The 55,864-nt window shown below is 71.0% G+C and carries 56 protein-coding genes, 1 pseudogene and 1 CRISPR repeat array (1 of these 58 cut by a window edge); of the genes and pseudogenes, 18 read left to right on the top strand and 39 right to left on the bottom strand.

What is annotated here, in order from left to right; genetic code table 11:
• The 16 genes from AB0E96_RS00285 to AB0E96_RS00210 all read right to left on the bottom strand — a co-directional run.
• On the bottom strand, nucleotides 1-195 hold the 5' end (the start) of the coding sequence (locus tag AB0E96_RS00285) for a 2'-5' RNA ligase family protein (RefSeq protein ID WP_359816766.1). 456 nt of this gene lie to the left of the window's left edge; only the first 195 of its 651 coding nucleotides appear in the window; it begins with the start codon at nucleotides 193-195; its stop codon lies off the left edge, out of view.
• Nucleotides 192-2,204, bottom strand: a complete 2,013-nt coding sequence (locus tag AB0E96_RS00280) for an ABC transporter ATP-binding protein (protein ID WP_359816764.1) — start codon at nucleotides 2,202-2,204, stop codon at nucleotides 192-194. Before AB0E96_RS00280 ends, AB0E96_RS00285 begins: the two co-directional genes overlap by 4 nt.
• Nucleotides 2,201-3,514, bottom strand: a complete 1,314-nt coding sequence (locus tag AB0E96_RS00275; RefSeq protein WP_359816762.1) for a hypothetical protein — start codon at nucleotides 3,512-3,514, stop codon at nucleotides 2,201-2,203. Before AB0E96_RS00275 ends, AB0E96_RS00280 begins: the two co-directional genes overlap by 4 nt.
• 130 nt (nucleotides 3,515-3,644) lie before the next feature.
• Nucleotides 3,645-4,796, bottom strand: a complete 1,152-nt coding sequence (locus tag AB0E96_RS00270; protein ID WP_359816760.1) for a hypothetical protein — start codon at nucleotides 4,794-4,796, stop codon at nucleotides 3,645-3,647.
• Between the two features lie 20 nt (nucleotides 4,797-4,816).
• Nucleotides 4,817-6,157, bottom strand: a complete 1,341-nt coding sequence (murA, locus tag AB0E96_RS00265; protein ID WP_359816758.1) for a UDP-N-acetylglucosamine 1-carboxyvinyltransferase — start codon at nucleotides 6,155-6,157, stop codon at nucleotides 4,817-4,819.
• Nucleotides 6,158-6,261: 104 nt separating this feature from the next.
• Entirely contained in the window at nucleotides 6,262-6,990 is a 729-nt protein-coding gene (locus AB0E96_RS00260) for a class II aldolase/adducin family protein (protein ID WP_359816757.1), read from the bottom strand.
• A gap of 16 nt (nucleotides 6,991-7,006) precedes the next feature.
• The gene (locus AB0E96_RS00255; protein ID WP_359816756.1) at nucleotides 7,007-7,711 is read right to left on the bottom strand and encodes a transferase; all 705 of its coding nucleotides are present in this window, start codon (nucleotides 7,709-7,711) and stop codon (nucleotides 7,007-7,009) included.
• Nucleotides 7,708-8,919, bottom strand: coding sequence for a glycosyltransferase family 4 protein (locus AB0E96_RS00250; protein ID WP_359816754.1), 1,212 nt, complete (start codon nucleotides 8,917-8,919; stop codon nucleotides 7,708-7,710). The genes AB0E96_RS00255 and AB0E96_RS00250 overlap by 4 nt, the downstream gene beginning before the upstream one ends.
• 238 nt (nucleotides 8,920-9,157) lie before the next feature.
• A complete protein-coding gene (locus tag AB0E96_RS00245; protein WP_359816752.1) occupies nucleotides 9,158-10,054 on the bottom strand; it encodes a hypothetical protein in 897 nt (298 codons plus the stop codon).
• A gap of 22 nt (nucleotides 10,055-10,076) precedes the next feature.
• Nucleotides 10,077-10,526: a hypothetical protein gene (locus tag AB0E96_RS00240; RefSeq protein ID WP_359816751.1), complete on the bottom strand. Its 450-nt coding sequence runs from the start codon at nucleotides 10,524-10,526 to the stop codon at nucleotides 10,077-10,079.
• A complete protein-coding gene (locus tag AB0E96_RS00235) occupies nucleotides 10,523-11,443 on the bottom strand; it encodes a phosphotransferase (protein ID WP_359816749.1) in 921 nt (306 codons plus the stop codon). The genes AB0E96_RS00240 and AB0E96_RS00235 overlap by 4 nt, the downstream gene beginning before the upstream one ends.
• Before the next feature lie 160 nt (nucleotides 11,444-11,603).
• Nucleotides 11,604-12,077 (bottom strand): helix-turn-helix transcriptional regulator, encoded by a 474-nt coding sequence (locus tag AB0E96_RS00230; RefSeq protein ID WP_359816747.1) that lies wholly within the window; start codon nucleotides 12,075-12,077, stop codon nucleotides 11,604-11,606.
• 77 nt (nucleotides 12,078-12,154) lie between these two features.
• Nucleotides 12,155-14,215 (bottom strand): NB-ARC domain-containing protein, encoded by a 2,061-nt coding sequence (locus AB0E96_RS00225; RefSeq protein ID WP_359816745.1) that lies wholly within the window; start codon nucleotides 14,213-14,215, stop codon nucleotides 12,155-12,157.
• Nucleotides 14,212-15,654 carry a Scr1 family TA system antitoxin-like transcriptional regulator gene (locus tag AB0E96_RS00220; RefSeq protein WP_359816743.1) on the bottom strand — a complete coding sequence of 481 codons (1,443 nt, stop codon included), beginning with the start codon at nucleotides 15,652-15,654 and terminating at the stop codon, nucleotides 14,212-14,214. The genes AB0E96_RS00225 and AB0E96_RS00220 overlap by 4 nt, the downstream gene beginning before the upstream one ends.
• A 134-nt stretch (nucleotides 15,655-15,788) precedes the next feature.
• Entirely contained in the window at nucleotides 15,789-16,286 is a 498-nt protein-coding gene (locus tag AB0E96_RS00215; RefSeq protein ID WP_359816741.1) for a hypothetical protein, read from the bottom strand.
• 885 nt (nucleotides 16,287-17,171) lie between these two features.
• A complete protein-coding gene (locus AB0E96_RS00210) occupies nucleotides 17,172-17,777 on the bottom strand; it encodes an ATP-binding protein (protein WP_359816739.1) in 606 nt (201 codons plus the stop codon).
• Nucleotides 17,778-18,140: 363 nt separating this feature from the next.
• Between AB0E96_RS00210 and AB0E96_RS00205 the strand changes: the two genes are divergently transcribed.
• Nucleotides 18,141-18,998, top strand: a complete 858-nt coding sequence (locus AB0E96_RS00205) for a helix-turn-helix transcriptional regulator (RefSeq protein ID WP_359816737.1) — start codon at nucleotides 18,141-18,143, stop codon at nucleotides 18,996-18,998.
• Nucleotides 18,995-19,216 carry a DUF397 domain-containing protein gene (locus AB0E96_RS00200; protein WP_359816735.1) on the top strand — a complete coding sequence of 74 codons (222 nt, stop codon included), beginning with the start codon at nucleotides 18,995-18,997 and terminating at the stop codon, nucleotides 19,214-19,216. Before AB0E96_RS00205 ends, AB0E96_RS00200 begins: the two co-directional genes overlap by 4 nt.
• A gap of 191 nt (nucleotides 19,217-19,407) precedes the next feature.
• Here AB0E96_RS00200 and AB0E96_RS00195 read toward each other — a convergent pair whose 3' ends face one another.
• A complete protein-coding gene (locus AB0E96_RS00195; RefSeq protein WP_359816733.1) occupies nucleotides 19,408-20,793 on the bottom strand; it encodes a transcriptional regulator in 1,386 nt (461 codons plus the stop codon).
• 242 nt (nucleotides 20,794-21,035) lie between these two features.
• Between AB0E96_RS00195 and AB0E96_RS00190 the strand changes: the two genes are divergently transcribed.
• The 5 genes from AB0E96_RS00190 (at nucleotide 21,036) to AB0E96_RS00170 (ending at nucleotide 25,685) form a co-directional block, all read left to right on the top strand.
• Nucleotides 21,036-21,158 (top strand): hypothetical protein, encoded by a 123-nt coding sequence (locus tag AB0E96_RS00190; RefSeq protein ID WP_359816731.1) that lies wholly within the window; start codon nucleotides 21,036-21,038, stop codon nucleotides 21,156-21,158.
• Nucleotides 21,159-21,274: 116 nt separating this feature from the next.
• Nucleotides 21,275-22,987: an asparagine synthase-related protein gene (locus tag AB0E96_RS00185; protein WP_359816729.1), complete on the top strand. Its 1,713-nt coding sequence runs from the start codon at nucleotides 21,275-21,277 to the stop codon at nucleotides 22,985-22,987.
• Nucleotides 22,981-23,289, top strand: a complete 309-nt coding sequence (locus tag AB0E96_RS00180) for a PqqD family protein (protein ID WP_359816727.1) — start codon at nucleotides 22,981-22,983, stop codon at nucleotides 23,287-23,289. The genes AB0E96_RS00185 and AB0E96_RS00180 overlap by 7 nt, the downstream gene beginning before the upstream one ends.
• Nucleotides 23,290-23,294: 5 nt before the next feature.
• A complete protein-coding gene (locus tag AB0E96_RS00175) occupies nucleotides 23,295-23,720 on the top strand; it encodes a lasso peptide biosynthesis B2 protein (protein ID WP_359816725.1) in 426 nt (141 codons plus the stop codon).
• A 96-nt stretch (nucleotides 23,721-23,816) separates the two neighbouring features.
• Nucleotides 23,817-25,685 (top strand): ATP-binding cassette domain-containing protein, encoded by a 1,869-nt coding sequence (locus AB0E96_RS00170; protein ID WP_359816723.1) that lies wholly within the window; start codon nucleotides 23,817-23,819, stop codon nucleotides 25,683-25,685.
• A gap of 126 nt (nucleotides 25,686-25,811) precedes the next feature.
• Here the strand turns inward: AB0E96_RS00170 and AB0E96_RS00165 are convergent, their stop codons facing one another.
• The 11 genes from AB0E96_RS00165 to AB0E96_RS00115 all read right to left on the bottom strand — a co-directional run bounded on the left by AB0E96_RS00165 (nucleotide 25,812) and on the right by AB0E96_RS00115 (nucleotide 34,614).
• Complete coding sequence (locus AB0E96_RS00165) at nucleotides 25,812-27,335, bottom strand: serine/threonine-protein kinase (protein ID WP_359816882.1); 1,524 nt, start codon at nucleotides 27,333-27,335, stop codon at nucleotides 25,812-25,814.
• Between the two features lie 249 nt (nucleotides 27,336-27,584).
• On the bottom strand, nucleotides 27,585-28,385 hold the full coding sequence (locus AB0E96_RS00160) for a hypothetical protein (RefSeq protein ID WP_359816722.1): 801 nt from the start codon (nucleotides 28,383-28,385) through the stop codon (nucleotides 27,585-27,587).
• Complete coding sequence (locus AB0E96_RS00155; RefSeq protein ID WP_359816720.1) at nucleotides 28,382-28,708, bottom strand: hypothetical protein; 327 nt, start codon at nucleotides 28,706-28,708, stop codon at nucleotides 28,382-28,384. The genes AB0E96_RS00160 and AB0E96_RS00155 overlap by 4 nt, the downstream gene beginning before the upstream one ends.
• Nucleotides 28,709-28,789: 81 nt before the next feature.
• Nucleotides 28,790-29,017 carry a hypothetical protein gene (locus tag AB0E96_RS00150; protein WP_359816718.1) on the bottom strand — a complete coding sequence of 76 codons (228 nt, stop codon included), beginning with the start codon at nucleotides 29,015-29,017 and terminating at the stop codon, nucleotides 28,790-28,792.
• Nucleotides 29,017-30,066, bottom strand: a complete 1,050-nt coding sequence (locus AB0E96_RS00145; RefSeq protein WP_359816716.1) for a major capsid protein — start codon at nucleotides 30,064-30,066, stop codon at nucleotides 29,017-29,019. Before AB0E96_RS00145 ends, AB0E96_RS00150 begins: the two co-directional genes overlap by 1 nt.
• A 13-nt stretch (nucleotides 30,067-30,079) precedes the next feature.
• A complete protein-coding gene (locus tag AB0E96_RS00140) occupies nucleotides 30,080-30,502 on the bottom strand; it encodes a head decoration protein (protein WP_359816715.1) in 423 nt (140 codons plus the stop codon).
• Between the two features lie 133 nt (nucleotides 30,503-30,635).
• Complete coding sequence (locus AB0E96_RS00135; RefSeq protein WP_359816713.1) at nucleotides 30,636-31,259, bottom strand: hypothetical protein; 624 nt, start codon at nucleotides 31,257-31,259, stop codon at nucleotides 30,636-30,638.
• Between the two features lie 91 nt (nucleotides 31,260-31,350).
• A complete protein-coding gene (locus AB0E96_RS00130; protein WP_359816711.1) occupies nucleotides 31,351-31,662 on the bottom strand; it encodes a helix-turn-helix domain-containing protein in 312 nt (103 codons plus the stop codon).
• 279 nt (nucleotides 31,663-31,941) lie between these two features.
• Entirely contained in the window at nucleotides 31,942-33,783 is a 1,842-nt protein-coding gene (locus tag AB0E96_RS00125; RefSeq protein WP_359816709.1) for a hypothetical protein, read from the bottom strand.
• 89 nt (nucleotides 33,784-33,872) lie between these two features.
• Nucleotides 33,873-34,232 carry a hypothetical protein gene (locus AB0E96_RS00120; RefSeq protein ID WP_359816707.1) on the bottom strand — a complete coding sequence of 120 codons (360 nt, stop codon included), beginning with the start codon at nucleotides 34,230-34,232 and terminating at the stop codon, nucleotides 33,873-33,875.
• Nucleotides 34,233-34,296: 64 nt separating this feature from the next.
• Nucleotides 34,297-34,614, bottom strand: a complete 318-nt coding sequence (locus AB0E96_RS00115) for a helix-turn-helix transcriptional regulator (RefSeq protein WP_359816705.1) — start codon at nucleotides 34,612-34,614, stop codon at nucleotides 34,297-34,299.
• 239 nt (nucleotides 34,615-34,853) lie between these two features.
• On the opposite strand from AB0E96_RS00115, the gene AB0E96_RS00110 reads away from it, so the two are divergent.
• The 3 genes from AB0E96_RS00110 (at nucleotide 34,854) to AB0E96_RS00100 (ending at nucleotide 37,868) form a co-directional block, all read left to right on the top strand.
• Nucleotides 34,854-35,471 (top strand): hypothetical protein, encoded by a 618-nt coding sequence (locus AB0E96_RS00110; RefSeq protein ID WP_359816703.1) that lies wholly within the window; start codon nucleotides 34,854-34,856, stop codon nucleotides 35,469-35,471.
• 202 nt (nucleotides 35,472-35,673) lie between these two features.
• Nucleotides 35,674-36,936: an IS110 family transposase gene (locus AB0E96_RS00105; RefSeq protein ID WP_359816701.1), complete on the top strand. Its 1,263-nt coding sequence runs from the start codon at nucleotides 35,674-35,676 to the stop codon at nucleotides 36,934-36,936.
• 284 nt (nucleotides 36,937-37,220) lie between these two features.
• On the top strand, nucleotides 37,221-37,868 hold the full coding sequence (locus AB0E96_RS00100; RefSeq protein ID WP_359816699.1) for a hypothetical protein: 648 nt from the start codon (nucleotides 37,221-37,223) through the stop codon (nucleotides 37,866-37,868).
• 8 nt (nucleotides 37,869-37,876) lie between these two features.
• On the opposite strand, the gene AB0E96_RS00095 is transcribed toward AB0E96_RS00100, so the two are convergent.
• Nucleotides 37,877-38,407 (bottom strand): hypothetical protein, encoded by a 531-nt coding sequence (locus AB0E96_RS00095; RefSeq protein WP_359816697.1) that lies wholly within the window; start codon nucleotides 38,405-38,407, stop codon nucleotides 37,877-37,879.
• Nucleotides 38,408-38,513: 106 nt separating this feature from the next.
• Here AB0E96_RS00095 and AB0E96_RS00090 point away from each other — a divergent pair, with 106 nt between their 5' ends.
• On the top strand, nucleotides 38,514-39,203 hold the full coding sequence (locus tag AB0E96_RS00090; RefSeq protein ID WP_359816695.1) for a hypothetical protein: 690 nt from the start codon (nucleotides 38,514-38,516) through the stop codon (nucleotides 39,201-39,203).
• A gap of 64 nt (nucleotides 39,204-39,267) precedes the next feature.
• Here AB0E96_RS00090 and AB0E96_RS00085 read toward each other — a convergent pair whose 3' ends face one another.
• From AB0E96_RS00085 to AB0E96_RS00070, 4 genes are all read right to left on the bottom strand, one after another.
• On the bottom strand, nucleotides 39,268-40,803 hold the full coding sequence (locus AB0E96_RS00085) for a terminase family protein (RefSeq protein ID WP_359816694.1): 1,536 nt from the start codon (nucleotides 40,801-40,803) through the stop codon (nucleotides 39,268-39,270).
• Nucleotides 40,800-41,351, bottom strand: coding sequence for a hypothetical protein (locus AB0E96_RS00080; RefSeq protein ID WP_359816692.1), 552 nt, complete (start codon nucleotides 41,349-41,351; stop codon nucleotides 40,800-40,802). The genes AB0E96_RS00085 and AB0E96_RS00080 overlap by 4 nt, the downstream gene beginning before the upstream one ends.
• 185 nt (nucleotides 41,352-41,536) lie before the next feature.
• Nucleotides 41,537-41,911, bottom strand: a complete 375-nt coding sequence (locus tag AB0E96_RS00075; RefSeq protein WP_359816690.1) for a hypothetical protein — start codon at nucleotides 41,909-41,911, stop codon at nucleotides 41,537-41,539.
• Between the two features lie 44 nt (nucleotides 41,912-41,955).
• Entirely contained in the window at nucleotides 41,956-43,569 is a 1,614-nt protein-coding gene (locus tag AB0E96_RS00070) for a restriction endonuclease fold toxin-2 domain-containing protein (protein WP_359816688.1), read from the bottom strand.
• Nucleotides 43,570-44,535: 966 nt separating this feature from the next.
• On the opposite strand from AB0E96_RS00070, the gene AB0E96_RS00065 reads away from it, so the two are divergent.
• Together AB0E96_RS00065 and AB0E96_RS00060 are read left to right on the top strand one after the other, a co-directional pair.
• On the top strand, nucleotides 44,536-44,778 hold the full coding sequence (locus AB0E96_RS00065; RefSeq protein WP_359816687.1) for a DUF397 domain-containing protein: 243 nt from the start codon (nucleotides 44,536-44,538) through the stop codon (nucleotides 44,776-44,778).
• Between the two features lie 94 nt (nucleotides 44,779-44,872).
• Nucleotides 44,873-45,829, top strand: a complete 957-nt coding sequence (locus tag AB0E96_RS00060; RefSeq protein ID WP_359816685.1) for a helix-turn-helix transcriptional regulator — start codon at nucleotides 44,873-44,875, stop codon at nucleotides 45,827-45,829.
• Nucleotides 45,830-45,846: 17 nt separating this feature from the next.
• On the opposite strand, the gene AB0E96_RS00055 is transcribed toward AB0E96_RS00060, so the two are convergent.
• The 4 genes from AB0E96_RS00055 to AB0E96_RS00040 form a co-directional block, all read right to left on the bottom strand.
• Nucleotides 45,847-46,659, bottom strand: a complete 813-nt coding sequence (locus AB0E96_RS00055) for an SAM-dependent methyltransferase (protein ID WP_359816683.1) — start codon at nucleotides 46,657-46,659, stop codon at nucleotides 45,847-45,849.
• Nucleotides 46,660-46,876: 217 nt separating this feature from the next.
• Entirely contained in the window at nucleotides 46,877-47,293 is a 417-nt protein-coding gene (locus AB0E96_RS00050) for a sigma factor-like helix-turn-helix DNA-binding protein (protein WP_359816681.1), read from the bottom strand.
• 1,112 nt (nucleotides 47,294-48,405) lie between these two features.
• Nucleotides 48,406-48,804, bottom strand: a complete 399-nt coding sequence (locus AB0E96_RS00045) for a hypothetical protein (RefSeq protein ID WP_359816679.1) — start codon at nucleotides 48,802-48,804, stop codon at nucleotides 48,406-48,408.
• 434 nt (nucleotides 48,805-49,238) lie between these two features.
• Nucleotides 49,239-49,664 carry a Ser-Thr-rich GPI-anchored membrane family protein gene (locus AB0E96_RS00040; RefSeq protein ID WP_359816677.1) on the bottom strand — a complete coding sequence of 142 codons (426 nt, stop codon included), beginning with the start codon at nucleotides 49,662-49,664 and terminating at the stop codon, nucleotides 49,239-49,241.
• A gap of 218 nt (nucleotides 49,665-49,882) precedes the next feature.
• Between AB0E96_RS00040 and AB0E96_RS00035 the strand changes: the two genes are divergently transcribed.
• Both AB0E96_RS00035 and AB0E96_RS00030 read left to right on the top strand, forming a co-directional pair.
• Nucleotides 49,883-50,257: a hypothetical protein gene (locus AB0E96_RS00035; protein WP_359816676.1), complete on the top strand. Its 375-nt coding sequence runs from the start codon at nucleotides 49,883-49,885 to the stop codon at nucleotides 50,255-50,257.
• Nucleotides 50,250-50,486 (top strand): hypothetical protein, encoded by a 237-nt coding sequence (locus AB0E96_RS00030; RefSeq protein WP_359816674.1) that lies wholly within the window; start codon nucleotides 50,250-50,252, stop codon nucleotides 50,484-50,486. Before AB0E96_RS00035 ends, AB0E96_RS00030 begins: the two co-directional genes overlap by 8 nt.
• Here AB0E96_RS00030 and AB0E96_RS00025 read toward each other — a convergent pair.
• The gene (locus AB0E96_RS00025) at nucleotides 50,483-50,788 is read right to left on the bottom strand and encodes a hypothetical protein (protein WP_359816672.1); all 306 of its coding nucleotides are present in this window, start codon (nucleotides 50,786-50,788) and stop codon (nucleotides 50,483-50,485) included. The genes AB0E96_RS00030 and AB0E96_RS00025 overlap by 4 nt on opposite strands.
• A gap of 79 nt (nucleotides 50,789-50,867) precedes the next feature.
• Nucleotides 50,868-51,737, bottom strand: a complete 870-nt coding sequence (locus AB0E96_RS00020) for an IS5 family transposase (RefSeq protein ID WP_359816880.1) — start codon at nucleotides 51,735-51,737, stop codon at nucleotides 50,868-50,870.
• A gap of 323 nt (nucleotides 51,738-52,060) precedes the next feature.
• On the opposite strand from AB0E96_RS00020, the gene AB0E96_RS00015 reads away from it, so the two are divergent.
• From AB0E96_RS00015 to AB0E96_RS00005, 3 genes and pseudogenes are all read left to right on the top strand, one after another.
• On the top strand, nucleotides 52,061-53,065 hold the full coding sequence (locus AB0E96_RS00015; RefSeq protein ID WP_359816670.1) for a hypothetical protein: 1,005 nt from the start codon (nucleotides 52,061-52,063) through the stop codon (nucleotides 53,063-53,065).
• Between the two features lie 132 nt (nucleotides 53,066-53,197).
• Nucleotides 53,198-54,694 carry an IS607 family element RNA-guided endonuclease TnpB gene (gene tnpB, locus AB0E96_RS00010; protein WP_359816668.1) on the top strand — a complete coding sequence of 499 codons (1,497 nt, stop codon included), beginning with the start codon at nucleotides 53,198-53,200 and terminating at the stop codon, nucleotides 54,692-54,694.
• A gap of 99 nt (nucleotides 54,695-54,793) precedes the next feature.
• Nucleotides 54,794-55,488: a CRISPR direct-repeat array (repeat unit 29 nt; unit sequence GTCCGGCCCGGGCGCGCGAGGGCTGACCG).
• A 209-nt stretch (nucleotides 55,489-55,697) separates the two neighbouring features.
• Nucleotides 55,698-55,864, top strand: a pseudogene (locus AB0E96_RS00005) (cytochrome P450); the annotation flags it as partial.

Below are 55,864 nucleotides of genomic sequence, written 5' to 3'. Positions count from 1 at the left end.
GACCATGTCGAGGGTGATGTGGAAGCTGTCGGCGCGGACGGGTAGGACGGGGAAGGGGGCCATGGCGGTGCGCAGGTCGGTGAGCAGGGTGTCGAGCGGGGACCTGTGCGGCAGGTCGGGCAGGGCGTAGATCTGGAGTGCGAGCAGGCCGTCCGGCCAGGGCTGCCGTCCGAAGGTGGGGCGGAACGCTTTCACTTCGTCTCCTGAGGGTCGGGTTCGGTGGTGGTCTGCCCGGGCAGGTGCGCGCTGATGTCGTATTGGGCGGCCTGAAGCTGGTAGGCGTCGCGGTACTTGGTGGGTTCGGCCATCAGCTCGTGGTGGGCGCCTTCTTCGATGAGGCGGCCGTGGTCGAGGACGTAGATGCGGTCGGCGCGGGCGGTGGCGGCGAGGCGGTGGGTGATGAGGACGACGCTGACGCCGAGTTCGGTCAGGGCCCGGATCTTCTCGAACGCGGCGATCTCGGTCTTGGCGTCCATGGCGCTGGTCGGCTCGTCGACGACGATCAGGTGCGGCAGCCGCCCGTCCGGGCCGGGGGTGGTGATGCGGTGGTAGAGGCGGGCGAGGGCGGTGCGTTGCCACTGGCCTCCGGAGAGGCCGACGCCGTTGACCATCCCTTTGGCGAGGAGGGTGTCCCAGCCGCGGTCGAGGTCGGCGAGGACGGTGTGGAGGTCGGCGTACTGGGCGGCGGTCTCCAGCTGCTCCTGCGTGGCGGGGGCTTCGGGGCGGCCGAGGAGGAGGTTGGCGCGCAGGGTGAAGGACCAGCGTTGGAAGTTCTGGGCGAGCAGGGCGATGCCGGCGAATAGCTGGGCGCGGTCGGCGGTGGCGGTGTCGGCGTCGTCCCACAGGATGCGGCCCTGGTGGGGCTGGTAGACGCCGCACAGCAGGTGGGCGAGGGTGGACTTGCCGGAACCGTTCTCGCCGACCAGGGCGATCACCTCGCCGCGGCGGATGGTGACGCTGACCTTGTCGAGGGCCGGGGTGTCGCGGCCCGGGTAGGTGAAGGAGACGTCTTCGACGCGGATCTCGTCGGGGCGGGCGGGAAGCGGCGTGCCGCCTTCGGGGATCGCGCGGCGGTGCCCTTCGCGGCGCAGCCGGTCGAGGTCGGCGACGAACAGGGACTCCTCGTACAGGGAGTTGATCTGGGAGACAAGGCCTCCGATCGACGCGGACCCGGCGCGGATCGCGAACACCGCGGTGCCTGCGACGGCCAGCGGCATGGAGCCCGTGCTGACGAGCCAGCCCAGCATGGTGAACGCCGCGGTGGTCGCGAGGCCGGCGAGGGCGGCGGTCAGCAGGTCGGTTCGGGCCTTCGCCCCGGCGAGGCGGGCCTGTTCGCGTTCGGCGGCGCGGGCCATCTGCTCGTAGTGCCGCAGGAGAAACGGCCCGCACGCATGGACGCGGATCTCGGCGGCCGACCACGGCCGGATCAGCATGTCGGAGAGGAGGCTGCTGGCCCGGCTGTGCTGGAGCATGGCCTGCGTGGACAGGTAGCGGCGCCGGGCGGTGCGCACCGCGCCCCAGCCGCGCGGGGCAGTGATGAGCAGCAGCATCGGCAGGAGCGCGGGGTGGAGGACGGAGAGCACCCCCGCGGCGGAGAGCAGGGCGAGGGCGGCGGTGAGGACGGCGGTGGCCTGGCCGATGACGTGCTGGATCGACCCGGCACCCCAGCGCGCGGAGTCCACGTCCGCCACGAACTTCGGGTCTTCGATCGCCTCCAGCTCGGAGCGGGAGACGATGTCCAGGAAGTCGACGGTGGCAGCCCTGAACACGGCCGGTTCAAGTCGGCCAGCGGCGCGCCCGGACACGGCGGCGAGCACGGCCGACAGGGCGGCGACCACGCCGACGGCGCAGACGGCCGGGACTGCGGCACGCAGGACGGTCGCCGTCTCTCCGGTGGCGAGGAGGTGTCCGAGGGCCCGGTTGGTGGCGACCAGCATCACCGCGGCGGCGACGCCGCGAAGCAGCTCGGCCACCACCAGGGTGATCAGCGCCGTTCGGTCGGCGGACCATGCCATCCTCCCTGCAAGTCCCAGGAAGCGGGGCATCTGGCGGGCGACCGTCGCGAACGTCACCTTGGCACCGGCGAACTCGTGCTTCGCCCAGCCGTAGTCGTAGCGCATCGGACCGCCGAACAGCAGCAACTCGCTCTCGGACACCGCCGCTTTGGGCGCCTCCTCGGCAGCGGGGTCAGAAGGTGTGCTCACAACGCTCCTTTGCGCTGGCCTGGTTCAGCTGCCGGGTGGTCATGGTCCTGGACCTGTTCGTCGTGATGCCCGGGCTCCCCGTCGACCGTGGTTGTCCGCGGGGCGGGTGCGTGATCGGGGTTGGATGCCTTGAGGGCGCACCCTGCGCAGCGGCGTCTGCCTGTCGTGAAGTAGTGGATGGCGGCCTTGTCGATGTGGCCGCAGGCATGGTGGCGGACACGCACCGGGACGTGACTGCGTTGGTACGGATCCAGGATTTCGTAGCCGGCATCGCGGAGGCGCTCTGCGACTACAGCCTGGTCGAGACGGGGCGGGCCGGAACGGGATGGGACAGGGGCGGGGGCAGCGGGTGACGGCACCTTGAGGGCCCGGCACCCCGGGCATCTGGTTCCGCTCTGCTTGATGCCGCGGACCCTGCGGTCCCGGTTGTTCAGGTGGAGGCTCCGGACGGTGTCGAAGCTGCGGGCCGAGACGTAGCCGCAGGCGACGTGACGGACGCGCCACTTGCGGGTGACAGTACCTGGGTAAGGGTCGTCAGCCGGTTCGTAGCCGAAGAGGAGAAGGAGTTCCTCAGCGGCTTCCGGGCTCAGGGAGAGCTTCTGGCTGGTCGGCCAGGGCCTGGTCGACCGGTTCTGAACCGCTTGCGGCCTGACGTGGCGGGCACAGAGCGGGCACTGTGCGCCGGCGATGAGCTGATTGAGCGTCGTGGTGATGATGTGGCCGCAGGAGGTGTGGCGCACGTGCCAGGGCTCGGAGGCGGCGCCGGGGTAGGGCTGCTCCCGGGTGTATCCGAGGTTGTGCAGCAGCTTGGCGACTCTGCGGCTTGTCGTCGAGGACGGGGCAGCGGTGATGATCTCGGCGCAGGTGCTGCAGTGGCCGTCGAACCCGACCAGGGAGATGTCCGATGCGGTACGGCAGGCACGGTGTCGGAGAGGCCACGTCTTGGAAACGGACCCGGAGTAGGCCGCTTCGGGATCCCAGCCGAACGCGGCCACGTACTCGATGGCTTCCTCCGGGGAAAGGCCTCCGGCGCGTGTGGGGCGGGCAGGTCCGCCGGGCTGGCAGGTTCGGCAGCTGAGCCCGATGCGGGTGAGGGTGTACACGAGGGAACGGGCGCGGTGGCCGCACGCGATCCGGCGGACCTCGACAGGGGTGTGAGAGTGCTGGTAGGGCTCCAGGAGTTCGTAGCCGACTTCTCGGAGACGCTGGCGGATCTCTTCCTGGCTGAGCCCTGACCGGCCCTTGCGCGTTCCTTCGGCCGGCGTTCGGCCCGGGGTCTGGTCGGACCGCTGCGTCGGGGCGGCTGTCATGGAAGCTGGTGTCCTTACGCGGGTGACCGGGGGCAGGGGCGGCAGGCCCCCGGGACCTGATGACATCGTGGCGGATCGGGCAAGAGGCGGGCAGTCAGTTCGGGACGGACGTCGACACGAAGGCCCGCGGTCAGGGCGTGCTGCCGGTGACCAGGGGCAGGGAGCCGCCGATCCGGCCGGACCAGTACAGGTCGTCTTCCTGGCGCGGCGCGATGACGCGCGCACCGAGGGCGTAGGTGAGGCTGGTGGTGTCCGCTCTCCGTACCGGGGTGGCCAGGTGCAGCTGCCGTTCCTGCTGGTTCCACGTGTACGGGGTTCCGAGGAGGCCGAGGCGGGCGAGTTCGGCTTCGATCTGCGGGGTGCCGATCGGTGCCGGGTTGCGCCAGGTCCCCCGGCACAGGCGCCGCTGACCGGCCGGGCAGAGGTCTGCGGAGGCACACACGTCGCTGCCCCACACACCCGCTTCGTCCGCACGACCGGTGACGTGCGCGAGTGCGCACGAGTTGGACTCGTACACCAGCTGCCCGTACTCGGCGGGCAGCGTCTCCAGCAGTTGCTTGGCCTCCTTCGGCCACACCGCGTCCGCGTCGGCCGCGTCGGCCGGGAGACCGTCCCACAGGGCGAGCATCTGGTCGAACGCGCCGGGTGGGGTCTTGAGGCCCACCGCGACCGAGCACGCCGAACGTCCGACGACGGTGTCCAGGACGGTGCGCATCGTCTCCTGCGTCGAGTTCTGCGGGAGGAACGGCCGCCAGTAGTGCACGACCGGCACGCCGGCGCCGTGCCACAGGGCGAAGCTGCGGCGCAGCGCGTGGTGGTCGATGCCGAGTTCGACGTCCGGGCCGAGGCCGGAGTATGAGAGGTACAGGATGACCGGCAGGCCGGCTGCGCGGGCGGTGGTGACCGCGTCGACAACGTCCGGGGTCGGGGCGCACTTGCTGATCAGCACCAGCGGGTTGGTGACGTTCGCCTGGGTGAGCTCTCCCAGCAGGCCGACGAGGTGCTTGCGGTTGGGCGGTGTGGCCAGGGCGTCGGTGCAGGTGTAGGCGGCCAGCACCCCGCCGGGCCGGTAGTAGGGGGAGGACAGCAGCAGTTCGACCGTCCGGGCCGGGCTCGCGAGTTCGACCGGTTTCACGCCGGTCTGGTTCCGCTTCTTCAGGAAGCAGTACGCACACCGCTTGGGGCAGCCCTGTACGGGGTTCATCACGGTGTAGCTGTCGTGCTGGTCGATGATCTCTTCGTAGGTTCGCAGGATCATCGCTGCGGCCGCCGTGGCGGTCATGTTGTCCTCCCCCTTGGGGGTCAGTGTGTCGGGATGGTCTCGATCTGGGCGCCGACGGCGCGCAGCTTGCCTACCGGGTCCTCGTAGCCGCGCTCCAGGTAGCGGGTGCCGGCGACGGTGGACGTTCCCTCGGCGACGAGCGCGGCCATGATGTAGGCGAATCCGGCACGCAGGTCGGGGATGGTCAGGTGCGCGCCGTGGAGTTTGGTGGGGCCGGTGATGAGCGCGGAGTGCTGGTGGCCGCGCCGGTTGTAGCGGCAGCCGCCGGTGCCGAGGCAGTTGTCGGTGAGGGCGACGTTCGCGCCCATCGCGGCGAGCTGCTGGGTGTAGCCGAAGCGGTCCTCGTAGATCGTCTCGTGCATGGTGCTGGTGCCTTCGGCCTGTGTGAGTGCGAGGACGAAGGGCTGCTGCCAGTCGGTCATGAAGCCGGGGTGGACGCCGGTCTCCAGGTGGACGGCGGTCAGCGGGCGTTCGCGCCAGAACGCCAGGCCGTCGTCGGTCGGGGCGAAGTCGCCGCCTACCCGCCTGATGGCGTTGAGGAACGTCACCAGGTGCTGCTGCTGTGCCCCCTGGACCTCGATGCGGCCGTCGGTGGCGACGGCGAGCGCCGCGAAGGAGGCGGTCTCGATCCGGTCCGGGATCACCGAGTGCACGGCGCCGCGCAGCTTCTCGACGCCTTCGACGGTGATGGTGCGGTCGGTCTCGACGTTGACCAGGGCGCCCATCTGCTGGAGGAAGAGTACGAGGTCGATGATCTCGGGCTCGACGGCGGCGCCGTGGATGACGGTGGTGCCCTTGGCGAGGGTGGCGGCGAGCAGCAGGTTCTCGGTCGCCCCGACCGAGGGGAACGGCAGGGTGATGTGGGTGCCGTGGAGCCGGTCGGCGTGGACCTTGACCGAGCGCAGCTCCTGGGTGACGAAGGCGCCCATCTCGCCGAGGCCGTCGAGGTGGAAATCGATGGGGCGCTTGCCGATCGTGCAGCCGCCGGGCAGCGGGAGCAGGGTCTCGCCGGCGCGGTGGAGCAGCGGGCCGATCATCAGGACCGGGATGCGGTTGACGCCGCTGTAGGCGTCGGGCAGCGTCGTCGCGGTGATCTTGGGGGTGTGCACGGTGACCTCGTCGGGGCCGCTCCACTCCACCGTGGTGCCCAGCTCGGTGAGCATGTCGAGGACCAGGTGTACTTCCAGGATGTCGGGTACCCGGCGCAGGGTGCACGGCTTGTCGGTGAGCAGCGAGGCCACGAGCAGCTTCGTGACGGAGTTCTTCGCGCCGGCGGCCGCCACCGAGCCGGTCAGCGGGACGCCGCCGCTGATCCGGTACCAGTGCCGGTCGTGTGCCATGTGCTCGTAGGCCTTCGCCATGGTGTTGTTCCTCGGGTTCTGGATCGGGTGTCCGGTGCCGGGTGGCACTGGAGCACCACCCGACACGGATCTTCTATCTCACATATGACGTTACGTGCAGGGTTTCAGGCTCCCGAGCGGAAGAGTCGGTTCGAGTGAATTACGCCACCCGTGAGGGCGGTCTGCTTGAGAGCGCACTCTGCGGACTCCTCGACGCGGAACAGGGCGTCGACGGCTTGGCCGACGTCGCGTCCGACGACGACCACGCCGTGCCGGTACAGGGTGAAGGCCAGGGCGTGCCGTTCCAGCTCGGCGGCCCGCGGGGCGATCAACTGGTCGAGGAGCGGCTCGTAGTAGCGGATGGTGACCACGGCGACGTCCGGGCGCTGGACCATCCCAGCCGGCATCGTGAACTGGTAGGGGTTGTCGCGGTACTCACGCTTGACGGTCTCGTCGTCGGCGGCCAGGCACGGGATCGGCCCGAGTGCGTCGCACCGGTTCGTGACCGAGGGGACGTCGTGGCCAAGGGAGGAGAACACCAGGGAGTGGGGCGCGTGGGCGTGGAGGATCGCCCCGGCCTTGGGCAGCATCCGGTACAGCGCGAGGTGCAGCGGCGTGCCGGACACACCCAGGCCCGTGGTCTGCTCGACGACGTCGCCGTTCATGTCCAGCACGATGTGGTCGGCCGCGGTGATGTCCCAGTACTGGCGGCTGGCGCTGCCCGTGGTGGAGATCACCATCCGGTCGTCGGGGGTGCGCACGGAGATGGCTCCGCCGCCCTGGTTGAGCAGGCCCCCGTCCTTGACGGCCTGGATCGCCGCGACCATCCGGTGCCGCTCGAGTTCGTACAGCATGTTCGTCTCCTTCGGATCAGGCGATGACGAGGTCGCGGCGCGGTTCGACCGTGACCGCGGGGGTGGAGGGGCGTACGACCATGCCGGCGGGGATCTCCTCGCTGCCGAGTTGGACACCGGGGTAGAGCACGGTGTCGGGGCCGATGAGGGCGCCGGGCCCGGCGGTGGCGTTCGCCGCGGCGCGTACCCGGTCGCCGAAAACGACGCCGGCCTTCGGGCGGCCGGTCTCGGCGGTGGTGCCGTCCGCCAGACGGATCCGCACCGGCACGGTGGGGTTGAGCGGGTCGGGGTTCCACAGCCGCATGTTGTAGGCCATCACCCCTGCGGCGAGGTGGGCGTGGCGGCCGACCATGCCGATGGCGAGGCAGACCCGGTGGGCGAGGACCGCGCGTTCCAGCAGGACGGAGCGGGAGACCTCGCAGCCGAAGCCGACGTGAACTCCGCGGGACAGCACGGCGCGTTCGCGGACAGTGCTGAACTCGTGCACGACGGCGCCGGGGCCGATGATGACCCGGCCGACGATGTTGGCGTGCGGGGAGATGCAGGCGGTGGGGTGGATGTACTGGTCGGTGCCGAGTCGTTCGGCCAGTTCCTCGAACAGCTTCTCGCAGGCCTGGGGGAACAGGTGGGCCGGGGTCTTGTCCATCCAGTCGCAGCCCAGTTCGTGCAGCCACGGGTCGGCGGCGAAGGACGTGAACTGGCCGAGCAGGGGCTCGCTCATCGGGCACCTCGAAGGCCGGTTGCGGCGTGGGCGAGGTCGAGGAACTGCGCGGCGCAGCGCGCCGGGTTGAACCAGCCCTTGGCGCGGGCGAGCGCGGCGTCGCCCATCGCGTCGAGGACGCCCGGGTCGGCGTCGGCGGCCCAGGCGAGCGCCTTGGCGAGGGAGCCACGCTGCGCGTACGGGTAGACGATGCCGGTCTGCCCGTCCAGTACGACTTCGGGCCCGGCGCCTTCGTCGGGGACGATCGCGGGGATGCGGGCGCCGGCGGCGTCGATGACGCACCGGCCGAATCCCTCCTCGGGGGAAGGGGAGACCAGGATGTCGCTGTCGGTGAGGTGCGCCGCGAGGTCGGTGGTGTAGCCGTGGAAGGTGACCGGCGCCCGGGTCGCGGTGACCAGCTTGTCCAGGCTGTCCTGTGCGCTGCCCGGCTGCCCGTACACCGTGACCTTCACCCGGTCGGCGATGGTGGGGTCCGAGGCGGCGTACACGAGGTCGTCGAGCCGCTTCCACGGCACCGTGCGTGCGACCACCGCGACCCGCAGTCGGCCGGGGACCTTGGCGGTCCGCTCGGGCGGAGTGTCGGGCAGTGCCACACCGTTGTAGATCGTCGTCGCCTCGGTGACCCCGGGCAGGCACTTGGCGGAGAACGCCGAGGCGTCCGAGATTCCCACCCAGGCGGCCTGCGCAAGCAGGTGGGCCTGCATCTGGCCCGGATGGATCGGCTCGATCCGCCCGGTGCCCGGGTCCAGGACCCGAAGGATGCGCTCCCGGTGGGCAATGCCACGCAGCACAGCCACCACGGGGGTCGCGCCGGCCAGAATCACATCGGCGGCGCAGGTGCGGTGCGAGGAGATCACGACCGTGCCTCGACGATTCGCCGCGATGGTGTTGACGACGGAGCGGTAGCCGTCCCAGCTGCTCACCTCCTGCACCTCGACGCCGGCCGGGGCCGGGGCCTCGGCGGCGTCCGGGGTGGCGCGCCACCACACCAGCCGGACTCGAACGCCCTGGAGGGCAAGGGCTTCGGCGAGTTCGGGAACGGACTTCTCGGCGCCGCCGAGGGCGGTGGAGAGCCAGGTGAGTACGACGGTGTTGATCGCCGGGACCGGCACCGTCTCGGTCTGCGGGAGCGCAAGGGTGGCACGCCTGGGCGGCCGACGTGTGCCGGGTCCGGCATCGTCGGTGCTCGGGTGTTGGACATTGGTCATCGAACATCCCTTTCGAGCTCGGCGACCACTGTGAGGTGGTCGATTCGAAATTGGCGGTGCTGCAGAGCTGCGGTTGTCAGGGGCGGCGCCCCTGGTGCGTCCAGGCCTTCAGGTCGCGGCCTAGATCAGGGAGCCGATCAGGTCGCGCGCGGTGTCGCCGAAGACCGCGGCGTCGGGGAGGCGCCGACGGCGCCGGGCGGGGCCGACGGGGCGGACGCCGGGCTCGGAGTGCGGGCTTCTACCTGTCGCCCGCGGTACCGCTGTCGTCGGTGGTGGTGTTGGTGGTCTGCGTGACGGCCGCCTGGTGGCGGGTGAGCCACGTCGTCGGGTCGTTGAGGTCGGCGTCGGTCGGGTACAGGGCCTCGCGTCCCAGGGCCAGGTGCAGCAGCGGTTGCCCGCCGGCGTCGAGGAGGACTGAGGCGAACTGCTCTCCCTGGTCGACCTGGCGGGCGTTCGCCGGGCTGTCCGGGTCGGCCCGCAGCTGGGTGTAGAGGTCGCTGGGCTGGGGTTCGTCGGGCAGGGGCCCGGTCACGGCGGGGCCGCCCAGGGCCTTGGCGACGAGGCGCTCGACGTACTGGCCGTATCCGGGGACCAGGGCGGCGGGCCGCCGTCGCCGGTGGGGCGCGAGCGTGCTGTCCAGCGCGTTGCACCTGCGCTGGGCCCAGGCCAGCTCGGGGTAGTGCGCGTACAGCGCCAGCGCGGTCAGCTGGTGGGCGAAGACGGTGATGAGCTGGCGGCCGGTGGGGTGCAGGTGCCGGTCGTAGACCTCGGGGATGATGGTCAGTTCGGGGTCTGCCGACTCGTGGATGATGACCGCCGCCCGGCAGAGCGGGTAGAAACGCCGGGCGGCAGCTCGGGCGGCCGTGCGGGCTTCCTCGACCAGCGCGGGGGCGCGCTTCGCGGCGTCGCTGTCGGCGTCCAGGCCGGCCAGGGCGAGACGGGTCAGGTGGGCGTTGTGCTCGGCCTGCCTGTCGATGTACTGGTCCGGGATGACGGCGCGCACGACGACGCGGGCGGGCAGGGGGAAGGCGGACAGCTCCGTCACGTACGGGGCCGCGGCTTCGACAAGGGCGGCGTAACGGACGAGGTCGGCCGGTTCGACGAGGGCGGTGTTGTGGTAGCAGAAGTCGGTCACGGGCAGTCCACTTCACGGTCGGTCAGGAGCGAGGGGTGGCGGGGCGGCCGGAGCGGCCGGTGGGCAGGGAGTCGGCGCCGATCAGGCGCAGGGCCGGCAGACGGGGGCCTGCGTCTTCGGTGAGGTGCAGGAGGGTCCACCCGTGCCAGAGGGCGGCGCGTGCGAGCAGGCCGTCGTGGCGGCGTTCCACGGCCTTCGCCATCTGGCCGGGGGTGGCGAGGTAGGCGGTGGTGGTCTTCGGCGCGCCGGGCAGGGCGGCGGTCACGAGCTGCGCGGGGTCCGGGCCGCCGGGGGCGTGGACCTCGGCGCGCAGGCCGCCCTGGTACAGCGTGGTGGTGGACAGGTAGCGGCGGGGGTGGCCGCCGGTGGCGGCGGTCAGGGTCGGCTCGTCGGTGAGGCCGGCAAGCAGCAGCACGGGCAGGCCGGTGCGGGCGACGAGGTCCCGCGCGCGGTCGCCCACGATGGCGGTCACGTTGTGGCCTGCGCCGCGGCGCGGGAGGCGGGCAGCCAGCCCCAGGGGGCGGGCGGGAGGGGGTCGGTGAGGATGGTGGCCAGGCGCCGGTCGGCCTCGTCCTGGAGGTCGGGCTCGGTGCGGGCGTGCTCGGCGGCGTAGAGCCACGCGGCGATGCCGAAGACCGGGGTCATCATGCAGTAGGCGTCGGTGGCGGTGACGTCGTGGCCGTAGGCGCGCGCGAACTCCTCGTACCGTTCGGGCGGTGTGCCGAAGGCGTCACGGGCCCACGCGGCGGCGGCCTGGTCCCACTGGCTGGGCCCGGTCGCGGCGCGTTCGAAGTCGATCAGCGCCGGACCGTGCTCGGTCATGAGGCAGTTGCTGGGGGTCGCGTCGCCGTGGATCACGCACGGCGGGTCCCAGGGCGCGGTGCGCCAGGCCGTGCGGGTGTCGGCCAGCACCGCGCGCAGGTGCCGTTCCTGGTCGGGGGCGAGGGTGCCCGGCCGCAGGCCCCGGATGCGTCCGGCCAGGTCGCGGCACGGGTCGAACCGCGTCAGGCCCAGGCCCTTGGGCACGGGCAGGGCGTGCAGGCGCCGCAGGACGTCGGCGAGGTCGCCCGGGCCGCACGGGCGGTCGCCGAGGTCCTCGCAGAACGAAACCTGGAGGTGGTAGCGGCCGCTGTGGGTCAGCGGGTAGGTGGAGTTCCCGGCCGGGCGAGGAGTCCTGATGCCGTTGTTCAGGAGCCACTTCGCGATGCGGGTGTCGCGCACGGCGGCCTCGACCGCGGTGCCCGGGGCCCACACCTTGGCGACGGCACCCGACCTCGGCAGGCGCCAGGTGTGGTGGGGGCCAGCTTGCAGGAGAACGGCGCCACGCGGGTCGAGGCCGTTGCGCAGGGCCGTGGCGATGACCGCGGCACAGCTGTCGTCGGGAGTCACTGCGAATGAACCTTCCGGATGCGGGAGTCGGTGGGGCGCTCGGGGATGCGGTAGTCGGTGACGCGCCGGCTGACGGTGGCGGCGCCGGGTGGCCGGGCGGGCAATCCCGCGCCACCGGGAAGTCCAGGCGCAACCGTGGGAGGCCAGGGGCGTGATGGGGTCATGTGGGCTCCCTGGGGATGCGCCGCCGGCACGGGCAGGGGTGGTCGGCCGGCAGTTCCTTCAGGGCGTGCAGCAGGTGGACCGCGTGTGCGCCGCCCGAGGCGCCGAGCCGCTTGTAGAGCCCGTGCAGGTGCGACTTCACGGTGAGCGGGCTGAGGCCCAACCGCCGGGCGGCCTGCTTGTACGACAGGCCGCTCGCCAGCAGCACCGCGCACTTCTTATGGCGAGGAAGAATCTCCTGCTCCGGCGGTCGGGCCTTTCCCAGCACGTCCACCAGGGCGAGCCGGCAGGCGGTATCGACCGCGTGGGCACGCCCCGAGGCGCCGAGACGGGTGAGGAGGCAGCGCACGATGTAGGCCCCGCGCTCCTTGTCGTCCCCCAGGGCCTTGTCCAGCCCGGTGTCGCGCAGGTGCCGCCCGATCTGCGGGTTCGACGCCCCGAGCGCCATCAGGCGCAGTGCTTCGTGCTGCACGCTTGAGACCCAGACGCGGGCACCGCACGACGGACAGGCCCGGCCGTACACGACCTTGGACACCTTGGCGGGGGCGGTCACAGCACGGCCCCGATCCGCGCGGCCGCCTCGGCGACGGCCCGCAGATCGGCCGTACTGCCCACGTACATCCGGCGGGCGACGCGCAGCAGTTCGGCGGCCTGCTCCAAGTGCCCCTGGGCGCCGGCCAGTTCGCCCGACCACAGCAGCACGCGGCCCTGCCACGGCTGGGCCCGCTCGGTGACGAACAGGTTCATCGCCCGACCGAACGCGGCTTCGGCGGGCCCGAACGCACCCCGCAGGGCGAGGATGCGGCCCTCCCACGCGCGGGCCCGGCCGGCGTTCAGGCCGTCGCCGACGGAGGTCAGCTCCCGGTAGGCGTCGCGCAGGTGGCCGAGCGCGGTGTCGTCGTGGCCGAGCGCGTGGAGGGAGACGGCCAGCGCCACCCTGGTGACGCCAGTGTCGCGGACGGCGCCCAGCTCGGAACGCCGGTCCAGCACCTCGGCCAGGCAGGCCTGTGCGAGCCCCGGGTTGCCGGATTCGTGGGTCGCAACGCCGAGGTCGTGCAGGTGCTGCGCATAGGCAACGGCGTCCTTGTCCTCGGCGGCGAGCGTGAGGGCCGTGCCGCAGTCCTCGATGGCGCCGCTGTGGTCGCCCGTCGCGCGCCGTACGGTGGCGCGGGCCCCGAACAGCTCGCGCAGTACGGTCCGATTGCCGGGACCGGGTGCGGCCGCAACGAGGCGCTGGGCGGCCGGGATCGCGAGCTTGTACGTCAACTGCCAAAGCACGTAGGGGCGTTGGCGCAGCAGCCAGGGCCACCAGGCGTGGGCGAGGTGCGCGGTGACGTCGTCTTGGCCGTGACGGTCGGAGGTCTCCAGCGCGGTGCGCAGGTAGGTGTCGCATCGCGCGAACCAGGCCAGGGCCGCCTGCTTGTCGGCGAGGGCGGCACGGTGGGGCGGCGGGTGGCGCAGGTGCGGTTCTACGGTGCGGCGGAAGGGGTGCAGGGTGCGCGAGGCCGCGTAGGCCTCGGCCAGCAGCCAGTCCAGGGCGCGGCGACGGATCGTGTCGGTCTGGTCGTTGCCCTCCGTGCGTCGGCCCAGGGCGGCGGCGTGCCGGCGGCCGCCCGCGGTGGCGAAGGTGTAGTGCTCGTCGTCGGTCGGGTGGATGAGCCCGGCCTCCGTCAGGGAGATCAGGTGGCCGATCGTGGCCGACGGATCGAGGCCCGCGGCCGCGCCCGCCATGGCGGCGTCGATCCGGGCACCGGGCAGGGGCAGCGCCCCCAGGGCCCGGTAGACGCGGGCGGTGTCCGGGGCCAAGGCGCGGAAGGTCTGGGCGAGGGCGGCGGTCACGACGGTCTCCAACGGTGCAGCCGGGGCGGGCTGGAGGGTGAGGGTGCGCCCTGCGGCCAGGTGGGCGCCGGCCAGGGCGAGCGCGAGCGGCACACCGCGGCACGCCTCGGCGAGCGCCGCGAGGTCGCACGCGGCACCCGCTCCACCGGCGGTGTCGGCCAGGAGCCGGCGGGCGGCGTCCGGTGGCAGCGGGCCCACAGCCCGATGGTGGGCGCCGTCAGCCAGCAGACCGGCCAGCGGACAGCGGGAGGTGACGATGACCAGCGACCCCTCGGCGGGCAGCAGCGCCCGCACCTGTTCGTCGTCGGCGGCGTTGTCCAACAACACCGCCACCGGCCGGGAGGCGGTAAGGGTGCGCAGCAGCGCGCCGGCCTCCTCCGGGTCCGGCGGCGGCTGGGTGATGCCCAGAGCGCGCAGCCAGCGGGCGGTGACGTCGCCGGGGTGGGCAGGGCTGGCGGTGCTGTGGGCGCCGAGGTCCGCGAAGAGCTGCCCGCCGGACGGGTGGCCGCGCGTGTGGAGCGCGTGCAGGGCGAGGGTGGTCTTGCCGATTCCGGCGGGCCCGGTGAGCAGGACCGGGGGCGGGTCGTCCCGGTGCAGGACGTCGGCGAGGGCGGCGGTGAGGTCGTGACGGTCCACCAGCGGTCGGCGGCGCGGGAGTTGGCGTGGCACCGGGGGCGGAGCTGGGGTGTGCAGGGTGATGCCCCCGTACACGGTGTGGGCCTGCACAGCCGCCCCCAACACGGTTCCGGAGATCGAGTTGTTGCTGGTCACCACCGGGTCCTCCTTGGAAGGTCTCCGGCCGCCGCGCGCTCTAGCAGCCAGGTGCTCTCTTCGGGCGGCAGGGCGCGTTCCAGGGCGGTGTGCGGGCGCAGGTCGTCGCCGTGCTGGTAGGTGATGTCGAACAAGCCCCAGACCGCGGACAGGGTCCGGCCGCGGAGCGTGAGTTCGGCGGTGTCCGAGGTCAGAGCGACGCCGGCGGCCGGGGGCAGGACACGCACCCGCAGCGCGGTGGTGCGGGCCAGGTGGGCGAGGTGGAGCATCTGGTCGGCGTGCACACCGGGGGCGTCCTCGGGGCGGCGCAGCAGGTCCGAGTCGAGGAGCAGCGTCGTGGGCGGCGCGCCTGGGCCGCGTAGGCGGGCCTCGAAGTTCGCGGCCCTCTCGACGCCCACCTGGCGGAGCCAGGCCGTGGCCGCCTGCGGGCCGTGGAGCTGGTCCGCGCGGTAGGCCCGGCACAGTGGGCAGCCCTGGTCCGGCACGAGCGTCGCCGGGCGGGTGGCCACGGTGTCGGCGACCCGCAGCCGGGGCGCCTCCTTCTCCGTGACGGCCTGGTCGTAGGCGGGTACCCGCAGGGCTGCGGGGATGAGCAGGGCGCCGGTCAGCAGTACGGACGAGGCCCGTTGTTCGAGGAGCTGGTAGCGGTGCGCCCGGGCGGGGCCGCGGTCCATGAAGTAGCCGGGCCTGGTGCGGGCGTTGACCGTGAGGCAGTGCTCGAAGTCGGCGGCGAGCGCCCCCGCTCCGTAGGCGCGCAGGAGTGCGAGCAGGTGCCCGTCCGACGCCTTCTCCCGTAGCGTCGGGCCGCGTCCGGCTTCCAGGGCTTCAACGTCGATGTCCTGGAGGGCGGTGGGAAGGCGTGCGGTGACGTCGGCCCGGGCCATGCCCTGGCACTCGCGCAGGTGGCGCAGGTGCGCGCCCAGGACTGCGTCCGCCAGCACCGGGCCGTGCCAGGGGAGTTCGGGGGCAGGTGGTGGTGCGGGTGAGCGTGGTGCTGCGATCGGCGGCATGTGGTGCCCCACGGCGCGAAGGCGCGTCTGTCCGGCGCCCGGCCCGGCGGTGTGGGCGGTGATCTCCTCCAGGCAGACGATCGTCACGCACACGCGGCGCACCCGGTCCAGCCCCGCCAGGTGCTCGCCTTGCCGTAACACCGAATCGGCTTCGTGGAGTTCGTGGGCCAGCATGGTCAGCAGCACGGGCCGAGGCCCGTCGCCTTCGGTGCGGCGCAGTCGGCAGGCGGTGACCTCCAGCGTCTCCGCGAGTCGCTCCACCGACGGATCGCCCAGGTGCGGGCCGCCCAGGCGCGGTACCTCGTCGACGATCCGGTCGAGTGCGGCTCCCAGCGGCAGCAGCGGCACGCCGTCCGCGAACGGCACACCCCCCAGCTTCTTCGCGGCCCATAACTGAAGGACCTCGAAGCGCGGACCGTCGGTTGTCACCGGTGCTCTCCTGTATCAGCGCGAGAAGGGGGGAAGTGGATCGGCCGCCCCGAGGCGGGCGAGCCGGGCGGATGTCCCGCTGCTGGCCACGACCGGGGCGGCCAGCAACGGGAGGCTCACGGGGACCGGGCCGGTCACCCGGCCGCAGCGAGCGGGCCGCGGGAGAGGGCCAGGGCCTCGGCGAGACGGTGCGGGTCGGTGAGCACCGCGTCCTGGCCCGGCAGCGCCCTCGGCGGGCACAGCCACCTGCGCCCGACCGCACGCCTGCCGGGCGACGGGCACATGACCACCGGTGTCGGGTCCTGGCACCGGCCGATCAGCTCGACGTCACTGCCCTGCCGCACCGGCGGGGCACTGGGCACGAAGACGTCGACGACGCCGGCCCACTCGTCGACGATCACCGGCCCGACGGTCTCGGGAGCGTGCGCGAGCAGCACGGCGACAGCGGCTCGGCCCAGCGGTTCCGGTATTCGCACGACCGCGGCGAAGATGCCGAGCGGGACGGGCACTGCGTGGCCCTGCGCCCAGGCCAGCTTGGTGCCCTCGGGGTCGCGGGTGAGCCCGGCGATCCAGCGCATGCCTTCGATCACCTGGCGCAGGTGGTTGTGTGGAACGACAGGGGTGAGTGTCATCTCGGTCTCCGTGTCGGCTAGTTGGTCGGATGCCCCAGGTTGGGGCTGGTCTTCGCCGCCCAGGGCGCGCAAGGCCCGCCCTCTCCGCCTCCTCGGCGTGACCGTCACCGGTGTTCCCGCCGGGTGGCGATCGACGGAGGCAGGCGGTGGTGGTACCGCTGCCGACCGCGGACCCGTCCGGCGATCGGCAGCGGGTCGTCAGGCGTCCGGGTCGTTCCGCGCTCGGGCCCGGTCCAGGGCCATGGCCAGGCGGTAGGGGTCGGTCAGCACCGGATCGGCGCCGGGCAGCGCCCTCGGCGGGCACAGCCAGCGCCGCTGGTCGGCCTCGCGTTCCGCCGGCGGGCACGTGACCGTGCGCGTCGAAGGGTCGCGGCCGTCGACCAGCTCGGCAGCTCCGGCACTGCGCCAGCCAGGTCGGCGACGGCGTCCGCGCCGAGGCCGTGGGGCAGCCGCACCACGAAGAAGCCGCTGCCGACGGGCACCGGGACGCAGTTCCCCTTGACCCAGGACGCCCAGCTCGCCGCCGGGTCGGCAGTGCGGCGAGCGAGCCAGCGCATTCCCGCCGACACCTGCGCGGGGAGCGGTCTCGACTCGGTGGGCGCTGTCTTCATCTCGGCTTTTCTCCAAGGAAGTTGAAGGGATTAGGACGGCCGCCGTTCGCCGGAGGGGTGAGGCAGTTGCCTGGCCGCCGGCCTCCCGCGGCGCGGGTCGGGGAGGACGGCGTGGGCACCGGGGCCGTGCATCGTGGCCGTCCCGGGCCCACGGCCGGAGGCGGGGTGCGGTTGAATCGACAGGGCGGCGAGCGGGCCCGGACAGCCGACCGACGGCAGTTGAGGTCGACATCTGTCGGCGGGCTCCGACCTGCGCAGGACCTGCGAGCGCCGGCTACGCGGCGGTGCGCCCCCTGGGGCGCCGGCTCTTCCAGTGCCGCCTGGCGAAGCCCTGATGGGCCAGCTCGGCCGCCGGGCCGAGGCTCGGCGACGGGACCGATATGACGGGCTCCGGTGGCACTTCCGCCGTCCTGGCGGTGACCTCGCCGAATGCCTTCGTTTCCAGCTGCACGCTGATGTTGAACCAGACGGACCAGCCCGTCGGGGTTCCCCGAGCGTCGAGGCGCTGGTGCCACCCGACGTCCTCGGCGTAGCCGGCGGCAACGGTGACCCCTCGACCGCTGAGCGCGGTCAGGTTCTCGTCTCGGCAGCCCATGTCCGGCACCGTCAGGCGGGGGTCGGTGACGGTGACCCGGAGCTGACTCCGGTCGAGGTCGAGGTCGCCGTCGATTACCAACTCGGCTGCGGGACCGCCGTGTTCGGTGCCGCACCTGCTCGCGTTGGTGACGAACTCGGAAGCGCACAGCCGGAGGGCGTACGCCTGGTCGTCGGTGAGGGTGACCCCCTCCAGGCTCTTCACCTGTTCGAGGAGCAGGGTGCGGATGGCGCCCACCGAGACGGTTCTCAGCGGGGTCTTGATCTGTAAGACGCGGTGCAGCATGACAAGTTCCTCCGGGGGCGCCGGTGAGGCGGCATCAGGTGGTTCCGGGGAAGCGGCCGTGGGGTCGCGTGTGGGTCGTTGGGCTCTAGGGCGGGCGTGCCCGTCACCGACGCTCTTCCTGTTCGAGAATCCAGGCAAAGCAGCTCAAGTCGGGCACAGAGACACGAAGCCTGTCAGCCATCGCTTCGTAACCCGGCAATCACAGGATGTCGCCTGACTATGCTTCAGTGCAAGCCATCCGACGAGCAAAATGCAAACAATCACTTCGATCATGATTGCTGCCACCCCGAACGCTCTGGGCGGTGGCGTTCAGGCTCATCGGACGGGCACACTGGTGCACTGATACTCAGGAGGACAACCGCCATGGCTCCAGGCGAGCGAGTACCGACCGTACGCCAGCGTCGCATCGCCGCAGACCTCAAGCGTCTACGCGAGAAGAAGGGTCTGTCGGCCGAGCAGGTCGTCAGCAAACTCCCCGACCTCCTGAACCTGCCGAAGCTCAGCCGGTACGAGAACGCGCGCTCGTCGGTCAAGCCTGACGTCCTCGAAGCCTTGCTCGACCTCTACGGCTGCGACGACGGACTGCGGGAGGTGCTGATGGAGATCGCCCGCCAGAAGGATCAGCGTGGCTGGTGGCGGGGCTACAGCGACACCATCAACCCGCTCTACACCGACTTGATCACCCTGGAGACACAGGCCGTGGAGATCAAGACCTTCGAGGGGTTCTTCATTCCAGGCCTTCTCCAGACGCCGGACTACGCGGCTGCGATCATCTCCAGGCTCTCCGCCGTGACAACGGGTGTAGAGGCCATGGTCGACGTACGCATCGCGCGGCAACGAGTGCTGAACCGCTCGGAGAATCCGGTGAAGTTGTGCGCGGTCATCCATGAGTCGGCCCTGGCGATAAGCGCCGGCGAGGGCGTCATGCGGGAGCAGCTCGGTCGTCTCGCGAAGATGAGCCGCCTTCCGAACGTCCACATCCAGGTCATGCCGGCGAACGCCCGGCCGAACCCGGGCTTCAACGGGTCCTTCTGTCTCCTTGAGTTTCCACACCGCGCCCTCGACATCGTGCTGACGAGCGGCATGGTCCGCAGCAGCTGGGTCGAGGACCCTGCGGAGGTGGATGTCTACCGGGGTAGCTTCCACGAGATCATCGCCGCGGCCTTGAACGTGGACGACTCCCTCGATTTCATCGTCAAGAAGAGGGACGAACTCACATGAACATCGAGAACGCATCCGCCCTGAACGTGACCTGGAGGAAGTCCAGCCGAAGCAACCAGCACGACAACTGCGTCGAGTTCGCTTTTCCAGCCGACCGTGGGTCGCTCGTTCGGGACTCCAAGGACCCTGAGGGGCCGGCCCTGGCCCTGACGGCCCACGCGCACACCGCCTTCATCGCGGCTGTGTCGAGCGGCGAGTTCGACTTCGGGATCGTCTGACAGGCAGTCCAGGAGGTCCACGGTCCGGCGCAAACGCAGTGCGCCGGACCGTGCTGCTGTTCTACCCCATCCCCTTGCCTATCGACCAGAGGGACGCCCCGGCCGCCGACGCGCACTGCCTACCAAGCGCGTCTCGTCCCGCTGTCGTCGAGCTGAGCAACGGTGCCCTCATCTTTCATGGCTGATTCCGGTCAGGTGGCAGTGACCGCACGGATTCGATCGCGGGCCGAGCGGGCCGAGCTGGACCCCGGTACGGCGGCGAGTTCTTCGTCGAGCTCCTGGAGGCGATCGGTGATGCGGGTGGAGTTGACCTGTCCGAACAGCTGCAGGGCGGCTGCGGTGGCCTTGTCCGCGCCATCGAGTTCTCGGGCACGGGTGTAGGCGCGCGCCAGAGCAACCTGGTCGAAGGCGCGGCTGCGGGTTCGCTCGGCGGGGCGCAGTGCGGTGCCGGCCTGGATCTCGGTAATCGCCCGTTGGGCTCGGGCGGGATCGTGTTCGGCGGCGATCAGCTCGCATACTCCCTTGGTGACGTCGTACTCGGCACGGTCAAACCACTGCACCCAGGTGGGGATTTCGGCGTCGGCTTCGAGGGCGTGGTCGGCGACCGCGATGGATCGTTCGACGGCGGGCAGGTCGCCAAGGGTGGCCTGGCAGCGGGCTTCCAGGGTGGCCAGGACGGCGCGCAGCCGGTCGGCGGGCCGTTTGCGGGTGCCGTACAGGCCGGCCTGCACCAGGTCGAGGGCGTCCGTGGTTCGGCCCAGGTGGTTGGCTTGGCGGGCGAGGCAGTTGAGGAGGTGCCCTGCGATTCCGGCGCCTTGGGGGCCTGCTGCCTTGGCGGCTTGGAGGCCGAGCAGCAGGTAGTGCTGGGCTTCGGCGTGGCGGCCGGTGTCGTGGGTCATCCAGCCTGCGACAGAAGCGAGGTCGGCGACGGCGACGAACAGCTCTTGGCCGACCTTGTCGCTGACGCGTCCCTGCTTGGCGAGTTCGGTGACTTCTCGGAGTTGGCCGACGACGGCTCTTCTGCTGAGGCCGCCGCCGTGCGCGTTGTCGAGCGTGCGGAAGGCGTCGGTGGTGTCCCGGATGCGCCGGACGTCGGACATGCCGAGGCGTCCCGGGCGGGTGGGAGCGGGGAGTTCGGCGTCCGGCAGGTGGAGCCAGGGCTGCACGGCGTCGAGGAGTTCCGGGCCGTGGAGCAGGCGGGCGCGGGTAGGGGTGGTGTCGTCGGTCATGGCGTCGCTCCTGGTGGTGTCGATGATCGCCGCGACGACCGCCGCTCCGGACCAGGACGAGGCGATGCCGACGGACGGTCGGCCCGTCATGCCGATGTCGGCGGGTGCAAGGGATACCGGGGGCTTGCTGAGGCGTCCGAGGGCCGTGGCCAGGTATTCCGGGACGGGCTCGCGCGGTTCCTCGCCCTTGATCCAGCGGGGAACGCGGGAGCGGTCGGGCTGGATGTCGTTACGGCCGTGTTCACGGGCGACCTTGGCGACTTCCCGGACGACTCTCTCGTGGCTCGCCCCGGTGCTGGTGACCCAGTGGGCCAGGGAGTCGTTGGGGCGTCGCCCGGATGCTGGCACCGGAGGCTCCCTCTCTGCTCGGCGGCCGTGCAGTTCAGGGTCATCAGCGTACGCCCCGTGCCGTCAACGACGCGTCTTTGAACGGCTGTTCGCAGCAAAACGCAGCACCTCGCAGCGGGTCATGCGGTGCCGGTCCGCACGGGAGTGCAGCAGTCGCGCGCCTGTCGCCGCAGCGGTCAGGTGCGGTGTCGTGGTGGTCAGCCGGCGAGCGCCGGGCAGTCGACTCACAGAGGGAGATCACGATGGAGCAGACCGTGCTGACCGGCGAGGCCTTCGACCCGCAGTTCGGCGAGCACGAGGCGGACGCGCTGACCAACGGCCGCCAGCGTTCGAACGACTCCGACAAGGACAACTACTTCGAGTAGCCGCCGGTGCCCCGCGCGGCGAGCGCGGGGCAGGCGGTGAGGGCGGGGGTTCGGTGCGGCGGAAGGCCGCGCCGGACCCCCGGTTCGTCAGGGCGGTCGTCGGTGGAGGAGGCGTTGTGATCGGGTGGATCGAGAGTGGTGGACCGGGGCGGCCCGGCCTGGTGTTCGGCGGCGGTGTCGCGGTGTGCGAGGTCGCGGACGACCGGGCACGGCTGGCGGTCGCCGGTGACTGCGGCGCGGACCGGGCGCAGCTGCGTGCCGCGCTGGAGGCGGTCGCGGCGGGGCGCTGGGCGGAGTTGACGGGGTGGGCGGGTTCGTACTGGGTGATGGCCGAGCAGGTGGGCGGTCGCCGGTTCGTGTGCGGGGACCTGGCCGGAGTTCGGGGGCTGTGGCACGGCCGAGACGGGGTGGCCGGGGTGGTGTGGGCGAGCGACCCGGGCCGGCTGGCCGCCCGGATCGGGGCATCGGTGGACCTGGAGTTGCTGGCCGCGCACCTGGCGGTCGGCGGGCAGCACTGGCCGACCCGCAGCCGCTGGGAGGGGGTGCAGCGGGTGCCGGGCGGCTGGGGTCTGGTCCTCGACCGCAGCGGCGCGTATCTGGTCGACGTGCGCGGCGTGGAGCCGCAGGAGGACCTGGTGGCCGGGGCCGCGCGGCTCGGTGAGGAGCTGCGGGTGGCGGTGCAGCGCAGGGTGCGGGCCGCGGGCGGGCCGGTGGGGGCGGACCTGTCCGGGGGGCTGGACTCGTCGTCGGTGGTGCTGCTGGCCGCCGAGGCCGGTCCGGTGCACGCGGTCACCTACACCGATGCCCTCACGAGCGCGGAGGACGCCCACTTCGCGGCCAGGGTGGCGGCCCACAGCGGGGTACGGCACGCGATCGCCCAGGGCGGGGCGGGCGAGCTGCCATTCGACCTGGCCGGTGCGCCGGCCACCGGCGAGCCCGCCGCGGCCGTGGTGAACCTGGGGATGGACCGCTGCTACCTGGAGCCCGTGGCGGGTCTGCCTGTGCACCTGACCGGGCACGGCGGGGACGTGGTGCTGGACTCCTCGGCGGCGTGCTGGGTCGGGCAGGTCCAGCGCCGCCGGTCAGGCGAGGCCCGGCGGGCGGCGCATGAGTTCGCGCGGCTGCGCAACGTCGCGCCGGGCCCGTACTGGCGGTCGATCAAGCAGGCCGCCGCCACTACGCCGTCCCGGGCGGTATCGGTGGCGGCGCGGCAGCTGCGCGCGGGTGGGCTTGCGCCGTCAGCCGTGGGATGGGCGTGGTGTCGGCCGGGCCCGGGCGCCGGGTGGCTGACCGCCCCCGGCCGACACGCCGTCGCCCGGCTGCTGGACGGCGCCTGGGGCGAGCCGCTGTTCGACGGGTTCGCCGACGAGGTGGACCAGTGGTCGGCGCTGTGGGCGGTCGGAGACGACGCCCGGGCCAGCGCCCCGCTGTACGAGGCGATCGGTATACGGCCTGTGCACCCCTTCCTCGACAACCGGGTGGTGCGCGCGGCGTTCGCGATCCCGGCGTACCGCCGTAGGGGCACCTACACGTACAAGCCGGTGCTCGCCGCCGCGCTGGACCTGCCGGACTGGCTGATCGGGCGCCGCTCGAAGGGCTCGTTCACGGCGCAGCGCATCGAGGGCCTGTCCCGTCACCGCCGTGCCTTGGAGGAGTTGGTGGCTGACAGTGCCCTGGTGACGTCCGGGCTGGTCGACCCTGGGCGGGTACGCTCGGCGCTGACCGATGCTGCGGCCGGGCGCACGGCCGAGCCGATCGCGGACCTCCACCACCTGGTCGCCGTGTGCCGGTGGCTGGCCGCTTCGGTTCCGCTGGCGACGGCGTGCTGAGCCCGGCGCCGCACGTGCGGCACGCCACCACCGGGGGCCGCACCGCGATTTTGGATGTGCGGGCCGGGAGCTGGGTGATGCTCAACCCGGCGGCCTCCCGGATCTGGCAGGCAATCGTGCACCGGGGCGGTCTCGAAGGGCTCGCCGACGAGATCGCCGTGCCGATCGGCGCGGACCCTGCCGTCGTCCAGCAGCGGATCACGGCCGCCGTCGCCGGCCTGGTCGAACGCGGCCTGCTCGCCGATCCGGGCACGCCGCCGTCCCGGCGACGGTGCTGGCGCCGGAGCGGAGGCCCGCGATGACGGTGATGACCCCTACCGCTCGGCCCTCCGCCCGGCCGGGTGCCCGGCTCGCGGCCGCCCTGGCGCTGGCCGGCTCGCTGGTGCTGTATCGCCTTCCCCTGCGCCACCGGGTGGCGGCGCTCCGGCCGGTGGGGCGTCTGCGGTACGCGGACCCCGCGGTGCTGGCCGAGCGGCATGACGCGGTCCTCGCGGTGGTGCCCCGGTGGTGGCCCGGGCGGATCGCGTGCACGGAGGTCGCCTTGGCCACCGTGCTAGCCTGCGCGCTGGCCGGGTGCCGGGCCGATCTGGTCTACGGTGCCCGGCACCTGCCTGACGCCGCGCACGCCTGGGCCGAGGTCCCCGGCGGCGCGGCGGGCCGGGACACCGGGGACGCGGTCGACCGTCCGTGGACGGCGGTCGCACGATTCCCCGAGAGGGTGAATCCCATATAGCAGAGTTGACGCCCATGTAGGCTGAACTCGTCTGATTCGCAGGCAGGTTGGGGAATCCGTTTGCGGGTCCGGTGCGCTCGGGGCCCTGATGGGTGCGTGACCGCTCCCGTTCTCCCGCCGGCCCCGGCTGGCCAGGTCCCGCACATGGTGCTGGAGGCCGACCGCCACGACGACGCCGGGCACACCGTCAGCACCACGGGCATCGCCCGCCGCCTCCCGGCCGCCCTGCGCCAGGCGCTGGCCTTGGGCTGGCGCACCGACCGTCCCGCCGTCCTGCTGCTGCTCACCGCCCAGGCGGTGACGGCCGCACTCACCGCCACCGCGCTCGGCGCGACCACCCAACTCCTCGCAGCCCTGTTCACCGCCGGAGACCTGCGCACCGCACTGACGGCCCACCTCTGGCCTCTGGCCTTGCTCGGCGCCGCCGTCGCCGGGCGGTACCTCTCGGAGGCCGCGGCGCGGGCCGCGGCCTTCCGCCTCGCCCCGAGGGTCGTCCGGGAAGCCGACCTCCAGGTGATCGCCGCGGCCACCCGTGTCGAGCTGATCGCCTATGAGGATCCCGACTTCTCGAACGCCTACGAGGCCGCGGCGGATGGCACCGACCGAACCCGCGACCTGATCACCGATGCCCAGCGGCTCACCGCCGCCGGCGCCCGCCTCGCCGCCGGCGCGGCGTTCCTCGCTTACCTGCACCCCTTGCTGCTTCCGCTGCTGCTCGCCGCCGCGCTGCCTGCGGCATGGGGCGCGGTGCGCGCCGCCCGCATCGAGCACGCCGCCCACCACCGCACCCTCGCCGACGCCCGCCTGCGCGGCGTCTTCCGCTCGTACACCACCGACCGGAACACCGCCGACGAGATCCGCGCCAACGCCATGGGCGTCTTCCTCACCGAGCAGTACCGCACGGTGTCCGCCCGTCTGGAAGGCGAGCAGCTCGCCGGGGCCCGCCACGCGCTCCTCGCCCAGGGCACCGGCGACGCCCTGACCGCCGCCGCCACCCTGGCCACCTGGCTCGTCCTGCTCTGGCTCGTCGCCACCGGCCGCACCGACCCTGCCGTCGCGGGCGCCGCCGCCCTCGCCCTGCGCACCGCATCCGCCGCCTGCGCCGGCCTGCTCACCGCCGGAGCCGCACTGTTCCGCACCTGCCTGGCCCTGGACGACTGGACCGGCTTCCTGCGGGTCGCCGCCGCCTGGGCAAACCGCCGGGGCACCGCCCGGTTCACCACCGGCCCGAAGACCATCACCGCAACCAACCTCCGGTTCACCTACCCCGGCACCGACCGTCCCGCCCTCGACAACATCACCCTCACCCTTCACCACGGCGAGATGGTCGCCCTGATCGGCGAGAACGGCTCCGGGAAGACCACCCTCGCCAAGCTCCTGACCGGCCTGTACCTGCCGACTTCGGGCACCGTCGCCTGGAACGGCCAGAATCTCGCCGATGCCGACCCCACGACCGTGTTCAACCAGATCGCCGTCGTCCCGCAGGACTACACCCGCTGGCCGCTGGCCGCACGGGAGAACATCACCCTCGGTAGCAAGAGCACCGACGCGAAGGTCCTCGCCGCAGCCGAGGCCGCCGGTGCCGCCGAGATCATCGAACGGCTCCCCCACGGCCTGGACACCTCGCTCGCCCGCTCCTGGTGGGGCGGCCACACCCTCTCCGGGGGCGGGTGGCAGCGCCTGGCCGTCGCGCGGGCCTTTCACCGCGACGCCCCGGTACTCGTCCTGGACGAACCGACCGCCGCCATGGACGCCCGCGCCGAAAATGCCGTGTTCACCCGGCTGCGCGCCCTCGCGGCGGGCAGGACCACGCTCGTCGTCACCCACCGGCTGGCGAGCGCCCGGATGGCCGACCGGATCATCGTGCTCCAGCACGGCCGCGTCGTGCAGGACGGCTCGTGGGAGGAACTCTCCACGGCGCCAGGGCCGTTCAACGACCTGCTGAAGCTCCAGCTGGACAGGTGACTTCGCGAAGCAGTCAAGCCAAGGGGGCGTGAACGTTCTATCAGTACTGCCTCTCACGCTGAGCCCTGTAACACGGAACTTCTAGCGGAGAGGACGGTTCATCATCACGCTGGCAGGGAACTTCGATCACCGCCACACGGCGCCGTCTTCAGCCCTTCGCTTCTGGAAGGCTCGGCGGATCGAGTTCGCAGCCAGGATGTTGGACAGAAGCAGTAGCCAGCCACCGGGGAGGAGGACGAAGCGATAAGAGTTCGGCGGACCGACGTAGTCCTCCGGCAGCAGGTCGAGGGTCATCGCCACTAGGTACCCGCCGAAGAAGATCACCATGAACGCCCACATCCAGAAGACCAGGGCGGCTGCTACGCGACACCCCCGCAGGACCTCGCTTTCGGGGGACCAGAACGCATACACGGCAACGAGGCCAAGGGCCGCCGCTGTGCCGATGACCCCGATCGTCGGCAGATGCTCTTTGAGGTCGTCGAAGTGATTCTGTTCCCAGAGGTGGCGGATTTCGAACGAGGTGGTCCACTTATGTGGTTGGCCTCCAGGACCCAACCGGGACTCCCTCCACAGCGGAACTGGGATGGCCGCTATCAAAGCTCCGATGGCGAGCCACACCTCCATTCCAAGGGCAGCAGTGGACCGTCGGGGCGCGAGTCCAACCGCCGGCGTCTTCAGCCCTTCGTCTGCAGGCGCGGGCGGCACATAAGCAGGAATCGGCTCGGGTCGGGGCAAGGGTCGAGGCTCGGACCGGGGTTCGGGTTCGACGATCGAGCCGACGGCAGATGGGATGCCCGTGGCTCGGGCAGCGTGCAGCGCATCCGTGCGCTGGCGGATCGACGCGCGTGCGGCGGTGAGGCGCATCCAGGCCCCGGGGCCGGGTGCACCGCGGAGAGCCATCTCGCACCACTCCCGCACCTCGTCCGGCGTAGGTCTCTGGTTGGGCTCCTTCCGCAAGCAGCGAGCGATCAGGTTGCGCAGAGGTGGTGGAACGGCGGACATGTCCGGTTCATGGGCGACGATTCGACGAGCGACGGCCATCTCGCTATCGGCACCGAAGGCTTCGCGGGCCGTGACGAGGTAGTAGAGGATGGAGCCAAGGGCGAACATGTCGGAGGAGGCGCCGACCGGACGGCCCTCAGCCTGCTCCGGTGACATGTAGAGCGGTGTCCCGATCCGAGTGGACTGGCTCCGGTGGGTCACGGTCTCCGCGAGGGACTTGACGATTCCAAAGTCGATGACCTTCGGCCCCGTCTCATCGAACATGATGTTGCCGGGTTTGAGGTCGCGGTGCACTACCTCAACCCGATGGATATCCGTGAGTGCGTTGGCCAAGCCCCAGGCGAGCAGCAGAACTTGGCTGGCCGGAAGCGCGCCGTGGGTGACAACGACTTCCCGAAGCGAAGGCCCGGCGACGTATGCGGTGGCCAGCCAGGGATGTTCGGTTCCGGGTGAAACATCGGCGTCGAGCAGAGGTGCAACGTAGACGCCCTGAACGCGCTGGGCGGCGGCAACCTCTCGTGCGAAACGATGCCTGAACTCCGCGTCCTGGCCGAACCCGTCACGAATGACCTTCACCGCCGCCGCCTGCCCACCTGGAGAAAAGGCAAGGAAGACTTCCCCCATACCTCCCGCGCCAAGTCTGGCCACGACCCGGAAGTCGCCTAAGTTGGCGGGATCCTGAGGCCGTAACGGGCTGAATCGAAAGTCCTCGCCACCCAACTCGATCCTCCCTGATCGGCGTAGCCGAACCCCTCGGGGGGCGCACAGCACGCTTCACGATCCGTTTCCCGTAGGGTACTTCGGAGACCAGGCGCCCCGGCAGGACACGGCATATCATTGTTCGAGAGATGCTGACGGCAAACCGTACCTGACAGATCGACGGGCTCGAAGGCGCTTCTAGGCTTCATCGGGAAGCAGCTGGAACGTACGTGTGCACCGCGGGTGGGAGATGGGCCACTCGGCGGCCTCTTCGACACTGCGCACGGTGCGCGCGGCCTTGTCCGGGTCGGGATGGCTGGTCCATCCGCAGTCGTGACCGTCGAGCACCTGGACGTGCTGGATGCCGTACTCGCGGGCGGCGTTGAGGGTGCCGGCGTTGTAGGCGACGGCGGAACGGGCGAGGACGGCGGCTTCGGCCCAGGCCCGCACTGGCATACGGGTCCCGGTGCGGTAGACGACGTAGTCGAGGCGGTAGACGGCGGCGAGTCGGTCGGCGAGGGCCCGGGCGGCGGCCGCGGCTCCCGCGCGGTTGGTGGCGAGGAGGGGGAGGTCGTGGCGGGCTGCGGCCCGGGCGGCCCGGTAGAAGGCGCCCGCCGTCCTGACGCTCTCCTTGGCGCGGTGGAGCAGTTCGCCGTAAGTGTCGGCGATCAGCGCCCGAAGGGCGTCCTGGTGGGTCGGAGTCCAGGCGAAGGTGCGGCCGAGGCTCGCGGCGGCGTCCCGGGCGGCCTGCTCGTAGAGCCGGGGAACATCATGGTGCGCGTAGTCGCGGATCACGCCGTCCACCGCGTGGTGGAACCTGCGGACCGCGTCGGCGAATTCGGCGAGCACGGCGGCCAAGTGGGCGGTGCGCCGACCTAGGGCGAGCGTGGCGAGGACGGCGGCCTGGGCGACGGCCAGGTGCTCCCAGGCGGCCGCGAGTTCGGCGGGAACGCCGCCCTCGTGCTCGGGGTCGCCGGCGTTCAGGGCGGCGTGGTTCACCGGGTGCGGCGCGGGGGCACGAGGGTGGCGGTGTCGAGGTGCGCAGCGTCGTCGCCTCCGGGCGCGGCCTCGTCCGGGCCCAGGATGGTCTGGAGCTGGGCGAGTTGGCGTTCGATGCCGCCGAGGTTCGCGGTGCGGTCGACGGTGACCACGCCGTCGACGACGAGGCGTAGCGGGTCGGCGAGCAAAGCTGCGCGGCGTTCGGCCAGGACTTCGGCGGCGACAGCGCGGGCGGCGCCGAGGCGGTTGTACCGGTTGGTGAGGTCGTCGGTGTTGGTGGTGCCGAGCTGGGCGTGCAGCCAGGCGAGGACGGCGGGGTCCACGGTGGGGGTCCGATCGTCGGGTGCGGCGGGACCGGCACCCCGGGTGCGTGGTGGGGGTGCCGGTCCGGTCGGGGGCGGTCGCTAGTCGGTGCGGGCCTTGCGGGTCCGCGGGGTTCTGGCCGGCGGCTGGGTGCCGTCGGCCTCTCGGCCCGCGTGTTCGCTGTCCGGCTGGTCGGCGGGCTGCCAGGCGTCCGGGTTGGTGATGAGCTCGGCCAGCTCCCGAGGCGGGATCTCGCCGGGCAGCAGGACGAGGTGATCGCCGGTGCCGGGGTGTTGGAGGTGGACCGCGTAGGCGAGCCGGCTCGGCATCACAGGACCTTGGCCACGATGTGGCAGTCCGGGGTGTGCAGGACCGGCATCGCGACGGCTGCGCCCTTGGTCCAGATCTGCACCGGGTCGTCCTGCACGCCGCGGGTGAGGATGATGCCCGGGGCGTCCTCCTTCACGATCTCGGGGTTGGTGCCGCGGGCCAGCACGAGGGCTTCGGCCGTGACGCCGTAGAGGGTCTGGCCCCACTTCGCGCGGTCCGGGGGCAGCATGATCCACCGGTCGTCGGGCAGCACCTTGGTTGCGGTGCCGTCGACGTTGACCTGCGCCTTGTAGAGGGTGACCGGCGGCAGGCCGTAGTCGCCGCGCACCGCGTTGACCTCGGACACCGTAAGGGTTCGTGTCGGGGTGTTGGAGGGGTTGACGCTGCGGTAGTACGCGGCCCGGTAGGCGTTGTTGCGGGCGAGCGCGTTGAACGCGCGCTTGGAGGTGAGGACCATCTCCGGCTCGGGTGCGCCGAGGTCGTCCAGGTAGGACATCCAGCCCAGCTCGTCGGCGAGCGGGTCCGACGTCGGGTCGCTCCACGGCTTCGGTGCGACCGGCATGTTGCCGGCGGGCACGCCGAAGTCGATCTCGATGGTGAGACCGGCCTCGTTGTCGAGGGTGAACTTGCCGTCGGTGAGCACGTCGCCGGCCGCGAGTTCGAGACGGGAGCGGATCGCTTCGATATGCCGCTCGGCATCGTCGAACAGCAGCTCCAGAAGTCGGTCCTGGTCGGCTCCGTGCGCCTGCTCCAGGAGGATCTGCTGCTGTTCACCCACGATCAGCTTCTGGCCCAGGGCGGGGAGCAGCCCTTCGCGCGTGGTCTCCCACGCGGCGCGGTCCGCGAACGCCACCGACGAGTCGTAGGCGCGGTACTTCGCGGTGTTGACCCGGCGACCGTTCTGCTTGATCCGCCACTTCACCTCTGGGGTGACGAGGGTCGGGAAGACCGTGCTGGTCAGCAGGAAGTCGGCCGGGGAAGGGATGGCGCGGGCGAACGTGGTGAGGTCCGCCGCGGACACGCCCTTGACGAGGTCCTGAATCGTCATCGCTCAGGCCCCCTTACACGAACCGGATCAGCGCGCCGCCCGCAGGCGAGTACGTGATCTTGGTGGGGTCGATGCCGCCGGGGATCTTGGCGGCCCGGGCGACGCCGTGCCACAGCAGGGCGCACGGGATCTTCGGCTGGCCCGGGGCGAACAGGGCCTCGTCGAAGACCAGGCCGGCGAGGACCTGGCGGCCGTCGGTGGCGGCCGGGTCATAGGGGCCGTACAGGCCGGAGGCGGTGATCTTGCCGAGGGGCAGGCCGGACAGCAGGCGGCTGTAGGGCTGGGTGGAGTCGGTGGAGGCGACGTAGTGGGTGGTGGCGACGAGCTTGGACGCGTCGATGGTGACGGTCTCGGTCTGGTCGGTGCCGTGGGTGGACGCGAGCCAGGGTCGTCCGGCGGTGTACGTCACCGAGGTGGTGATCGGCTGGGTGGTCAAGGGGTGTGATCGCCTTCGTGGAGCTGGCGGTCACGCACTCACCGGCTGGTGGTGCCGTCCACGGTGGGGGGTGGGGCGTGGTCCCCTGGTCCCGGTTCTCTGCCGGGTCAGACGATCAAGGGCGACCGGGTCGTCAGGCCGTGAGGTAGCCGCGGCGCTTGGCCATGTCCAGGCCGAAGGAGGCAACGGCGGGGGCCTGTCCGCGCGGCGGCGGCCCGCCGGCGGGCGAACCGCTCGGCGCGGGCGGCGGGGCGGACGGTGCGGCAGGCCCGAACAGCTCCGGGCGGCGGTCCGCCAGCAGCTTCGCGGCGTCAGCCACGGCCTGCTCGTCGGCGTCGGCGGCAACGTCGAGGAGCCGGATGGCGTCGTCGAGGTTCTGGCCGCTCGCGCCGAGGCGGCTGAGGCAGGCGTGCCGTACGGCCTGGTTCAGGCGGTCGAGGGCCTGCTGCTCGCGCTGGACGGCGGCCTGTTCGCGCTGCGCGGCGGCCTGCTCGCGGCGCTCGACCTCGCTGAGGGCGGCCCGCTCGGCAGTGCGCTGCGCCTCAACCCAGGCCTGAAGGGAGGCTGCGTCGGTGAAGCCGAGGTCGGCGACGAGCCGCTTCACGCCGGCGCGGGAGCCCTGGTCCTTCTCCCGGCTCAGGAGCCGCGACAGGGTGTCCTGGGTGATGAGGGCGCTGCCCGGGTCGGTGCTGGCCGGGGGCTGCGGGGCGGCCGGGTCTCCGGCGGGCGGGTTCGCCTGGGGCAGGGGGGCAGTCATCGGATTCCTCCGGCACAGCGCCCCCGCGCCAGTGATCAGTGTAACCAGGCGTGATTCCGGGCCGGGTGGTGTGCGGCGGCCCGGCGTCGGTTCAGTCCTGGTCGGGCTCCTTGTACTCCTTGCCGTCGGAGTTGACGATCTTGGAGACGGCGGCCTGGCTGATCTCGGCGGCGGCCGCGAGGTCGTCCTGTGTCCAGCCGCCTTCGGCGTAGGCCGCCCGGATGACCCGGGCCCTCTCCCGCCCGGCCTTCTCGCCGTCCTCCACCTTCAGTGTCAGGCCTGCGAGGTGCGCGCGGGTCATCATCCGGGCGGTCTCGGGGTTGTTGAGGACCGCCCAGGCACGACGACTGCGCTCCTCCGGGCTGGTCTGCTCGCGGTCGCCGGTGGTGTCGCGGTGGCTCATCGGCACTCCCCATGATCGATATAACGAGGTTATACAACCAAGTTATACCAGATGGGCGGGTCCACCGACCCCGCCGTCTCCCCTGCGGGTTCCCCCACGGGAACCCATGACCGATGGGCCCCTGGGTTCCCTTCCCGGAACCCAACGGGTTGCGCCCGGGGAACCTGTTGGGTTGCCCTGGGGGAACCCCTTCCTTCCTTCTTCCTTACCTCCCTCCTTCCTGCCCCCCAACCCCCCACGGCTGACGCCGCAGGGGGCCAGGAGACCCCCTGAGAGCCTTCAGGCAGCCTCCTGGGTGATCTTGTGCCCCGAGGCCTCCCCGAGGGGCGCAGCGGGCACCGCAGGGTCTCCTGCGGGCAGGCCGAGGAAGTCGCGGACGGCCCCGGTGTCACCGGTGGCATCGGCCAGGCGAGCAGCGGCATCGAAGGCTCGGGCCTGGATGCGGCGGACCTCATCGGCGATGTCGGTGATCGGGAAACCCGAGTCGGACAGCATCCGGACGCAGGTCTCCAGGCTGAACAGCCCGGCCTCGTAGCCCTTCACCGCGAGGTCCAGGGCCTCCGCCTTGTCGGTGGGCAGGTGCGGGCCCCACACGATCTGGGCGGCCGGCAGTTCCCCGGTGGGCCAGCCGACCTGACCGGCCTGGAACAGTCGCCCGGCCATCTTGAACAACAACTGGTACTTGTGGGCGCGGGCGAGGCGCATCTCCCCGACCAGGGCACCCAGAGGGCCCAGAGACAGCGCCAGGGCGTAGCCCGACGGCACCTCCGACGGCTTCACCAGACCGAGGCCGGCCGCGGTCAGCCGGGAGTTCCCGGCGACCCGGTCAAGGAGGTGGTTGGTGCGCTCCCGCAGCTCCCGCAGCTGCGGGGACGTGTCGAGCGCGGTCATCGAGCCGCCCTCGCCCAGCGACCACACGGTGCCCGCCTCGACCTTCAGCGGCAGCGGAGCGCCGGTGCGGTGGTCCTTCGACAGCCGCACTCCCGACAGGGCGACGATCGGCGTCCCCGTCGTTCCGGAGGTCGACGAGGAGTCCGTGTCCGTCGCGGCGAGCTCGTCGAGGGCCTGCATCACCCGGGAGGTCACCGGCTGCCCCCAGTGTTCCCCGACCTCAACCACACTGTTCGTGATGTGCACGACCGGAACGAAGTCGATTTGTAGATCCAGCGCCTGAAGGACTTCGCCGTCCCGGCGCACCCGGTAGCGGGCCTTGTCGGCGGGCAGGTTGTAGACGGTGTGCGCCGCCTTGAGGTCTTCGAGCAGCCACTCCGCGTCGGTCAGGTAGCAGGTCACGGTCGACGCCCGGTCCGGCGCCCACGGGTAGGTGCGCAGCACCGTCCCGCCGGCGCCGTCCGTACGGTCCCCGGGCAGGAGAACGGTCTGCCCCTCCTGCCCCGTCACCCACTCCCGGTGCGGCCCGCCCTTCTCGGGCACGACCGAGCGGGTCGCACCGGCGATCGGCCCCAACTCGTAGGTGATCCGGCGGATCCGCGCCTTCTGACCGGTGGTCGGGTCCTCCGGCAGCTCCCACGCAAAGTGCACCGCGGTGGGGAACTGGCCGCCGTCGGCCTCCTCGTCGGTCCACACCGGGTAAAACCAGCCCGGGTCCATCGTGCGCAGTTGCGGCCGCCCTGCCACCGCGTCCCAGGCCAGGGTATAGACGCCGTCGCCGTAGCGGACCGCGGACCGCTCGCACTGCTGCATCCGCATCGGCAGCAGCTCCCGCCGTGCCCACTCCCGCAGCCGGTCCTGCACCTCTCGGGCAAGCGCGGCCTGCGGCGTCGACTGCACGCCGTCGCCCTCGGCACCCGGCACGACGATGGACTGCGACGGCCCCAGCAGATAGCCCAGCGCGTCCGCGACCAGCTTCGCCGGATCGCCCAACTCCCGCCGGTCGACGGCCTTCTCGTCCCCGGTCGCCGCCGCCAGCAGCTGCCCGGCCTGGTTGTGGTCGTAGGCGGCCAGGACCTTGTACGCCTGCAGTCGACGCAGGTCCTCGGGCGGCACCCAGCCGGAGGCCAGCTCGCCGAACGGCCCGACGCCGCGCCGCAGCGACTGAGACATGATCGGCTTGTAGTCCAGCCACGACCACACGTCGATGATCAACTCGCGCAGGCCCACGGATGCTGCCCTCCCAGGCAACCAGGCCCCACGCCGCCCACCAGCCTAGACGTCGCCGAGGATCATCGACCTGAGGGTCAACCCCACGACTAGGCCGGGGTGCGGCAGCCGTCGTCGAATCCCTGCCGGTCGACCATGACCCGCTGCGCCGCGCTGAACTTCTCCCACTCGGCGTCGCACAACTTCGCATTGCCCTGATTCTCACCGCGCTGAACGATGGCGAGCTGGGCGTACCGGCCAACGACGCGAGAGGCATTACGGTTCAGCTCCCGGTCGCCCAGCCACTTCGCCGCCCACTCCGGCGTGCCCTCGGCCGCCGAGACCGGCCGCGTCGTCGACGTGGCCTCCGTCGTCTGCGACGCTGGTCCGCTGGACGTGCAGGCCGACAGGCCACCGAGCGCCGCAACGACCGCCGCCGCGGCCACGAGCCGCGCCCCTCCCATGTTCATGATCGAAGAAGGTAGCAGGGCACACGAACTTCCACGCCCCGCCACCCGCCGGTCGGCCGCTCGACTACTCGCCCTTGTCGGCGAGCTCAGCCCACAGGCCGGCCGGATACAGGTCGATCCTCAAAGCGACCTCCAGGCGCACGATGGTCGCCACGTCGGGCAGCACCTCCCCGGCCAGGAGGCGGTTGATCGTGGTGTGCGCGACGCCGGCCTGACGGCCGAGTTCCCGCGCCGACCACGACCGCTCGGCCAACTCGGCCCGGAGTCGCAGCACGAAGGCGAGCCCGACGACGGCCTCGGGCGGGGCGTCCTCGGCGAGCTCGACGTCCGGCCAGTCCCCGGACGCCACGAACTGCGCGGGCGACTGCTGCGTGCGCGGCACTCGCACCCCTCTCCCATCCAAACAAGTGCTGACCGCCCCATCCTGCCGCAGCCTGCCCCGCAGCTGCGCCGAGCAGCCGGGAGCCGCGTCCGCGGCAGCGGTGCTCACATCACCCGGCACGGCCGCCAGGGACGAAGACCGCAGCCCAGCAAGGCCCTTCACGAAAGCAGGAGCCGACCAGGAAGGCCAACGTGGCGAACCGCGGTTCGGTGGTCGTTCATCTGCTGCACAGTCGTCCCATGACGCACTACATTGAGGTGGCTTCCGCAGAGGGGGCTTGGACGCAAACGCTGCACCTGCCCACCGCGCTGCCGGTCCAGCGGGTCCGGCACGTGCTTACCGGCCTGGCTCGTACGTGGCCGGTCGCGGCCTTTCTGCCTGGGACCGCTGACGAGCCGGTGAACGAAGTGGTGCTGTACCGGGACCCGAGCCGCACGTACGGCACACCGGATACCTCGGCGTGCGACGCCGCCGTGCACCGGCTAGTCGCCACCACCGGTTGGACCCGGGGCGCCGGGCGGGGGGACGACGCCGCGATCGTCGGACTCGGTCTGCGCGAGGGATACGACGCCGGCGCGCGGGAGCACTCGCCCGGAGAGGTCACCGGCCACCTCCTCTCCACCAGCGCCACGGGATGGCGTTGCCGTGTGGCTCGGCTCGTGTCCGCACGCCTCGTCGATCACTCTGTCCGCTGGTACGCGGAGAACGGCGTCGTCGTTCGCGCGGAGAGCCGGCTGCTGCCCGCAGTCGGCGCTGCGGCCCGCAACTGTGCCCAGCACCGATATGTCGTGACCAATCTGGTCGAGCAGCGGACGTACGTGTTCCAGCGGAGCCCGGACGGCGGCTCGCCAACTTGACCCGGCCGTTCGCCACCGCCGCCGCGACCGGACAGCAATGGTCGAACAAGCTTGCCATGACGCGAGTGGAGCATTTATGTTCCATCCGTGGCTGCGGATGGCCACCCGGCGGGGAGCCCGCCGACCCACGCCCGAGCTGTGATGCGGCCAGCGGGAGCGGTGTCGGCGGGCAGCCTGTCCGGCGGCTCGCCGAGGGGGCACCGTGGCATCGTGGGCGTTATTTGCCGGTATCGACTGGTCTGAGAACCTGAACGACCTTGCCGTTGTCGACCGCACCGGTCAACTCGTGGCGAGCACCCGCTTCGAGGCCACACCCGCCGGCATCCGCGACATGCTCAAGGTCATCTCCGGGGTGCGCGCCAGCAACGGCTTCAGCCGCAAGTCCGTCCCCATCGCCATCGAAGCGAGCCGAGGCCTCCTGGTTGCCGCGCTCCAGCAGCACGGCCAGCCCGTCGTGCCGATCCACCCGGCGACCGTCGCCCGCTACCGGGGCCGTATCAACCCCGGCAACCGAAAGAAGTCGGACGCCCAGGACTGCCAGCTACTCGCCAATATTTTGCGCACCGACGGGCACCTCCACCGACCGCTGCACCGCAGCTCCGATCACGCCAACGCGATCGGCGCCCTGACCCGAGCCCAGCTCCGGGCCGTCCGGACCCGCCAGTACCACTACCTCCAGATGCGTGCCCAGCTCCGCCAGGTCCACCCGGCCGCCATCAGCGCCTGGGCGACCATGGAGCACAAGCTGCTGCGTGCCGAGGCCCGCGAGGTCATCGCGCTGGCCCCGACCAGCGGCCAGGCGGCCCGCCTCACCCGGCGGCAGATCCGCGCCGCCCTCGAACGCGGGGGCCGATCCCGGCTTTTGGACTCGGAGACCGACCGCCTCCACGCGGTCTTCCGCGAGCCGGTCCTGCGCAACCCTCCCTCCGTGGAGGACGCCCTCGGGCAGGGGGTGCTGTCCACCTTGCGGTTCGTCAACGAGGCGAGCGAGACCGTCGAGGAGATGACGAGCGCCGCAACCGACCTGTTTCTCCAGCACCCGCAGAGTGAGATCTACCTGTCGTTCCCCGGTGTCGGCGCGCTCACCGGCGCGCGTCTGCTCGGCGAACTCGGCGACGACCCGGCCCGGTTCCCCACCGGGAAGGGCATGGCCGCCTACGCGGGCGCCCGCCCGTTCACCTGGGCGTCAGGGTCCTCCCGCACCGTCCTGCACCGGCGGATCTCCGCGAACAAGTTCCTGGCTGGGTACGGGCACCTCTGGGCGTTCACCACCCTCACGAAGTCGGCGGAGTGCCGGGCCTACTACGACCGGCGCCGCGAAGCCGGCGACCGCCACAACGCAGCTCTGAGGCGGCTGTTCGCGAAGCTCATGTCCTCGTTGCACTACTGCCTGCGCCACGACGTCGAGTTCGACGCTGCCGCGGCCTGGCCGCGCGCGCCCGAAGTGGAAGCCGCTGCCGCCTGAATCTCGGGTGGGCGGACGGACGGCCGGGCCGGGAGCACGCCTAGAACTAAACCCCGGGCCCTGAGCCCCGTCGCGGATACGGTGCCCGGCCCGGCCGTCTCTCCGTCCACCCGAGGCCGTCCAGGCGGCGCCACGGTTGGGCAAGGCGGCCGGGACCGCACGCCTGATCTTGCAAGCCGGGTCACGAACCCCAAGGAGGGAACGGCGACGCCCCGGCCGCCCATACTCCCACCGCGATCGCCCCCTCGATCACCCACTTGCCTGTCCCTCGAAGGAGAACAGCGATGCCTGCCCCGCTCGACGAAACGTACCTGAACACGCTGTGCCAGCACTTGGCCACGAAGCCTCCCGTCGACGGGCCCTGGGTTTCCCAGGCGCGCGGCTGGGCCGCCCCACCCGACGAGTCGGCCTCGGGGGCCTGGCTCCGGGCCAGCGGAATCCCGGCCGTCCTCTACCCGGCCGTGCTCGAAGCCGGACTTCCGCTGCCCCTCAGCTCGTTGAGCGAGGACCGCCGCCAGACCTTCGCCGAGGAGAACGCTCTGGCCGCCGTCCTCGCGATCTTCGCCGCGCTCGTCGTCACCGCGCCCAGCCGGCAAGCTCACCTGCCCGGCGGCCCCAGCATCGGCACGGTCCTCGGCAGTCTCACCCGACGCGGCGGCGTCCACGACGTCACGGTGCGCGCCACGATGCGGGAACTCGGCAGGGCAGGCCGGCAAGCGATGGCGCGGCTGGTCCACGACACCGGCCGGGCACGCGGTTCGCAGGTCGACCTGCGAACCGTCGCGGCCCTGGCCTACGGCACGCCCGGCAACCGGCCCCAGCAGCTGTCCACCAACCCGACCGGGCACTGGCCGGGCGCGCTGAACGGGACGAGCACCTGGACGCCCATCACCGAGGTCCTGCGGGACGCCGTCGTCGCCTCACCTCGATAGCACGGCCCCTACCCGCAGCATCCGCGCACTGCGGAACACGCTTCGTACAGCACGGCCCACATCTCGTCGGTCATCGCGGCGCACCGGCGCGCCTCCTGCCGGACGAACTCGGCGGTGGCCGATGGCTGAAGGCGGCAGAGCCTGAGGAATTCTTGCGTGAGCGGGACCGCGGCAAGGAGCCGGGCGTCCTCGGCCTTGGCGTCCGCGACGCCGAACGGCGTGCCGGTCTCCTCGGCGATCTCCAGCCGGGCGTGCAGCATCTCGTCGGTTCCCGCCCGCACCAGTCGGCGAAGGTCCGGAACACCGTGGCGGTCGCGGTCGTGCGGTGGACACTCCCGGAGCAGCAGGGCGGCAAACGCGTAGGCGAGGTGGAGGTTGCCGAGGCCCTTCTGCCGATGGTCCAGCTCCCGTAGCACGTGGGACTGCAGGGCAGCGGTCACCATGGCGAAGTCGCCCGTCGCCTGGGCGGCGAGCAGCATCTCGACCACGCCCCTGACGGATTGGGGCTTGACAAAGGAGGGCGAGGCGTAGGGCAGCATGCCCGCCACCCTACTTCGGCGAGAAGCCCCAGCACCGGGCCGTCCCAGGCCCACCCGCCGACGGCAAGGGCCCTCCATTGCGACCTGGGCTGCCACACTGAATGCCGTGATGCTCTACCACTTCACCAGCCACGATGGCTGGGCCCACATACGGACCAGCGGCCAGCTGGAGGCTCGCAGCCACCAGACCTCCTCGCTCGACGACCTCCCGCTGCTGTGGCTGACCGACCGTTCCGACGGCCAAGGCACCGGAGCCGACCCGCAGCGCCTTCAAGTCCGCATCGCCGTCCAGCCCGAACGCGGCGTCCACCCCTGGTTGATCGCCAGGTTCGAAGCCACTCTCGAAGGCCGAAACCTGGACTGCGCCGGGACCGATCCGGACTCCTGGTTCGTCACCACCCAGGCCATCCCCCGAACGCGATGGCTGACCGCGGTCGATCGCAGGACGGACAAAGTCCTCTGGAGCAACGAGCAGCCTCCCCGCTTATCGCAAGTGCCGACCGACTGGGCGCTCAGCAACTCGGACATCACAGGGTTCGAGACCCGCTTCCAGTCGAGCCTGGCGAGCCTGACGTCCATGGAGCTATCGGAAGAGGTCTTGGCGAAGCTGCAGCAGGACAGTCGCTTCGACCCGGTCACCCTGCTCACGTACTTGCCGGACAGGCTCAGTGCTCTTCGGGACAGCAGGGCAGACAGCACCGAAATCGGCCGGTACCGCACCTGGTTGTGCTGGCTCGCGTTGAACGAGGACGCTGCTCTGATCCCGGGTTTCACCGAGGCGCTGCCCCAGACCTGATCCGCCACCCGCAGGGTGGGCCCTGGTGTAGCTCAGGGGCTACACCAGGGCCCACCTACCCGTGTCACCGGCGGCCGGACATTCGGGTGTCGTCCATGCCCTGTGCGAGGACGTCGAGTTGCCCGGCGCCGGCCAGTTCGGTCAGGCCGTGCACGGCGGCGTCCATCCTGTCGGGGCTGTCCATTCCGGCGACCCACGTCACCATCTGTCCCTCCAGCTCCGGGTAGTGGCCGACGTGATGGACCCTGCCCTGCTCGTACAGCTGCGCCACCGGCTCCGCGCGCAGTCTCTTGCCGACCTTGGCGTTGACCTCGACGATCAGCGGCATCAGCTGGCCGCGGGTCTCGCCTTCGCGGGCGAGTTGGTCCCACGCCTGGGCGAGGATCTGGCGGGCCATGTTCCCGCCGTAGTTCGCCTCGACCACGATCGCGTCGGCGCGCAGCCGCAGAGCGAGCCGGCAGGCGGTGAGGCCCCAGTCGTTCGCGCCGAGGGTTTCGGACTCGTCCGCGAGGACGTACAGGTGGTCCTGGTAGTCGAGGCCGAGTCCGACGATGCCGGTCTCGTCGTTGACGGAGCTGTCTCCGCCGGAGGGGTCGACCGCGACGACGACCCGGGCCAGTTCGATGCCCGCGAACTCGACGGCCGTGATCCGGGCCGCGTCGATCCACGCCCGCCGCCACACCCCGCCCTCGACGGGGCGGGGCCGCTGCTGGAACAGGCTCGCCCACACCCGCTCGCCGACGGCGCGGCGGATCCCCGCGAGCGCCTTCTTCCCGTACCGGGCGGGCCACAGCGGTTCGCCGACCTTCCGGCCGAGCGCGTCGTCTTCGCTGTCCGCGATGGCCGGCAGGTCGATGATCGTCCAGTCGGACGCCGTCTCCCCTGCCAGGATCCGGCCTGCGAGATCGTCCTCGTCCCATCTCGTCTGGATGACGATCACGCTGCCACCCGGTTCGACGCGGGTGAGGAGGACGGCCTGCCACCATTCCCACAACCGGCGCCTCATGGTGGGCGATTGGGCGTCCGCGGCGTCCTTGATCGGGTCGTCGATGATCGCGAGGTTCGCACCCTTGCCGGTCAGGCCGCCGCCCACGCCGGCCGCGAACAGGCCGCCTTCCCGGCCCGCGATGTCGAAGCGGTTCGCGGCCTTGCTACCCGGGTGCAGGGTGACGCCGAGCTGCTCGCCCCACGTGGTGATCGCGTCCCTGATCCACCTGCCGTGATCATCCGCGAGGTCCGCCGAGTACGACGCGATCATGACCCGGTGGTCCGGCCGCTGGAGCAAGTACCACAACGGCGCCCACCTGGCGGCCCGCCGCGACTTGCCGTGCCGGGGCGGCATCGTCAGCAGCAGGCGAATCGTTTCTCCCGCCGCGATCCGCCGGAACGCCTGGTCAATCAGGTCCAGGTGCGCGGCCTGCATCTCCCGGCCGTCGGTGAGCAGCGCGGCGAGGGAGCCCGGCGAGTGGCGCAGCGCGAGGTCGCGTTCCACCGCCGCGAGCCGGGTGCGCAGCGCCGGCGATGCCTGCTCGGCGATGGCCCGGCGGCGCTCGGCGGGCAGGAGCCGGTACTCCTCGACCAGGCCGTCAGCCGCAGTCACGCCTCGTCCCGGGCGGCGGCCGGGTCGGTCAGGGCGATCAGCGCGGCCAGTTCGTCGCCGGTGGTGTCCGCCGCGACCTCGATCGGGCCACCGTCGTACCCGCTGATCTCGGTGCGCACCGGCTGGTCCAGGCCCAGCAGGCGGGCCCGGCGATCCATGATCCGCAACGCCCGGTCGATCGCCTGGAGTTCACCGTCGCGCACCGCCCGCCGGTAGGCGACAAGGTACAGCCGGTCCAGGCGCGCGTCCTCCAGCGCGCGCAGCGCCTCGACGTCGGCCTGCGCCGCGGCGAGCCGGTGTCCGAGTGCCTCCGTCACATCCCGGTTGGCCGAGCGCACCAGCGTCTCGTCGTCCGGGCCGGGGCGGCCCTTGGAGTACAGCTCGTAGCCGTACCCGAACGGGTAGGCGATCCGGTCGCTGTTGATGGCCGGGTCGGCGGCGAGCTTGCGGCCGACGGTCAGCGGATCGGCGCCAGCGAGACGCAGTTCGACGGCGTCGGCCCGCCGCTGGGCGATCGCGGCGCGCTGGGCCCGGTTGGGGCGGGGCATGGGCGCAGGTCCTCCGTGGTGCGCCCCCGCGCCACCACCCATGATCCCCTACCGGGCGAGCCCAGGCCCGGACGGGCAGCGGCTGCACGGCGAACGCGCCCGACATGACCTCCACGACCACCCAGTGCGCGTACGACCGGGGTCTTCGCCCCGCCCGCCCCGGCGGGGATCAGGCCGCGGGCCGGCTACCCCGGGAAACTCTGGACGAACGCCTGGAGCCCGCTGGTCAAGTCGAGGGCCTGGGGGTCCACGTCGTAGTCGATCCACCACACGACGGGCACCTCCGGCGCCAAGTCGTGCAGCACCTTGTAGAGGACGGTCAAGGGCCCGACGGGCGACCCGCGGTCTTCGAAGCCGAACACGCCGTGCCGGAGGTTGAACGACAGCTCCGCCGGCCGCCCGGATCCGGCGTCCGCCACGATCTCCAGGAAGCCTTCATGTGCGCTGCTCACCGTGGCGTCCGGCCAGTGCCTCAGGACGCTCTCCTGTACCTGCTCGCCGGTGAAGGTCCACGGCCCGGCGTGCTCGCGGTCGGCGCTGACGTAGAAGCTGGATCCCACGGGGTGCTCTCGTTTCTCTCGGTGGTACTGCCGGGTGCGGTCGGTCAGGGTTCGATGCGGACGCGGCCGGTGACGCCCTGGGCCGTCATGAGGGACTGGAAGTAGGCGGAGGCCTTGGGGTCGTTCGTGATGAGTTCGAGGTGGTTGACCGTGTTGCGGGGATCCTTCAGGGAGGACGCGTACTTTTCCAGCTTCTTGGACTCCCCCTCCATGGTGTTCTCGTACGCGAACTCGAAGACGTTGTCGGCGTTGTCCAGGCGGAACGGCGATCGGCAACTCTGCTGCTGTCCGATGTACTTGGCGTCGATCGCGGCGCCGTCCTCCGGACGGACACCGTCGGCGTCCATCCCCAGCTCCCGCCCGGTCGCCGGATCGGTGACGGAGCTGTACAGCCGGTACTCCGTCGACCCGGCCACACGAACCTGGTAGGCCCGCCTCGCGTTGATCTTCGAGTCCGCCTTCGCCGGGGGCGTCGGCGCATGGGGGCCGTTGGCCTGGAAAGTCCTGCCGTCCTGCTGCATCTGCGTCATCCACGCCCGGATCGCGGCCTGCTGCTGCGGTGGCAGCACCGGGAACGGGCTGAGCGGGTCGTGCGGCAGGGGCGGCATGCCGGGGGTGACGGTGAACGGCGGCGGCTTCGGAGTCGGCGCTGCCGCGGCGTCGCCCGCCCCGGCCAGCACGACGCCCGCGGCAGTGGCCGCGGCAAGGGCTCCTGCTCCGACCGGGATCAGGCTGGCTGCCGCGGTGTCGACCACGGCCGCCGCCTCGGCCAGCACGGCGAGCTCCGCGCTGCCCTCCACCGCTGCGGCCATCGCGACCGCCGCGGTGCCGGCCTCGGCCACGATCGCGGCCTCGCCCCCGGCCGCGGCGACGTCGGACCCGCCGAACGTGAAGACCGTCAGCGCGATGCCGACACCCGCGACGATGCCCGCCCCGATGGCGAGGTCCTCCAGGGTGTCCCGCAGGTCCTCGACCTCCTTCGCGTACGCCTCGCAGGCCTGCCCCAGCTTGAAGGCCGCGTTCGTGATGCTGTTCAGCAGAGGGCCCTGCGTGGCGCAGCCGTCGTGCATCCGCGCCCAGTTCTGCACAAAGGATGTGACGGCGCTGGAGGTGCTGGACGCGGTGACCCGCTGCACCCTCCTGTCGCCTTCGACGCCCAGCCGGCTGATCAGGGCGGCGAAGGTCTTCCAGCCCGCCGCGGCCTGGCGGAGCTTGCCGGGGTCGCCCTGCGGCCAGAACTTCTTGAGGAAGTCGTGGATGGCGCCGCTGTCATTGTGGCCGACGGCGGAATGGAGCTTGGCCTTGGCGACTTCCTCGTCGCACTCCGGGCCGGCGGACGCCGGGAGCTTCTGCGGGGCCATCATCTCGGCGGCCACGTCGGCATCGGCCTGGAGGTAGGCGACCGCCATGGTGTGCAGGCCGTTGGCGGTGCCTCCGAGCTGGCCGACGACCTGTGCCATCGCGTCGACGAGCTTCTGCGCGGCCGGGTCGTACTTGGCGGCGAACGTCTTGCCGGCGTCGTCGTCACCGGCCATGCCCGCTACCTCGTCCATGGAGAAGACGAGGCTGCGGTAGATCTGCCTGGCCGTGATCTGCAGGTCACTGAACCCGGCGGAGGAGACGATCATGTCCGTCGGCTTGACGTGGAAGCTGGTCATCGGGCCCCCCGATTGTCCGTCCTCGTTCACGGTAGCAAGGCGCGGTGCCATCGACACGGTGCTCCCGGGGGCGAGCCCGGGTGACCCAACTTCCGATCAGGTCACCCGGGGCTCCGCGCGTTACCCAGGCCGAGGGGCTGAACGGTCTGGGCGCTCGGTGCGGACGATGAATGCCCCGGGGAAGCAGGCACTCACGGCTTCAACGAGGCTGGCCGGACCTCGGGTACGGGCGGGTTCGGTCAGGAACCGAGGAGTCCTCCGATCAGCTCCCCCAGAAGCCGGGCCGCGATACACGCCGCACCCAGTCGACGCGCCTTGCCTCCGGCCCGTCCGGCACGCCGAACGACCGGAGGACGTACCCGGACGCGACCGGTCCGACGAACCGTCCTGACGGGCACGACGTTGTACATGACGATCAGCCTCTCGATCGGGCCGTCGTCGACGGCCGGTGCCAGGACTCTGCCCGATCGCAGCCCCGCCGAGGGCGTGGGTCCAATTCCCTGTGGATAAGTCGGCGTCTCGGATTCTCGTCACCCGGACAGCTCACCGCCCGAACCGTTCAATCAGTCCGGCCGCCCTCTCCAGCGCCCCCGGCTGGCACGCCCTCAGCATCAACAACGACCACGAGCCGGTACCGCTGGCCGGGCGCGACGAGCCAGCCCGCCCCTTCCCCCGGGCTAGGCACCGCCCCGACCTCGTTCGGAGTCCCGCACTCCAGCGCGGGCCGTCCGAGACCAGCGGGACGGCGCACCAGGCCCTCGCGCCCCCCATCACATCACCGCGCAGTGATATCAACACAATACTTCCGTCACCCGTTTGGCGGGCCCGGTGTTCGAATATCGAGGGCTACGCTTCATTCCCGACCCCCAGGAAATTTCCTCCAGAAATTTCCCGACTCGACCACCTGCACAACCAGGTGTCTGGTCATATTTTTCGGGGCGTCCAGAATTTCGAACACGAGAGGGGATGATCGCTGTGACGGAACACTGGAACGGGATGCCGGCCGGGTTGATCGACGCGGTCTGGGTCAAGAGCAGTGCAAGCTCTCCGAACGGCCAGTGCGTGGAGGTCGCACCCACCCAGGGGGAGGTAGCGGTTCGGAACTCGCGCGACAAGGACGGTCCCGCACTGGTGTTCACGAAGCCCGAGTGGGCCGCGCACCTGGTAGGCGTCAAGGCTGGCGAATACGACCACATGGTCACCGACTAGAATTCCCATGGGAATACCAGCGCGGACACGCGGCCCCGGATTTGTGAGACCATGAGACCGTTTACCATCCGGTCTCTCCCACACTGGGGCCCGCGTGTCCGTTTTTGATGCTTCCGCGGCATTTAAGGATGGTGTCCCGGCAGGCCGCCCGGACGCCGATCCAAAGCAGAACCCCACCGCCGCGGCCGTCCTTGCCAGAGCCGCGCTCCGTTCACTGCGACTGAGCCGCAAGCTGAAGCAGGCCGCCGTAGCCGCTGGCACCAACATGTCCGCCTCGAAGCTGTGCAAGATCGAGACCGGACACGCGATCATGCAGGCCGGGGACGCGGAGAGCCTCGCCGACTTCTACAACCTGCCTCCCGCCCAGAAGGCCTGGTTGGTGACGCTCGGCCAGCAGGCCAGCAACCCGCCGACGTGGCAGCAGGCAGGTCTCGTCGCACCCCCGTCCATGGAGCAGCTGGTCGGCCTGGAGCCCGCGGCCGTCAGGCTGTGGACCTACGAGGCGGACCTCATCTCCGGGCTGCTGCAGACCGAGGCCTACATGAGGGCGGTCATGGCCAGCAGCCAGCCGCCGCTGCGCGCCGACGAGATCGAGGAGCGGGTGAAGCTGCGCCTCTACCGGCAAGCCAAGGTCTTCGCTGACCCTCCGGACTGCATCTTCCTCTTCGACGAGAGCATGCTGCTTCGCCGCATCGGCAGCTGGGAAACCATGGTCGGACAGTTCGACCACCTGATCGGCGTCGCCGGCAACCCGCGGATCCAGATCCGCATCGTCCCGCTGGACGGCATGCAGGTCCTGTCGGGCGTGTGCTCCATGACACTGCTCGACTTCGGCATGGGGTCCACCGGTCTGCCCTCCGTGATCTACCTGGAGGTCGGCGACCGCGGCAGGTACTTCGTCAAGGGCATCGGCGGCCCGGTCGAACCGGAGGAGGGCGCACCGTCGTTCGACCGCCACAGCACCACTCTGACGATGCTTCTCGGGCACGCCGCCGGCCGTGACGAGAGCCTGGAAATACTGAAGGCGGCCCGTCAGCGGTTCCTCCGCTGACGGGCCACCTCTCTTCGTCAGGGGATACGGGCGACTCCGCCGAACTCGATCCACTCGTGCGTCGCCTGCGGCCTTCGCAGCTCGGAGTCCGGCCGCCAGTGGGTGACGTCCACCAGGTACGGGGGGAGGACGGCGAGGCCGCTGAAGTATCGGCGGACGTCTCGCTTCTCGCGCACGCGCCCCCAGTGGCCGCCCGTGCCCTGGTCCATCAGGTCGGTGACCGCCTTCCGGACCTGCTTGTCGTCGCTCACCAGCTGACAGATCACCAGGTAGCTGCCGGGAGCGAGGTGCTCCCGCATGCGCCGGATCATCGCCTCGGGCTCTTCCGCGTCCTTCAGGCAGTGGATCACGGATACCCACAGAGCGGCCACGGGCTGGCTGAAGTCGATGAATCTGCCCTTGGAGGCCTGCTCGATGATGCGCCCGGTATCGGTCATGCTCGCTTCGATGAACCTGGTGCCGCTGTTCACGTCCAGTGAAGTACGACCGTGCGCGATCACGATCGGGTCGATATCTATGTAGGCGACCCGCGAATCCGCGCGTACCTCCTGGGCCACCTGGTGCACGTTGGGCCTGGTCGGCAGACCCGACCCGTGGTCAAGGAACTGGGTGATCCCACGTTCGCGCGCGAGGAAGCGCACGACTCTCTCTAAGAACCACCGATTGTTCAAGGCCAGTTCGCGGCTGCTCGGAGCGATCTTCAGAAGGTCCTCGCAGGCCTTCCGGTCCGCTTCAAAATTCAGCTCGCCGCCGAGCAGCCAGTCGTACATGCGCGCTGCACTCGGGATGGAGGTGTCGATGGCATGCTGATGCCCACCCTCGGTACCCACGGCGCCCCTTCCGTGGCCGGATCAACCCAGGGTGATCCCCGGGCAGTTGGGGCCCCATCGTAGGCAAAAGGCACAGGGTTTCACCACGATGCCGAGCAGGCGACCGAAGCGCCAGGTAGCGCACCCCGGCGAATAGGGGCGTATTTACGCAGGTCGCGCACCACCCCGCTTCGCCAGGCGCCTGTTCAACCAGCCGGCGCAGGGTCGACATTGAGTGTCATGTGCGCGCAAGGATTCGAAGTGCAGCACGCAGTTCCACTTCCACAACCCCCGCACTGACCCCCATCAGTCGCGCAGCGGCCGGAAGGTCGAGCCCCAGCCGGTAGCGCAGGAGAACCGCGTCGGCGGCAGCCGCCGGAAGTGTCTCGTGCAGCCAGTCCCCCGCGGGACGGCCCACCTCGGTGCGCCGCGAAACGGCACCCCGCAGCAGAGCCCAGCACACCGCGGTCGGCTCGGGGCACCCCAGCACTGCGTCCCAGCCGGCCTCGACGTATCCGAACGTCCACGCCACCACCTCAGCCGCAGGCCCCGCGTCCTGCAGTCTCGCCCGCGCATACATGCCGTACTGCGCCCGGTACAGCTCGACGAAGCCTTCGAAGCCGCTACGCGCCCTGCTCCGCGCTGCCGCTTCCAAGAGGCCCCCCGAGGGGCGACCTCGCAAGTACGGGCGCACGCCTCCTCCTGCCGTTCCTCGACTCCGACCCGCACAACAGCCAGGGCGGCCCTCCCTCGACCAGGGAGAGCCGCCCTCGACGGTCAGACCACCCGCACTCGCCGAACGCGGACCACGATCTCCCTGGTGAAATGGAGCAGACACACGAGCAAGGCCACACGGGAAGCAGCAATCGAGCCTTCACCCGACGCGACCCACATGATGAGCGGGACCGCGAGTACGCCGCTTAAACGTCCAACGACGTCGATTACCCCGAACGAGCGCAAGGCCCAACCCGGCGGGAAATTGCTGCTAGCGTGGGCGAAATCGGAGCGTGGAAGAATTCGCTGCCGCGCTCCGCGGAATCGTCGGTCGAGCATACCTTCATCTCTTTGTTCTTCATCGGTTCCATGTTCGACCCCGGACGCGGTGGGGCGTTACCACGCCCGGGGTCGGCGCCGGTTGACCGGCACGAACTCAACCTACCGGCAGTTCCAGCCCCTAAGCCGCTTGAGGCCGAACCCCGCAATTTCCGCTTCAGCGAGCCCACCGATTCGAATCTAGGTTCGCCCAAACTGCTCAGAAAGCCGCGCACCGCACCAGCTTCTGATCACATTCCCCTCTCACCCGAAAGTCCGGACCCGCTCATTCCGGATATGCGCATTCACCGACCAGCTGACGAGCGCGCAGCGGGCGCTGACCGCCGCCCGGCAGGAGCGCCTGACCTTCCTCGCATCACTGCCGCGCTGGGACGGCGACCTCGCCGCCGCGAAGCAGGGCCTGGACGACGAGCAGCTGACGCAGTCGGCACAGTACGCGGAGGCGGAGCGGCAAGCCGCCCACGCTGTGTGGGCCGACCTGTACTGGAAGGACCTGGCCGGCGAGGACCTGGCGGCCGCCCGCCAGCAGCTCAGCCACATCGACCACGCCCCCACCCAACCTGCCGTCTGACGGACGCGCCGTCGATGGCGGCCTTGGCGGTCCGCGCGGAGGACAGCACGGTCTGTCGCCGGTGAACAGGTTCAGCACGGGGAGAAGAACGAGGGCCCGGACCAGGGACTGGTGACGGCCGACCCGGCCGGTCACCCCATGGCCTATACGGCCACCTGGGCCTGCCTCAGCCAGTCGGTCGCAGACGTCCACGGTCCCTGAGGTACGGCCACGAGGTTGTCCAGGGCTCCGAACACGTGGGCGTCGGTGTTTCCGGGGGTAAAGACGCGGCGTGAGAGGTCGACGGACAGGCCCCGGCTCTGGGGGCGGACCCGTTGCTCCAGCACGTGGTACTCCTGGACCTCGGCGACGTACAGGTCGCCGCCGCGGTGGCCGGTGATCAGATGCGGGCACACCTGGATCGCATAGGCGGCGCAGGAACGATGGAGAGGAGGTTCGATGACGAAGCCCCGACCGTCGCCCTCAGGTACTCCCGCCACGAACACCACCCGGAAGCGGTACCTGATGCGGAGGCCGCACAGCTGGCACCGCCGCTCGTGCATGCAAGCACGCTGACGCTGCGGGCACACCCGCCCGAGCAGGGGCTGGCCACGGCCGGGCACGCAGGTGCAGACCAGGGTGCGGCCGGCGCCGGCGACCTCGCGGACTGTCCGTGTGCCGTTCTCCCAGAGGGTCGTCCAACCCACGGGGTATCCGCGCACGTCCCGTGGCAGAACCTTCACCTCGGCAGGCATCGGAACCTGGCGCCAACCCGTCGGCATCCTCGTCATGGGCGTCATCCTCGCATCGCGCACCACGCCTCGCTGTGCTTCAGGGAACTGGTGGCACCGAATCGGGACGGGTCGCGGGCATCGCGGCACGGTCTTGGCGTGAATCAACTACCGGACAGCTCAGGCCCGTTGATGGCGCGAACCGCTCGCCCCGTCCACCCCACAGCCGGGCGGCTACATTGCCCGTGCCACCCGCGCCTCCCTGCTCAGCCTACGAGGGCCAGCGGCCTCAAACGCAAAACGGGCACCGCACCGCCGCTGCGTACCACCTCGAACATGCCGCTGAAGCCGGTGGCGGGTCTCGGCCCGAGCCCGAGCGTGTACCGGCCGGGCTGGAGGTCCGGCGGGACCAGCCACACGAACTGGCCGGAACCTCCGTCGACGGTGTCGTTGATGGTCTGCACGGCGAACAGCGCGGTCTCGTCACCGGTGAACAGCGTCAGCGTGTGGTGGGCGCTCGTGCCGCTGTGCCAGGTGATCAGGTAGGGCTCGTCCCTCACGACGATCCCGCCCGCCTCCGGCCGGACGAACGTGGGCCGAGCCGATATTCGTGGGGGACGGCCGGTCAAGCCGGCCGCGGACAGGGCCGCCAAACCGAGGCGTAGCAAGCCCCCAGGCACGCCATGAGTCATGCCCTCATTAAACGACAACACATCGCAGCACGTCACTCAAATCGGCGAACCCTCGGCCAAACGGGCAATCAGGGCAATGCATCCTGGATAGAAGTCAGGGCGAAGACCACCCGCCTCAACAAGACGCCCCAGCCATAACGATCTGCATTTACCCGATCGCGTCCTGCCGCCTTCCGCCCTGCGCTACCGTGCCGTGGACGGCATCGCATCGGGGGCACATGATGGAAGATCAAGAGATCGTCGAGCTCGTCGCCCGCGTGGTGACGACCATGCGAGTCTGGCACCGACGCAAGCTGGCCACCGGCGTCGACAACGCACATCTCGACTTCGCTATCGACTCCCTCCGCTACATCGATAGCCCAGACATCCACGGGAAGCTTGACCAACTTGAAAGCCAACAGGCGCAGTTGGACGCCTTGGACTTCGAACCCCTCAGACCAGCCCTGCTTGAGGCCGTCGAGCGCGGCCAACTATCGATCAGACGTCTGCTCAGTATCGACGAGATGATGTCCGCTTCCGGCCTAGGCCGTGTTTTGGAAGTGGTGCAGGATGGGGTCAGCCGCGTGCCGATCGGAAGAAGCTCTCGTGGTTGACCCCATGCTCAAGGCCGCTCTGCGCCGCCTTCGCGCTGTGAAGTCGAAACGGCCAATCGGTGTAGAGCCCGGCGAGTTCGCCGACTGGCGGGAGAAGATCGCTGACTGCCTGGACGGCTTGGCGAGCGCGCTTCCTTTCGAGGAGGACCAGATCAGGGCGAGAGCGGAGGCCGTGTCGGCACGGGCTCAGGCGGACGAGATCCGCAGACGCGGTGTGATCGTGTTCTAGAGACGGCTGATGCCGCGGGCCGCCATCCACACGGTAAGGTCCGTCGCGATCCGGTTGATGCTCGTGTCGGTGGTGACCTCGTGCTCATCGCGTGTGGAGTCGCGTCGGACGACCTCATAGCCGCCTTCTTCGAGCACGGCCACGGACGCGAACCAGGAGGGATCCTCCTGATCGGGCTGGACCACGACGAATGTGTTGTCGGAGTCGTTCAGGTCGTCGATCAGCATGAACAGGGCTGATTCGGACGGGTCGTCGATGTGGTCGCCGTTCTCGCTGTCCGCGCAGTAGTAGCGCGCCGCCATCGAAACGCCTGCCTCTCTGCCTCACCGTCTGCCACGGGTGTGATCCTGGCCAGCATGGCATGCCGAACCGGGGTGAGGCTCACAACCAGATGTTGATCGCGGCGATGTGAACCGCGGCCTCGAAGCGGACAGCGAGCTTGTCGAAGCGCGTGGCCACCGCCCGGTGCTGCTTGAGACGGTTGATCCCGCACTCGACCGCGTGCCGGGCCTTGTAGTCCTCCCGGTCGAAGGCTGGGGGCCGACCACCGTCGCGTCCACGGCGTCTGCGGTTCCTGGCCTGGTCAGCGGGTTCGGCGATGGTGGCGGGGATGCCCCGCCGGCGCAGGTAAGCGCGGTTCGCCCGGGACGAGTACGCCTTGTCGCCCCGAACCCGGTCGGGTCGCGTGCGCGGTCGGCCCGGTCCAAGCCGCGGAACACGAATGGCTTCCAGGACCGCGACGAACTGCGGGCTGTCGCCGCGCTGTCCGGCTGTGACCAGCACCGACAGCGGGCGCTGGCGCTGTTCGCAGGCCAGGTGGATCTTCGTCGTCCAGCCTCCTCGCGAGCGGCCCAACCCGTGATCGGCGGGTTCCGATCGCACACCACCGGGCGGTTCCTTCTGCTCGTTCCCGAGGCGGCGGGCACCGGCCGCGTGCTGGTGGGCCCGGCATATTGTCGAGTCAACGTTCACCTCCCAGGCGATCTGCCCGGCCGAGTCGGCGCGCGCCTGCAAGGCGGTGAACACCGCAGCCCACACACCGCCGCGTTGCCAGCGCCGAAAGAGGCCGTAGACGGTCTGCCACGGCCCGTACTCCACGGGCAGATCACGCCATGGCGCCCCGGTCCGCACCCGCCACCGGACACCGTCTATGAGCCTCCGCTGGGACATCGCCGGACGCCCCGCCCCCGACACCGGCAACAACGGTTCCAGCACAGCCCACTGCTCATCAGAAAGATCCCCACGCACCACAGCGGAGATCATCGCTGCCGCAGAACGCGAGGCTCAGCACTTCCAAAACACGGCCTAGACCGCACCACCGACACCCCGGCCGAAGAAGCCGCACCTATACCCTCCGGCGGCAACCAGATCCCTGGGGACACCTCCTTCCGCAGCCGCAACACCTATCCCGCTCCCGTACACACCGGCCGAAGCAACGACCCCAGAGTCAGCGGGCCACCCGGCCCTCCGTTCGAGGACGACGAGGAAGACGTCTAACTCCGGTGGGAGATATCGCCAAGGGCGCGTTCAGTGGAGCGTGGGCGCTTCTGGTGGGCTGGATCCTGCCTGCCGCCGTGAATCTCGGCGTCTTCCTCGCTGCGGTGTGGCCGACTGTACGCACGACCGGCTTCGCCGCCGGTACCGTCCCGGCCGGCCTGCCGAGCACGTCGTTGCTCCTGCTGGTCGGAGCCGTCCTGTTCGGCCTAGTCCTCTTCACCCTGAAGACCTCGCTCTATCGGTTCTTGGAGGGCTACCTGTTGTGGCCCAGCTGGCTCACGGAGCGCCGCTGCGCCCGCCACGTCCGCCGGAAGCGCCTGTTCAAGAAGCGGCGAAGCCTGATCCTCCTGGCCGTCCGGGAGCGTGACGGCGAACCCCTCACCCCGGCCGAAGCAGACCGGCTCGCCGCGCTGCGAGCCGACCCCGGCCTACGGCGTCACCGGACCGCCGACGAACACCGCAACCGAGTCCAACGCGCCCTGCTCGGCGAGCAGCTACGCCGCTACCCCATCGATGACCGGCAGATCACCCCGACCCGGCTCGGCAACGCCATCCGCCGCTTCGAGGAGTACGGCCACGACCGGTTCCGACTCGACACCCAGGTACTGTGGGATGAGTTGACCGCCGTCGCCCCCGGGCCGGTCCGCCGACAGATCGAGGCCGCGAACACCCACGTCGACTTCTTCATCGCCCTGCTGTACGGCCACGTGCTCGTGGCCGCCACCGCGATCGCCTCCCTCGCCGCGGCCGCCGCCCGCGTCGCGCCGCTGCTCGCCACCGCGATCGTGGCGCTGCTCCTCACGCCGGTCTGGTACCGGTGCGCGGTCTCGGCGACCGACAGCTGGGCGTCCGCCGTCCGGGCTCTCGTCAACACGGGCCGCAAGCCCCTCGCCGAGGCCCTCGGCCTGGTCTTGCCCGCGACGCTCGACGAGGAGCGCGCGATGTGGACCGCGGTGACCCGCCAGACGCTGCGTCCCTTCGGTGACCGCTCGGACGCCCTGGACATCTTCCGCAGCATCGGGCCCGATCCGACGTCGGCCGGCCCTTCTGCGGCCGAACCAGGACGCGTTCAGGGCTCCTGACCGGCGGCTCTTCAAACGGTCAACTATTCCACACACCAACGTTTTTCAGCAGCAGATCGGCAACCCGACGCGGATTGTCGGTGGAGGCCGCTAGGGTCTCACCACGCGTTGCCGAACAGCCACGGAGAGGGGGTGAACTGCGCCTTGTTGCAGGAGACGTTGCAGGCCTTCAAGTTCACCCTCGACCCCACGCCCGCACAGGAAGCGGATCTGAGCCGGCACGCCGGTGCCGCGCGGTGGGCCTTCAACTGGGCGCTCGCCCGGAAGATCGCCGCGCACCGCGCCTGGCGCACCCAGGTCGACGCCCTCGTCGACAGCGGCCTGGACGAGCGCGACGCCCGGAAGAAGGCCAGCTCCGGCATCCGCATCCCGGGCCAGGCCACCATCAAGAAGCACCTGAACCAGGTCAAGGGCGACTCCCGGCACGACGACGAGCACCCGGACGGCTTCCACGGCCCGTTCCTGCCGTGCCCGTGGTGGCATGAGGTGTCCACCTACGCCTTCCAGTCCGCGTTCTACGACGCCGACGCCGCGTTCAAGAACTGGTTCGACTCTCTCACCGGCCGCCGTGCCGGCCGAGCCGTCGGCTACCCTCGCTTCAAGAAGAAGGGCAAGGCCCGGGACTCCTTCCGTCTCCACCACGACGTGAAGAAGCCCACGATCCGCCCCGACGGCTACCGCCGGCTGATCATGCCCCGTCTCGGCTCGGTGCGCATCCACGACTCCGCGAAACCCCTGACCCGCCTCATCACCAGGGGCCAGGCGGTCGTGCAGTCCGTCACCGTCTCCCGAGGCGGCAACCGCTGGTACGCCAGCGTCCTCGTCAAGGTCACCCGCGACATCCCCGACAAGCCGACCCGCGCCCAGACCGACCGCGGCACGATCGGCGTCGACTGGGGCATCTCCCACCTCGCCACCCTCTCCCAGCCCCTCAACCCGGCCGACCCGGCGAGCGTCCACGTCGACAACCCCCGCCACCTCGACGCCGCCACCCGCCAACTCACCAAGGCCCAGCGGGCCCTGTCCCGCACCCAGCGCGGATCCAACCACCGCACCCGGGCCGCCCGCCGCGTCGGCGTCATCCAGCACCGCATCGCCCAACGCCGCGCCACCAGCATCCATCAGCTCACCAAGCAGCTGGCCACCCGCTTCGCCACCGTCGCCGTCGAAGACCTCAACGTCACCGGCATGAGCGCCTCCGCGAAGGGCACCGTCGAGCAGCCCGGCCGCCGAGTCCGGCAGAAGGCAGGCCTCAACCGGGCCGTCCTCGACGCCTCCCCCGGCGAACTCCGCCGCCAGCTCACCTATAAGACTTCCTGGTACGGCTCCAGCCTCGCGGTCGCCGACCGCTGGCACCCGTCCAGCAAGACCTGCTCGGCCTGTGGGACAGTCAAACCCACACTGTCCCTGGCCGAACGGGAGTACCACTGCACCACCTGCGGCCTGACGATCGACCGCGACCTCAACGCGGCCCGCAACATCGCCCGGCACGCCGTCCCCCTGGTAGAGGGGGACGTAAAAGCCCGTAGAAGTCCGGTAAGCCCCGCCCGCGAGGGCAGGCACGGACGCGCCGAAAGGCAGACGCGGGAAGGCCCACCGCCAGCCGGCGGGTCACCTCGGCGGGAGTAATCCCCCGACAGCCCACACTCCACCCGACCACGCTCGGGCCACAACTCCACAGAGGGTAAAGAACGCGCAAAGCCCACAGAGAAGCCCAGCTCGCGAAGGGTCCGGCCCGGGCGCGCGAGGGCTGACCGGCGCAGGTGCGCGTGGACGACGTCCCGACGCGGTCCGGCCCGGGCGCGCGAGGGCTGACCGTCGTAGGGGCGTCCGTCGTCGTGGCGGCGGGGGTCCGGCCCGGGCGCGCGAGGGCTGACCGACTCCGGGCCCACGATCGGTGAGGGCGGCTCGGTCCGGCCCGGGCGCGCGAGGGCTGACCGTACGTCGCGCACCTGCTGCGCCGTCCGCTGCTGTCCGGCCCGGGCGCGCGAGGGCTGACCGTAGTCCTTCATCCGGTTCTTGCCGGCGTCGGAGTCCGGCCCGGGCGCGCGAGGGCTGACCGCCACGGGCCCCGGTACAGGGGGACCACCGCGCGTCCGGCCCGGGCGCGCGAGGGCTGACCGTCGTCGAGCGTGACACCGTGCTTCGCCGCGGCGTCCGGCCCGGGCGCGCGAGGGCTGACCGGTCACGCGCGCCTACCAGGGGCTGGCCGGCATCGTCCGGCCCGGGCGCGCGAGGGCTGACCGAACGTTCCGGAGCCGGAGCCGGCTTCCAGGACGTCCGGCCCGGGCGCGCGAGGGCTGACCGGGGTCGCCGTCCGCGACGTACCGCAGGAGGAGGTCCGGCCCGGGCGCGCGAGGGCTGGCCCTCCTGGCCGCGTTGGCTCAGGTTCACGCACAGCCCGGGCGTACAGGAGCTGATGTCCCTCCCCGCGGCCCGATCATGTCGAGGCAAGTCCCGCACCCCTAGCAGGTGGGGCGGCGGCACCTCCGGAAGATCGCGGGGATCCCGCCTGTCGGGTGACGCTCGCACAGGTTGATCGCATACGCGGCGCCGGCCTGGAAAGAAGGGTCAACGGACTCAGCGGGCTCGGTCGTCTCCGGGACCGCCCCGCGACAGAACTGGAACAACAGTGCCTTCCGACCTCACCGTACCGCTGCACCGGATCGTTTCCCCTGCCCCCGGGCCGCCTCGGTTCACGGAACTGCCGAACGGCACGCCCGTGTGGCTCGTGACCCGGTACGACGACGTGCGCCAGGTGCTCACCGACGCCCGGTTCGGCCGCTCACCGCTCCACGC

This window comes from Kitasatospora sp. NPDC036755, from assembly GCF_040636595.1.
Classification (GTDB): Bacteria; Actinomycetota; Actinomycetes; order Streptomycetales; family Streptomycetaceae; genus Kitasatospora.
Note: the sequence above shows the minus strand (reverse complement) of the source record. Positions and strands in the feature narration are given on the sequence as shown.

Coding starts and splice junctions, on each gene's coding strand:
- AB0E96_RS00275 (WP_359816762.1), bottom strand. CDS start 3,514: ATGACAGCCGCCCCGACGCAGCGGTCCGACCAGACCCCGGGCCGAACG.
- AB0E96_RS00270 (WP_359816760.1), bottom strand. CDS start 4,796: ATGACCGCCACGGCGGCCGCAGCGATGATCCTGCGAACCTACGAAGAG.
- murA (WP_359816758.1), bottom strand. CDS start 6,157: ATGGCGAAGGCCTACGAGCACATGGCACACGACCGGCACTGGTACCGG.
- AB0E96_RS00260 (WP_359816757.1), bottom strand. CDS start 6,990: ATGCTGTACGAACTCGAGCGGCACCGGATGGTCGCGGCGATCCAGGCC.
- AB0E96_RS00255 (WP_359816756.1), bottom strand. CDS start 7,711: ATGAGCGAGCCCCTGCTCGGCCAGTTCACGTCCTTCGCCGCCGACCCG.
- AB0E96_RS00250 (WP_359816754.1), bottom strand. CDS start 8,919: ATGACCAATGTCCAACACCCGAGCACCGACGATGCCGGACCCGGCACA.
- AB0E96_RS00215 (WP_359816741.1), bottom strand. CDS start 16,286: ATGACACTCACCCCTGTCGTTCCACACAACCACCTGCGCCAGGTGATC.
- AB0E96_RS00210 (WP_359816739.1), bottom strand. CDS start 17,777: ATGCTGCACCGCGTCTTACAGATCAAGACCCCGCTGAGAACCGTCTCG.
- AB0E96_RS00205 (WP_359816737.1), top strand. CDS start 18,141: ATGGCTCCAGGCGAGCGAGTACCGACCGTACGCCAGCGTCGCATCGCC.
- AB0E96_RS00200 (WP_359816735.1), top strand. CDS start 18,995: ATGAACATCGAGAACGCATCCGCCCTGAACGTGACCTGGAGGAAGTCC.
- AB0E96_RS00190 (WP_359816731.1), top strand. CDS start 21,036: ATGGAGCAGACCGTGCTGACCGGCGAGGCCTTCGACCCGCAGTTCGGC.
- AB0E96_RS00175 (WP_359816725.1), top strand. CDS start 23,295: ATGACCCCTACCGCTCGGCCCTCCGCCCGGCCGGGTGCCCGGCTCGCG.
- AB0E96_RS00150 (WP_359816718.1), bottom strand. CDS start 29,017: ATGCCGAGCCGGCTCGCCTACGCGGTCCACCTCCAACACCCCGGCACC.
- AB0E96_RS00145 (WP_359816716.1), bottom strand. CDS start 30,066: ATGACGATTCAGGACCTCGTCAAGGGCGTGTCCGCGGCGGACCTCACC.
- AB0E96_RS00135 (WP_359816713.1), bottom strand. CDS start 31,259: ATGACTGCCCCCCTGCCCCAGGCGAACCCGCCCGCCGGAGACCCGGCC.
- AB0E96_RS00130 (WP_359816711.1), bottom strand. CDS start 31,662: ATGAGCCACCGCGACACCACCGGCGACCGCGAGCAGACCAGCCCGGAG.
- AB0E96_RS00120 (WP_359816707.1), bottom strand. CDS start 34,232: ATGAACATGGGAGGGGCGCGGCTCGTGGCCGCGGCGGCGGTCGTTGCG.
- AB0E96_RS00110 (WP_359816703.1), top strand. CDS start 34,854: ATGACGCACTACATTGAGGTGGCTTCCGCAGAGGGGGCTTGGACGCAA.
- AB0E96_RS00100 (WP_359816699.1), top strand. CDS start 37,221: ATGCCTGCCCCGCTCGACGAAACGTACCTGAACACGCTGTGCCAGCAC.
- AB0E96_RS00095 (WP_359816697.1), bottom strand. CDS start 38,407: ATGCTGCCCTACGCCTCGCCCTCCTTTGTCAAGCCCCAATCCGTCAGG.
- AB0E96_RS00080 (WP_359816692.1), bottom strand. CDS start 41,351: ATGCCCCGCCCCAACCGGGCCCAGCGCGCCGCGATCGCCCAGCGGCGG.
- AB0E96_RS00070 (WP_359816688.1), bottom strand. CDS start 43,569: ATGACCAGCTTCCACGTCAAGCCGACGGACATGATCGTCTCCTCCGCC.
- AB0E96_RS00065 (WP_359816687.1), top strand. CDS start 44,536: ATGATCGCTGTGACGGAACACTGGAACGGGATGCCGGCCGGGTTGATC.
- AB0E96_RS00045 (WP_359816679.1), bottom strand. CDS start 48,804: ATGCACGAGCGGCGGTGCCAGCTGTGCGGCCTCCGCATCAGGTACCGC.
- AB0E96_RS00040 (WP_359816677.1), bottom strand. CDS start 49,664: ATGACTCATGGCGTGCCTGGGGGCTTGCTACGCCTCGGTTTGGCGGCC.
- AB0E96_RS00035 (WP_359816676.1), top strand. CDS start 49,883: ATGATGGAAGATCAAGAGATCGTCGAGCTCGTCGCCCGCGTGGTGACG.
- AB0E96_RS00025 (WP_359816672.1), bottom strand. CDS start 50,788: ATGGCGGCGCGCTACTACTGCGCGGACAGCGAGAACGGCGACCACATC.